This is a genomic window from Nocardioides sp. CCNWLW216 (assembly GCF_037120545.1).
Lineage (GTDB): Bacteria > Actinomycetota > Actinomycetes > Propionibacteriales > Nocardioidaceae > Nocardioides > Nocardioides lianchengensis.
Genome location: NZ_JBBBBJ010000003.1, coordinates 447,980 through 505,373, shown reverse-complemented (window position 1 = coordinate 505,373; position 57,394 = coordinate 447,980). Strand labels below are relative to the sequence as shown.

Genomic DNA, 57,394 nt, shown 5'->3' with positions numbered 1-57,394 from the left:
GGTGGTCGAGTAGCCGCGAGGGACGAGCGGCGTCGTACGTCTTCGGTGGTCGAGTAGCCGCGAGGGACGAGCGGCGTCGTACGTCTTCGGTGGTCGAGTAGCCGCGAGGGACGAGCGGCGTATCGAGACCTACCGCACCGTCGTGTTCGAGTCGCGCCAGGACCGCTCGAAGGGCAGCCGCCAGGCGTGCGGGGCGATCAGCTGGTGGATGGCGTTGGGGCCCCAGCTGCCCGGCGCGTAGCCGCGCACCGGCGGCGGGTCGTTGAGCAGGGGGATCGACTTCTCCCACAGCGTCTCGATGCCGGCGGCGGTGGTGAAGAGGGTGTGGTCGCCGCGCATGGCGTCGTGGATGAGCCGCTCATAGGCCTCCAGCACCGAGGCGGACGACGACGTCTCGTGGGTGGCGAACTGCATCGACAGCTTCTCGAGCTTCATGCCCGGGCCCGGCTTCTTGCCGTAGAACGACAGCGACATCCGGGACTGGTCGGCCAGGTCGAAGGTGAGGTGGTCGGGGCCCTGGCGGCCGACGTTCGAGCCGGCCGGGAACATCGTGAGCGGGGGCTCCTTGAAGGCGATCGAGATGATCCGGGCGCCCTCGGCGAGCTTCTTGCCGGTGCGCAGGAAGAACGGCACGCCCGCCCAGCGCCAGTTGTCGATCTCGACCTTCAGCGCCACGAAGGTCTCGGTGTCGGAGTCCTCGGCGACGGCGGCCTTGCCGCGGTAGCCGTTGTACTGGCCGCGGACGACGTTGTGCGGCTCGATCGGCCGCATCGAGCGGAAGACCTTCAGCTTCTCGTCGCTGATCGGGTCCGGCGCCAGCGACGTGGGCGGCTCCATCGCCATGAAGGCCAGCACCTGCATCAGGTGGGTGACGACCATGTCGCGGTAGGCACCGGTGCCCTCGTAGAACGCCGTACGCCCCTCGAGGCCGAGGGTCTCCGGTACGTCGATCTGCACGTGGTCGATGAAGTTGCGGTTCCAGATCGGCTCGAAGAGGCCGTTGGCGAACCGGAACGCCAGGATGTTCTGGGCCGCCTCCTTGCCGAGGAAGTGGTCGATGCGGAAGACCTGGCTCTCGTCGAAGACCTCGTGGACCCGCGCGTTCAGCTTCTTGGCCGACTTCAGGTCGGTGCCGAACGGCTTCTCCATGATGATCCGCGACCGCTCGACCAGGCCGGCCTCGTCGAGCTGACGGATCACGTCGAGCGCGGCCTTCGGCGGCACGCTGAGGTAGTGCAGGCGGCCGATCTCCTCGCCGTGGCGGGCCAGCACCGCCTCGGAGGCGTGCACCGCCTCGGCCAGCGCGTGCGGACCGGCGCCCTGCGACACATAGCTCAGCATCTCGGCGAACGGCGCCCAGCGGGCGTCGGTCACGTCGCCCTTGCCGAACTCCTCGCAGGCGTCGCGGGCGATCTTCACGAACGTCTCGGTGTCGATCTCCTCCAGCGACGTCCCCACGATGCAGGAGTCCTTGAGCAGGCCGGCCTCGAAGAGTCGCAGCAGGCCCGGCAGCAGCTTGCGCTTGGCCAGGTCGCCGGTGGCACCGAAGAGCACGATGACGTGCGGTTGCTCCATGTCGTCGAGGGTAGTCACGCGGTGTTTCCTCCCGGTGTCGGTGTGTCGGCGTCGAACACCCGCAGCAGCCGCTCGGCCTTCCAGCGGGACTCGGCGTACTCCTCGGCCGCGGACGAGTGGACCGTGATGCCGCCCCCGGTGCCGAGTCGGTAGACCCCGTCGCCGGTGGTCGTGAGCGACCGGATGACCACGCCCAGGTCGGCGCGGCCGTCGGCGGAGACCCAGCCGAAGGCGCCGGCGTAGGCGCCGCGTGGGGTGTCCTCGACCTCCTGCACGATCTCCATGGTGCGCTGCTTCGGGGCGCCTGTCATCGACCCGGCCGGGAAGAGCGCGCGGACCGCGCCGAGGGTGGTCACGTCGTCGCGCAGCCGCCCGCGCACCGTCGAGACCAGCTGGTGCACGGTCGCGTACGACTCGACCTCCATCAGCACCGGCACCTCGACCGACCCGACCTCGCAGACCGTCGACAGGTCGTTGCGCAGCAGGTCGACGATCATCAGGTTCTCGCTGCGGAACCGCGGCTCCGCCGCCAGCTCCCGCCGCCGCGCGTCGTCCTCCGCCGGCGTCGCCCCGCGCAGGGTGGTCCCCTTGATCGGCTTGGTCTCGATGCTCCGGTCCGCCCCGACCACGGCGTACCGCTCCGGGCTGGAGCTCAGCAGCCACGCCCCGGCACCCGGTACGTCGTGCTGCAGGAACCCGGCGTACGGCGCGGGGTTGAGCTCGCGCAGCCGCAGGTACGCCGTCGCCGGGTCGAGGTCGGCAGTCACGTCGGCGCGGTAGGTCAGGTTGACCTCGTAGCTGTTGCCCGCGTGCAGGTGCTCCTGGACGCGGCCGAAGTGGGCGGCATAGGAGGCGGGTGCGACGTCCCCGGTCATCCGGGGCCGTGGGAGGTTCTCGGCCTGTCCCGCCCCCGGCTCGTGCTCGAACAGCCGCACGTGGCTCGGCCGCATCCAGACCGCGTCCGGCACGGTGTCCGAGGGGTACGCCGGCAGGTCGGCGCGGGCGGCGTACCCGAGGTAGCCGAACCACTGGTCGGTGGACGAGCCGGCGGCGAGCTCGGCCTCGAGGACGGCGAACGGGTCGTCGCCGAGCACCTCGGACCGCCCGGAGGCGTGCCGGACCACCTCGCGGGTGGCGGCCGAGTAGGTGAGCGAGACGTCGTCGGGCTCCAGCCAGCCGAGGAGCGACCTGCGCCCGGACCACTCGCGCGCGCCGCCGCCGTCGAGCCACACGCAGCGCGCGTGGGCGGCGGCGACGTCGCGGAACGCGAGGACGGGGTCCCCCACGGTCCCGTTCACGACAGCTCCAGGAAGTTGGCCACCAGCCGCGCGCCGTGCTCGGAGAGGATCGACTCGGGGTGGAACTGGACGCCGACGAGCGGCAGGTCCCGGTGGGCGACGGCCATGGTCAGCCCGGTCGACGCGTCGGTCGCGGTCACCCGCAGGCACGCGGGCAGCTCCAGGGCCGCCAGCGAGTGGTAGCGGACCGCCGCGAACGGGGCCGGTACGCCGGCGAACAGCCCGGCGCCGTCGTGCTCGACGCTCGCCAGCACGCCGTGCCCGGGCGGCACCCGGTCGACGCGGCCGCCGTACGACGTCACGAGGCCCTGCAGGCCGAGGCAGACGCCGAGCACCGGCCGGGTGCCGGCGAGCAGCACCTCGCGGCCGACCGCGAAGTCACGCGGCGAGGCGGGGTGGCCGGGTCCCGGCGACAGGACGACGTACTCGTGGCGGAGCAGGTCGGCGGCGTCCGCCTCGTCGTGCTGGACCACGCGGGGCAGCACCCCGGTCACGCCGGCGACGAGGTGGACCAGGTTCCACGTGTAGGAGTCGTGGTGGTCCACGACGACCACGTCCGCTCCGGCCACGGTCAGCAACCTACTGCCCCGGAAATAGGACGGACCCGGCGGCGCTGGGGGGCAGTCACCGTCGGGCCCGTGTTCCTGACCTCGTCACCCTAGGACCCAAGACGACTCCCGGGAACCCCAGGGAACCTAAGGAACCTAGGGAACCTAGGGAACCTGGGGAACGAGGAGGTCGGCGACCAGCTCGTGCAGCAGGTCGTAGCCGTGCTCGGTGAGGATCGACTCGGCGTGGAACTGGATGCCCCGGTAGTGCGGGCCGCGCAGCAGGTGCACGTCGCCGGAGTCCGGCTCGGTCTCGACGCTCACACCCGCGGGCAGCGCGGTCGCCGCGTCCACCCGGCCGACGAAGGTGTTGTAAAAGCCCACCCGCTCGGTCCGGCCGTCGATGGCCACCGGCGACTGGGTGCCCTGGAAGACGATGTCCTTGTAGGCCAGCGGGATGCCGAGGTGGTGGCAGAGCGCCTGGTGGCCGAGGCAGACCGCGAGGAACGGCCGCTCGGCCGCCATCAGCTCGGCCACGGCCGCGCGCAGCTGGGCCATCTTGGGGTCGTCGCCGTCACGCGGGTCACCCGGTCCGGGGCCGACGATCACCAGGTCGAAGCCGTCCAGGACCCCGGGCGCGTAGTCCTCGTGGCGGACCACCTCGCTGGTCATGCCGAGCACACCGAGGACGTGGCGCAGCATGTTCACGAAGTCGTCCTCGCCGTCGAGGATCACCACGCGCTTGCCGGCCAGGCCGGGGTCGGGCCGGGAGCCGCCCTGGTCGGTCAGCCAGAACCGCGACAGCCGCCGGTTGCGCTTGTTGAGCGCCAGCAGCACGTCCTCGTCGTTGACGAGCTCGGCCAGGTTCGTGGTCGGCACCGGGGCCGGCGGGACCAGGCCGAAGGCGCTGAGGATGCCGCCGGCCTTGGCGTGCGTCTCGGCGACCTCGTACGCCGGGTCCGAGTCGCGGACCAGGGTGGCGCCCGCGGTCACGGTCAGCCGGCCCTCCAGGTCGACGTCCGCGGTGCGGATCACGATCGGGCTGTCGAGCACCGGCTCGCCGTCCCCGTCGCGGCCCAGGATGGCCAGCGCTGCGCCGTAGTAGCCGCGGCCGACCGACTCGTACTGCTTGATCAGCCGGCAGGCGTTCTCGACCGGGCTGCCGGTCACGGTGGCGGCGTACATGGTGTCCCGCAGCACCTCCCGCGGGTCCCGGTCGGTCTGCCCGGCGAGGAGGTACTCGGTGTGCACGAGACGGCTCATCGGCTTCAGGAACGGGCCGAGCACCTGGCCGCCCCGGTCGCAGATGTCGCACATCATCTTCAGCTCCTCGTCGACGACCATGAAGAGCTCGTAGATCTCCTTCTCGTCGTGGAGGAAGTCGAGGAGCTGCTGCTGGGTGTCGCCCTCGGAGGGGATCCGGAAGGTGCCGCTGATCGGGTTCATCCGGACGTCGCCGCCGTGGATGGAGACGTGCCGCTCCGGGCTGGCGCCGATCAGGTAGCGGTCGCCGGTGAAGAAGACGTAGGTCCAGTAGGCGCCGCGCTCGCGCTCGAGGAGCCGCTTGAAGACGGTGAGCGCCCGCTGCGCGCCCCAGTCGGCGACGGTGGCGCGGTAGTGGCGTCCGATGACCAGGTTGGCGCCCTCGCCCTGGCCGATCTCGTCGCGGATGATCGCCTCGACGAGCTTGCCGTACTCCTCGTCGTCGGTCTCGAACCCGCCCCGGTCGGCGAACTCGACCCCGGTGTCGTCGATCGCCTCGACGATCTCGGCGACCGAGAACTCCAGCTCGGTCTCGACGTCGACCACGACCAGCGGGGTCCCGTCGTCGTGCGCCTCGAACCCGCGCTCCGCGACCTGGCGGAACGGGACGGCGAGCAGCCGGTCGGCGATGTGCCCGTCGGCCGGCACCCCGGCCTCCAGCGGCACGTCGAGGATCGACTCCACGACGGTACGACGCCCGCCGACCAGGCCGACGGTGTCGCGGTCGCCCGCGCGCGTGGAGCGCCGGATGATCGCCCAGGCCTCGTGCCCCTGGAGCGCGTCGATCGCGGCCCGGGCGTCACGTGAGGCAGTCATGGCGGAACTCTAGTTGTGCGGCGGGCCAGCACGGACCGCGCGCCGGATCCTGGGCGGGCCGGCCACCCGCGCGTACCCCCGAGCAGCGGGTTCGCTCGGGCCGCGGGGAGCAGGCCGCGCCCGGCCACCGACCCGCAGCCCACGACCGACCAGCCGGTGGCGGCGGGCTCGACAGGGACGCTCGGGCTGCGGGGGTTTCGACACGGTCGCTGCGCGACCTGCTCAACCACCGGAGGGCGGCGCGACCTGCTCAACCACCGGAGGGCGGCGCGGCCTGCTCAATCAGCGGCGGGCAGGTAGACCAGGCTCGGCGCCAGCCGGTAGCCGGAGTCGGCGACCCGCTGGAGGTCCTCGGCGGTGAGCCGCAGCCCGGTGACCACCTCGGCCATGGCCAGGCCGACAGCGACGGCGTCGGCGTCGTCCTCGGCGTCCTCGTCCTCCGGGTCCACCCAGGCGAGGTCGAAGAGGGGACGCAGCTCCGCCGGGACCGGGGAGGGGTCGTCGAGGAAGAGGTACTCGTCGTCGTCGAACACCACCTCCCCGTCACGGGCGCAGCCGAACCGGACGTGCGCCTGGATGTTGTCGCGGACCACCGCGACGCTCCGGCCGCCGGCGGAGAGGGCGCGCAGGGCGTCGAGGCTGGGATCGGCGTACCCGCTGTGCTCGACGGCGAGAACGCCGCCCTCCACGTCGGTGATCGCGTACGCCGAGAACTCCTCGTCGTCGGCCTCGGGGTACTCGGTCGGGTCCGCGGCCAGGTCGATGCCGAGCGCCGTGGCGACGTCCTGCTGGATGGCCCCGGCGACCACCAGCACGGTGAGGGACTCGGTGTCGAAGGGCCCCTCCGCGAGGAGGGACTCGTAGTGCTCCACGTCGGTCACGCCCAGGACCCTAGTCAGCGGTCGTCGCACGCCCGGAGCAGGGCGTCGCGCGCGTCGCCGTAGTCCTCGAGGCGCAGGGTCTGCAGGACCCGGCTCAGCTCCTGCCCGGCGCGGCCGAGGTCGTCCAGGTCGCCCTGGGAGTCCCCGGTCTGCCCGGCGCCCTGGGCGAGCAGGCCGACGCCCGCGACCCGGTTGAGCAGCCCGATCCCCGGAGGGTCGTCGCCGTCCTCGGTGTCGGGCAGCTCCGCCGGCAGCCGCTCGGCCGCCGCGCAGGCGAGTTCGGCGTCGTCCGAGCCGCCGGAGACCGCCCAGCCCACGCCGAACCCCACGAGCAGCCCCACGACCAGCACGACCACCAGCCCGACCACGATCCCGATGCGTCCCATGCCCCGCTCCCTCCCCGAGCGGGGGCGGCCGGAAACCGCGATCAGGAGATCGTGGTCAGCAGCTGGGTCGCGCGGGTGAGGACGACGTACAGCGTCGCCCGGCCGGTGGCCGACTCGTCCTCGATCTCCTGCGGGCGGACGACGACGATGCCGTCGAACTCCAGGCCCTTGGTGTCGAGACCCGTCAGGACGACGACCCGGTCCTCGCCCGACGGGGTCACCGAGGAGTCGATGGCCGCGCGGGCGCCCGGGGCGGCGTCGGCGAGCTCGGGCCAGGAGGCCAGCCAGGCGTTGACCTCCGAGCGGCGAGCGACAGGGACGACGATGCCGACCGTGCCGGAGACCCGGCCGGCGATCTCGACCACGGCAGACCGGGTCGCCGCCTCCACGTCGACCACGCCCTCGACGACCGTCGGGTGCTCGCCGGTGGAGCGGACGGCGGTCGGCAGGTCGGCGTCGAGCCCGACCCGCGAGGCGTACGCCGCCGCGTGCTCGTAGATCTCGGACGAGTTGCGGTAGTTGGTCGAGAGGTGGAAGTCGTGCTGGACCTTGCGCTCCAGCGCCTCGGCCCGGGCGGCGGCGGCCTCGGCCGGCACCGGCCAGGACGACTGCGCGGGGTCGCCGACGATGGTCCAGGAGGCGGTCCGTCCGCGGCGCCCGACCATCCGCCACTGCATCGGCGTGAGGTCCTGCGCCTCGTCGATGAGGACGTGGGCGTAGCCGTCGTCCTCGATGCTGTGCGTCGGCGGCGCCCAGGCGCGCCCGGTCGGGGCGTACTCCCGGTCGGAGGCGGTGAAGAGCTCCTGCAGGTCGATCGCGCCCTGGATGGCGGTCAGCGGGTTGTCGCGCTCGTCCTCGGTCTTGGCCGGGACGTCGCCGAGTGCGTAGCGCAGCTCGTCGATCAGCGGCACGTCCTCGACCGAGGGCGGGCCGCCGGCGGTCCACGACTTCAGCAGCAGCCGCTGCTCCTCGGCGGAGACCACGCCCTCCCCGACCCGGGCGAGGAGCTCGGGCTCGCGCAGCCAGGCGAGCACCGACGGGGCGTCGAGTGGCGGCCACCAGGCGGCCGCGAAGTCGAGGAAGGCGTCGTTGCCGAGCATCTCCTCGTCGAACGACTCCCGGCCCCGCTCCCGGCCGCGCTCGCCGCGGACCTGGCGCCACATCTGGTCGAGCAGCATCTGGGTCACCCGGGGCAGCTGGCGGTTGCGCCGGCCCTGGGACATCAGGTTGCGGCGCACCCGCCCGAGCACCCCGCGGTCGAGCACGATCGTGTCGTCGCGGTAGAAGACGCGGAACTCGGTGGGGCTGCCCGGCGCCTGCTGCCGCGCCGTACGACGGATCAGCTCGGCCATCCGCGCCGATCCCTTCACGTCGGCCACGGCCGGCTCGTCGTGCCGGCTGGCCTTGAGGCCGTCGACGACCTCGCCGAGCGAGCGCAGCGCGACGGCGGTCTCGCCGAGGCTCGGCAGCACCCGCTCGATGTAGCGCATGAAGACGCCGCTGGGGCCGACGACGAGCACGCCGCCGGTCTCGTAGCGCCGCCGGTCGTTGTAGAGGAGGTACGCCGCGCGGTGCAGCGCGACCACGGTCTTGCCGGTGCCGGGTCCGCCGGAGATCGACACGACGCCCTTGCCGGGCGCCCGGATCGCCTTGTCCTGCTCGGCCTGGATGGTGGCGACGATGGAGTGCATGGACCGGTCGCGGGCCCGCGAGAGCTGCGCCATCAGCGCGCCCTCGCCGACGATCGGCAGGTCGACGCCGTCCTCCTCGAGCGCGGCGGCGTCGAGCAGCTCGTCCTCGACGCCGGCGACCTTGCGGCCGTCGGAGCGCAGCACCCGGCGGCGGATGACGTGCTGGGGCTCGGCGGCCGTGGCCTGGTAGAACACCGCGGCCGCGGGCGCGCGCCAGTCGATGAGGAGCGAGTCGCGGTCGGCGTCACGCAGGCCGATGCGGCCGACGTACCGCGGCTCGGGGTCGAGACCCGGCCGCAGGTCCAGCCGGCCGAACACCAGGCCCTCGTGGGCGGCGTCGAGCTGGGCGATCCGCTTCGCGGCCTGGAAGACCATCGCGTCCCGCTCGACCAGCCCGCCCTCGTGGCCCAGGCGGCCCCGCTCGTGCCCCTCGCGCGCCAGCTCCTGCGCCGCCTTCGCCGAGTCCTCCAGCTGGAGGTACACCCGGTCGACGAACGCCTGCTCCTGCGCGATCTCCCGGGACTCCGTTGCCTCGTCCGTCAACGCTGCGTTCCCCTCCGCACCCACGTGCCCTGCCCTCTTCTCGCCGGTCCCGGACGGGACGCGGCAAGAGAGCAACTCTATCCGGCGTCGGGGCATGCCCGACGCCAGTTTCCCAGACCGTTACACGGGTGGTCGTCAGCTCTTCCTGCGGCTCAGGAACGCCGTCATCGCCGCCTTCGCCTCGTCGGAGCCGAAGAGGCGGGCACTGAGCGCGGCCACCTCGGGGCCGCGAGCGTCCAGGTGGGCCACCAGGTCGCGGTTGAGCAGCGCCTTGGTCTCGCGCAACCCCTGGGGCGCCCCCGTGACCAGTGACGCGACAACCCGGTCCACGGCCGCGTCCAGCCCGTCGACGGGGACCGCCTCCGTCACCAGCCCGTACGACGCCGCCTGCGCCCCCGTGAACACCTCGCCGCCCAGGGCGGTGAGCGCGGCGGCCCGCGAGGTCAGCCGGGGCAGCACGGTCAGCGAGATCGCGGCCGGGGCCAGGCCGAGCTTCACCTCGGTCAGCGCGAAGGTGGCGTCCTCGGCGGCGACCACGACGTCCGCCGCCGCGACGATCCCGATGCCGCCGGCCCGGACCGCTCCGTGCAGCCGGACCACGACCGGCTTGGCCAGGGTGAGCAGCTGTCGCTGGAGCCGGACGATGCTCAGCGCACCCTCCTCCATGCTGCCGCCCGCGGCCTCCGCCAGGTCGGCGCCGGAGCAGAAGACCTTCCCGGCCGCGCGCAGGACGACCACCGTGGCCGCCGGGTCGCCGTCGGCCCGCTCGAGACCGGCGAGCAGCTCGGAGACCAGCTGCCGGGAGAGGGCGTTGCGGTTGTGCGGGGAGTCGAGGGTGAGGGTCGCGACGCCGTCCTCGACGGCGTAGTGGACCAGCTCGGCAGTGACGTCGCTCATGCCGCGCATCCTGCCCCACGCCAATCCGTCCGGGCCGTCCGCGACGAACACCTCCCATGAGGACACGTCTCGCGTACGCAGGCTTCGGGGTGCTGGCCACCCTGGTGGCGGTCGCACTCGCCCACCTGGTGGCCGGTCTGACCGACCCGGCCGCCTCCCCCGTCCTGGCGGTGGGCTCGCAGGTCATCGACCTGACGCCCACGTCGCTGAAGGAGTGGGCCATCCAGAACTTCGGCACCAAGGACAAGCCGATCCTGATCGGCTCGGTCTTCGCCGGCGTGCTGGTCCTGGCCGCGATCGCGGGCGTGCTCGCCCGGCGCCGGCTCGCACTCGGCGCGGGCCTGCTGGTCGTGCTGGTCGTCGTGGCCGGCGCGGCGACGGCCAACCGGCCCCAGTTCGAGACCCTCGACCTGCTCCCGAGCCTGGTCGCCGCGATCGTCGCCGTGGCCGCGCTGTGGTTCCTCGACCGCACCTTCCGGCGCGGGTCCGCCGCGGCCGCCCCGCACGACGCGATGGCCGGGGCCACCGGCTCGGCCGGCGACCCCGACGTGGTCGACTCCGCCGAGCGGCCCGCACCCGCCCGCGGCGCCAGCCGGCGCGGCGTCCTCGTCGCGACCGCGGTCCTGGCCGCGGCCGCCGCCGTCGTCGGCGGTGCCGGCGAGTGGATCGCGCGCGTGCGCACCCGGATCTCGAACGTCGACCTCCCCGCGGCCGCCGACCCCGCCCCGCCCCTCCCGCAGGGCATCGAGGGCAAGATCGAGGGCATCACGCCGTTCCAGACCCCGAACGGCGACTTCTACCGCGTCGACACCCGCCTGACCCTGCCCGTCATCGACCTCGACGACTGGACGCTGACCATCGACGGCGACGTCGACCAGGAGGTCAGCTTCACCTTCGACGAGATCCTCGAGATGCCGATGGTCGAGCGCGACATCACCATGACCTGCGTCTCCAACGACGTCGGCGGCAAGTACGTCGGCGCCGCGCGCTGGCTCGGCGTACCCCTGAAGGACCTGCTCGACCGGGCCGGCATCGACTCGACCAAGGCCGACCAGATCTTCAGCGAGGACGTCGAGGGGATGACGATCAGCACCCCGCTCGACCTGGCCATCGACGGCCGCGACGCGCTGCTCGCGGTCGGCATGAACGGCGAGCCGCTGCCGCTCGAGCACGGCTTCCCGGCCCGGATGGTCATCCCCGGCCTCTACGGCTTCATCAGCGCGACCAAGTGGATCACCCGGATGACGCTGACGACGTACGCCGAGCAGGACGCGTACTGGACCAAGAAGAAGTGGGCCACCGACGCCCCCATCAAGATCTCCAGCCGCATCGACACGCCCAAGTCCCTGTCGACCATCGACCCCGGCGAGACGTTCATCGGCGGCGTCGCGTGGGCCCAGCAGCGCGGCGGCGTGGCCAAGGTGCAGGTGCGCATCGACGGCGGGTCCTGGCAGGACGCCACCCTCGGCCCGGACGCCGGCAACGACTACTGGCGCCAGTGGTACCTGCCCTGGGACGCCGACTCCGGCCAGCACGCCCTCGCGGTCCGCGCCATCAGCGGCGACGGCGAGACCCAGACCCCCGTGCGCGCGAAGCCCTTCCCCGAGGGCTCCAGCGGCGTGCAGGAGACCCGCGTCACGGTCTCCTGACCAACTTTTTCCGATCCGGACCAATCCGGTCCGGGCCCCACCCCGAATCACTCACGTAATCCCACCGACGGAAGGCATCACCATGAAGCTCCAGACCCTGCGCCGCACCGGCGCCCTCGCGACCGCCGCGATCACGCTCTCCGTGGGTCTCGCCGCCTGTGGCAGCGACGACAGCAGCAGCAGCGCGAGCGACGACACCAGCTCCAGCTCCAGCGCCCCGTCCGAGGAGACCAGCCCCTCGGAGGACGCCGGCATGGGCGAGACCGACGCGGCCGCCGACACCTACGGCCCCGCCTGTGGCGACATCCCCACCGACGACAGCGCCGCCTCGTTCAGCGGCATGGCCGCCGAGCCGGTCGCCACCGCGGCGAGCGCCAACCCGCTGCTCAGCACCCTCGTCGAGGCGGTCGGCGTGGCCGGCCTGGGCGACGCGCTGAACTCGGCCGAGGCCCTGACCGTCTTCGCGCCGGCCAACCCGGCCTTCGAGGCGATGGACCAGGCGACCCTCGAGGCCGCCATGAAGGACCCGAAGCTGCTCGGGACCGTCCTCAGCCACCACGTGGTGCCGGAGCGCATCAGCCCCGACCAGCTGTCGGGCGAGTTCGAGACGCTGGCCGGCGACAAGCTGACCATCGAGGGTGAGGGCGAGGAGGCGACCATCGGCACCGAGGGCGCCACCGTCCTGTGCGGCAATGTGCAGACCGCCAACGCCACCGTCTACATCATCGACACCGTCCTGATGCCGGCGATGTGACGATCCCCGTCACCAAGGTCTTGACCTGAGACGCAAGGATCATCACGTGGACCCCTTACGGCCCGTCTCCGACGCCCCCTCCCCTGCGGAGGGGGCGTCGGCGGCCCCCGACCTCGCAGAGCTGCTGAAGCTCTCCGGGCGTGGGGACCAGGGCGCCTTCAGCCAGCTGTACGACGCCGTCTCGCCGCGCGTCTTCGGACTCGCCGTCCGGGTCGTCCGCGACCGGGCGCAGGCCGAGGAGGTGACGCAGGAGGCACTGCTGGAGATCTGGCGCACGGCCAGCCGGTTCGACCCCGATCGCGGCAGCCCGCTCGCCTGGATGCTGACGATCGTGCACCGCAAGTCGGTCGACCGGGTCCGGTCCGCAGAGGCGTCCACGCGTCGCGACACGTCGTACCACCAGCAGAACCAGCCGGTCGACCACGACGCGACCGCCGAGGCGGCCCACGCCTCGCTCGAGGCCCGCCGGGTGCGCACCGCGCTCGGTAGCCTCACCCCGGTCCAGCGCGAAGCACTGGAGCTCGCGTACTTCGGGGGCTACACGCACACAGAAGTGGCAGGCTTGCTCGACCTCCCGGTCGGCACCGCCAAGACCCGCATCCGAGACGGCCTGATCCGGTTGCGCGACACGATGGGAGTTGGGGGCGCATGAGCATCGACATCCACGCCCTCTCCGGGGCGTACGCCGTCGACGCGCTCGACGACATCGAGCGGGCCCAGTTCGAGCGGCACCTCGCCGACTGCCCGGCCTGCCGGGCCGAGGTGGCGAGTCTCCAGGAAGCCAGCGCGCTGATGGCTGAGACCGTCCTGGAGGCGCCGCCCGCCGGGCTGCGCGACCGGGTGCTCGCCGACATCGCCACCGTGCGGCCGCTGCCGCCCCTCGTGACGGGTTTGGTCTCCGGAGAGGCGGTGGCGCGTCGGCCCGCGCGCCGTTGGTTTCCCGGACTGGTCGCTGCCGCTGCGGTGGTGACGGCCATCGGCGTCGGCGTCGGCGTCACCCAGCCCTGGCAGGACGAGAGCTCGCAGGTCCAGCTCTCGGCCGTGGACCGGATCAAGGCCGCCGACGACGTGCAGTCCTTCAGCAAGGACTTCCCCGACGGCTCCTCGGCCACGCTCTACCGCTCGACCTCGATGAACAAGGCGGCGGTCGTCACCAAGAACATGGCCGACGCACCCTCCGGCAAGGTCTACGAGCTCTGGCTCCAGCACGACGACAAGATGGTCGCCGCCGGGCTGATGCCCGACGGTCCCGACAACGTGGTCGAGCTGTCCGGGGACCCCGCGACCGCCGATGGCTTCGGCATCACCGTCGAGACCGACGGCGGCTCCACCAGCGGTGAGCCCGAGGGCGAGGTCGTCGCGGTCGTCGGGTTCGATCAGGCATGACCGGTCAGCACCACCGCCGCGTGGCGGTCGTCGGCTCCGGCGTGGCCGGCCTGGTGGCCGCCTACGTCGCCTCGCGCAGCGCGCAGGTCACGCTGTTCGAGGCCGACGACCGTCTGGGCGGGCACGCGGACACCCACCTGGTCCAGGACGGCGACGACCGGCTGGCCATCGACACCGGGTTCATCGTCCACAACGAGCTGACCTACCCCGTCCTCCTGCGCCTGTTCGCCGAGCTCGGCGTCGAGACCCAGGAGTCGGAGATGTCGATGTCGATCAGCGACGCCGGCACCGGCCTGGAGTGGGCCGGCGCGCTCGGCCGTCAGGGCGTGCTGCCGACCCCCGGGCACCTCGCGAACCCCCGCTACCTGCGGATGCTCACCGAGATCCCGCGCTTCCACCGTCGCGCGAAGGCGCTGCTGGCCCGGCCCGGGGACGACCTGACGCTGCGGGCGTTCCTGGAGGTGGGCGGCTTCACACCGTACTTCGCGCGACACTTCATGGAGCCGCTCGTCGCCGCCGTCTGGTCCTGCGACCCGGCGGTGTCCCTCGACTACCCGGCCCGCTACCTGTTCTCGTTCCTCCAGCACCACGGGATGCTGAGCATCTTCGGCTCGCCGACGTGGCGCACGGTCACCGGCGGCTCCCACGAGTACGTCGACCGCGTGGCCGCCGCGCTCGCCGCCGCCGGCGCGGAGGTCCGCACCGGCACCAAGGTCACCTCGCTGCTGGAGACCCCGACCGGCGTCGAGCTCACCGACGGCAACGGCGTCGTCACGTCGTACGACGCGGTCGTGGTCGCGACCCACCCCGCGCAGGCCCTGGCCCTGCTCGCCGAGCCGACCCCGCGGCACACCGAGGTGCTCGGCGCGATGCCGTACTCGCCGAACACCGCGCTGCTGCACACCGACACCTCGCTGCTGCCGCGCCTGGAGCAGACCTGGGCCTCGTGGAACTTCCACCGGCCGGCCGAGGAGCGCGACGGCGTGGTCGTCACCTACGACCTGACCCGGCTGCAGCGCCTCGACACCGACACCCACTACCTGGTCACCCTCGGCGGCGAGCACCTCGTCGACCCGGCCCTGGTCATCGACCGGATGGAGTACGAGCACCCGCTCTACAACCCCGCCTCGGTCGCCGCCCAGGCCCGGCTGCCCGAGCTCGACACCGACCGGGTCGCCTTCGCCGGCGCCTACCACGGCTGGGGCTTCCACGAGGACGGCGCGCGCTCCGGGCTGGCCGCTGCGGAGCGGCTCGGACTGTCCTGGCCGGCCGCTGCTCCGGTGGTTGAGGAGGTTGCGCAGCAACCGTCTCGAAACCCAGTAGGTCGACGGACGGGCCCGACCATCGCTGCTTCCCGGCTCACCGGGTTTCGAGACGGTCGCAGAGCGACCTCCTCAACCACCGGGGCCGTCCTCTATGACACGACGATCCGGCACACGCGGCGCACGCCGTTCCAGCGGAGCTTCACGCACCGCTCGCACACCTGGCTGGTCGACCTCGACGACCTGCCCGACCACGGCGCCCGGTCCTGGCTGCTCGGCAGCTTCGAGGCCCGCGACCACCTCGGCTCGCCCGACCGCTCGATCCGGGAGAACGTCGACGCGTTCCTCGCCGACGCCGGCCTCGAGCGACCGGCCCGGGTGCTGATGGCGGCCCACCCGCGCACCCTCGGCCACACGTTCAACCCGATCTCGGTCTTCTGGTGCCTCGACGCTCGGGGCGGCCAGGTCGCCACCGTCGTCGAGGTCCACAACACCTACGGCGACCGCCACGCCTACCTCGTGCACCCCGACGAGCAGGGCCGCGCGAGCACCGACAAGGCGATGTACGTCTCGCCGTTCCACGGCACGGACGGCCGCTACGAGCTCGCCGTACCGCTGCCGGGCGACCAGCTCCGGGTGGCCGTCACCCTGCACACCGACGACGGAGCCGCGTTCAGCGCCTCGCTGGACGGCCGGCGGTCCTTTGACAGCCCACGGCGAGCGGCGGGCGCGGCGCTGAGGGGCGCCGTGCTGATCCGGGTACACGGCGTCTGGCTCTGGCTGCGCCGCCTGCCCGTGCACCGCCGACCCGCCCACCACCAGGAAGGAGTGTCATGACGCTCGCCCCCGCCCGCACCGCCACCACGGACCCGTGGCCCGGTCTCCACGACGTCCCGGTCGGCCCCCGCGCCGCCGTGGCCGCCCGGATCGCGCGACGGCTGTTCAGCGCCGCCGTCAACCGGCTCGACGTGACGGTCCACCTCGGCTCCGGCGACGACGCGCAGCAGCTCGGCCGCGGCGGCCCGGTGGCCGTCGTGCACCGGCCCGACGAGTTCTTCGCCCGGCTGGGCCGCGACCAGCTTATCGGCTTCGGCGAGGCCTACCTCACCGGCGCCTGGGACGCGGAGGACCTCGGCGGCTTCCTCACCGTGCTGGCCGCGGAGATCACCGACCTGGTGCCGAAGCGGCTGCAGAAGCTGCGCTCGTTCATCGTCGCGCGCCCGCCGCGCAAGGAGCTGAGCAGCAAGCAGAACTCCCAGCGCAACATCGCGCACCACTACGACCTCTCGAACGACCTGTTCGAGCAGTTCCTGGACCCGACGCTGAGCTACTCCTCCGCGCTCTTCGAGGGCGACCCGGCCACCGCCGTACGCGCCGATCTCGAGACGGCCCAGGGCCGCAAGATCGAGCGGCTCCTCGACCTGGCCCACGTCGGCGAGGGCACCCGGGTGCTGGAGATCGGCTCCGGCTGGGGCGAGCTGGCCATCCGGGCCGCCCGCCGCGGCGCCCGGGTCCGCACCATCACCCTGTCGGTCGAGCAGCAGACGCTGGCCCGCGAGCGGATCGCCACCGCCGGGTTCACCGACCTGGTCGACGTCGACCTGTGCGACTACCGCGAGGTCACCGGCCAGTACGACGCCGTGCTGTCGATCGAGATGATCGAGGCGGTCGGCTGGCAGTTCTGGCAGACCTACTTCGAGACCATCGACGCGGTCCTCGCGCCCGGCGGCCGCGCCGGCATCCAGGCGATCACCATGCCGCACGACCGGATGCTGGCCACCCGCAACACCTGGACCTGGATCAACAAGTACATCTTCCCGGGCGGCTTCCTGCCCTCGGTCCACGTCATCGACCAGGTGACCCGCAAGCACACGTCGCTGCGCCTCGAGCAGCAGCTGTCGATGGGCCAGCACTACGCGGCCACGCTGCGGATGTGGGACGAGACCTTCCTGGCCGGCTCCCAGGACGTGCTCGACCTCGGCTTCGACCCGATGTTCCTGCGGATGTGGCACTTCTACCTGGAGTACTCGCGCGCCGGCTTCGCCTCCGGCTACATCGACGTCAACCAGATCGTCCTCACCAAGGCGGCCTCGTGAACGTTGCGAGCACCCTGGCCGAGGCCGCTCGCCCGTTCGTCGGCGGCGACCTGCCCGTGCGGCTGCGCGCGTGGGACGGCTCCGAGGCCGGCCCGGTCGACGCCCCGCTGGTCGAGCTGCGCTCGCCGGACGCCGTACGACGGCTGCTGCGGCACCCCGGCGAGCTCGGGGCGGCGCAGGCCTACGTCACCGGCGAGCTCGAGGTGCACCACGACCTCGACGACGCGCTGACCCACGCCTTCGCGGTCGCCCGCGAGCGCGGCCTGCCGAAGCGGCCGTCGCCGGCCGACCTCGCGCGGGCCGTGCGCGCGGTGGCCGGGCTCGGCCTGCTCAGGCTCCCGCCCACCGCCCCCGCGTCGCAGGCCAGGATCCGCGGGCGGCTGCACAGCCCGCTGCGCGACCGGCGCTCGATCAGCCACCACTACGACCTCTCCAACGAGTTCTACTCGCTCATCCTCGAGGAGTCGATGGCCTACTCGTCGGGCTACCACGCCTCGCCGTCGGTGTCCCTGGAGGAGGCCCAGCGGGCCAAGCTCGACCTGGTCTGCCGCAAGCTCGGGCTCTCGTCCGGCTCGACGATGCTCGACGTCGGCTGCGGCTGGGGCTCGCTGTCGCTGCACGCGGCCGAGCACTTCGGCGCGCAGGTCGTCGGCGTGACCATCGCGGCCGAGCAGAAGAAGTTCATCGACGCCCGGATCGCCGAGCGGGGTCTGCAGGATCGGGTGCAGATCCGGCTTCAGGACTACCGCGAGGTCCCCGAGCGCGACCACTTCGACGCGGTCGGCTCGATCGAGATGGGCGAGCACGTCGGGGAGGGCAACTACCCGACGTACGCCTCGGTGCTCGCGCGCTCGGTGCGGCCGGGCGGCCGGGTGCTGGTCCAGCAGATGTCGCGCACCGGCCGCTGGCCCGGGGGTGGACCGTTCATCGAGTCCTTCATCGCCCCCGACATGTACATGCGCCCGGTGGGCGAGACCGTCGCGTACCTGGAGAGCGGGGGGCTCGAGGTCCGCGACGTGCACGCGCTGCGGGAGCACTACGTGCTCACCGTGGCGGGTTGGCTGGAGCGGTTCGAGAAGAACCTGCCCCGCCTGGTCGAGCTCGTCGGCGAGGAGGTCGTCCGCGTGTGGCGGCTCTACCTCGTCGGCGGCTCGATGGCCTTCCGCGACGGCCGGATGGGCGTCGACCAGATCCTGATGGTCCGCCCCGGCGGCCCGCACTCGCTGCCTGCGGTGCGTGACTGGTGAGCGTCCTCGTCGTCCTGGTCGCCGGCCTGGTGGCCGTGGTGATCGGGATGGGCGCGGCCGCCGTCCGCGCGCAGCAGCTCAACAAGGTCGCCGTCGTCGACATCGCCTGGGGCGCGGGCTTCGTGCTCGTCGCCCTGACGTCGGCCGTCGTCGGGACCGTCCTGGACGACGGGTCGGCGTGGAAGCGCTGGCTCGTCACCGGTCTGGTCGCGGTCTGGGGGCTCCGGCTCGCCTGGCACGTGCGCGGCCGCGCCATCGGCGAGCACCAGGGCAAGGAGGACCCGCGCTACGCCGAGATGCTCGGCGGATCGCTTGCCGAGGTCGGCATGGCGACCGCGCTGCGGCGGGTGTTCCTGGTCCAGGGCCTGGCCCAGTGGCTGGTCGCCGGACCCGTGATGGTCGGGGCGGTCCTCGGCGCGTCGTGGTGGCCCGCCGTGGTCGCCGGCGTGGTCGTCTGGGGCGTCGGGCTGTTCTTCGAGGCGGTCGGCGACCGGCAGCTCGCGGCCTACAAGGCGATCCCCAAGGAGTCGCGGCCCCAGGTCATGGACTCCGGGCTCTGGGGCTGGACCCGGCACCCCAACTACTTCGGCGACGCGACGGTCTGGTGGGGCATCTGGCTCGCCGCCGGCCTCGGCTCCGGTTGGGTCGCCGGCCTGGCCACCGTCGTCTGCCCGGCGATCATGACGTTCTTCCTGGTGCAGGTCACCGGCGTGCGGCTGCTCGAGAAGACGATGATGCAGCGGCCCGGCTACCCCGAGTACGCCGAGCGGACCTCGGCGTTCGTGCCGCTGCCGCCGAAGCGCGGCTGAGCGAGGCGGTGTCCTACTTACCCGGATATCCGGGTAAGTAGGACGTTCCCGGGCGAAGCTTCCCCCAGGAACGTCAGGTTCTCCCCGAGAGGTACGACGCCCTCAGGCCTCCGGCTCGCGCGGCTGCTCCTGCGCCTCGCGCTCGAGACGCTTCTTCTCGTCGTACGCCCGGCGCTGCTGCTCGGCCCGCTCGCGCACCTGCCGCAGGAACTCCGCGTCCTTCTCCGGGTCGGCGGCGGCGAACCGGCCGCGGCGCTCGTACTCGGAGAAGCCCGGCGCGGCGCCCTGCTCACGGGTGAGCGGCGCCTCCTTCGCGGGGCGCCCGGCGAGCAGCCAGGCCAGCGACCCGACGAACGGGAAGAGCAGGACGATGATGATCCAGGCGACCTTGGGCAGGTGGCGCACCCGGTCGTCGCGGGTGCCGATGCAGTCGACGAGGCAGTAGAGCCACAGCACGAAGCCGAGGACGAGCGGCAGGAACCGGATCATGGCCGGAAGTGTGGCGCATCTCGGCAGTCCCGGTCAGGCGAATCCGTTCACTCTCCCGTTGAAGAGGCCGCCTAACCTGGCGCGGTGACCACCGAGGAGCTGCCCGAGGAGCTGGTCCGGCTCGCGTCGGCCGACAACTTCCGCGACGTCGCCGGACCGGGTGCCGGCTACCCCACCGCCGACGGCTCGACCGTGCGACGCGGCGTCTTCTTCCGGGCCAACGAGCTGCGGCTGACCCACGAGGACGCTGCCTCGATCGCGGCCCTCGGCGTGACCGGCGTGCTCGACCTGCGCAGCCAGCACGAGATCGACGTGCACCCCGACATCGAGATCCCGGGCGCCACCTGGTCGCACGTCGACGTGCTCGGCATCCCCATGGACGAGATCTCGAACCTGCCCGACCGCGCGGCCGCCGTCGCGATGATGGAGCGGGTCTACCGCGGCTTCGTCGAGGACGACGCCACCCGCGCCGCCCTCGGCCGGGTGCTCACCACCCTCGCCGGCGACGGCGTCCACCTCTTCCACTGCAGCGCCGGCAAGGACCGGACCGGCTGGACCGCGGCCCTGCTGCTGCACCTGGCCGGCGTCGCCGACGACGTGATCGAGGCCGACTACCTGCTCACCAACACCTACGCCGAGTCCAGCCGCGCGGCCGTCCTGGCGCAGATCGTCGAGCACCTCGGCCCGGACAAGGCCGAGGTCTACCAGCCGGTGCTGGTCGCCGACGCCGACTACCTGCGGACGTCGTACGCCTCGGTCGAGCGGGGGTACGGCGACCGCGACACCTACCTGCGCACGGGGCTCGGGCTCGGGGACGACGTGCTCGACGCGCTGCGGGCCAAGCTGCGGGGCTAGTCCCCCGGCCGGCTGATCGGCCGGGTCGGCTCCGGCTCGGACGACTGTTCGGACGACGGCTCGGGCGACGGCTCGGGCGACGGCTCGGGCGACGGCTCCGGCTCGTCCTCGGCCATCACCGGCTCGACGGCGTCGTACTCCTCGGGCGGGTCGGGGCGCCGGCGGGGCTTGGGCTGCCGCTCCTGCCAGACGACCGAGATGTCCTCGTAGGCCTTGTGCCGCTGCATCCGCGCGTACGACGCGTAGGCGCGGCGGTCGGCGTCGGTGAGGTCGACGTGGTCGGTGACGATCGTGAGCAACGCGCGCGGCCAGAGTCGGCGGGCCAGGACGACGTTGACCTCCATGCCGAGCACGCCCATCACGGCGGCGACCCAGAGCAGGCCGATCAGTCCGAGGACGACCGCGAAGGTCTCGTCCATGCCCTCGGCCTCGGCGATGACGCCGGTGACGTACGCCGTGCCGATGCTCTGCAGGCTCTGCCACATCAGCGCCACGACGAACGCGCCGGGCAGCACGCTGCGCAGCTGGTGGGTGCGGGCGGCGCCGAGGCGGAGCAGCAGCGCGAGCACCAGCGTGACCAGGAGGACGGTGACCACGACGATCGGCCAGCGGTACGACGCGAACTCGCCGAACACCTCGGTCTGGCTGAGCAGGGCCGAGACGATCGAGAGGCCGAGCAGCGCGACGCCGGCGGTGACGAGCAGCAGCAGGCTGCGCAGCCGGAGCAGGACCGGGTTGGGCCGGCTGTTGCGCGGGATGGCCCAGGCCTGGTTGAGCGCGTTCTGGATGGCCTGGCCGAGCCCGAGCGCGCCGTACAGGGCGACCAGGCCACCGACGACGGCGCCGGTGGTCGAGCCCTCGAGGCCGTTCGGGCGGCCGAGCTCGTCGCCGATGATCGGGAACTGGGCGAGCGCCGAGTCGAGGATCCGGTCCTGCAGACCCGCGTTGCCCTGGAGGATGAAGCCGAGGATCGAGGTGCCGAGCAGCAGCAGCGGGAAGATCGCGATGAACGCGTAGTAGGCGATGATCGCGGCCAGGTAGTTGCCCTGGTCGTCGAGGTACTTGTAGAAGACCGCGAGCGGGAAGCCGACGACCGGCACCTTCTGCTGACCGCGGTCGACAGCGTCGATGACCCGGCCCACAGGCACAACCTACTGGCTCAGCCGCCCGATCAGCTCACCCGCGAGCAGCAGGGCGCCGGGCAGGTTGCCCACGAGCAGCACCACCCCGAGCTCGGCGCGCCGCTGCCAGCCCCACGCCGAGGCGGCCAGCGCCAGCGCCAGCGCGGGGACGACGGTGCCGCCGCCGACCGCGTTGGTGGCCCAGGTCAGCCCGACGCCGAGGGCCAGCGGGTAGCCGATCCAGGGCGGCCGCGGCCGCCCGCGCATGGTCGCCGCGAGCGCGGCCACGACCAGCGCGACGCCGGCGTACCAGATCGCGTGACCGACCACCTCGTCCCACACGTGCGCCGTCGGGCCCGGCTCGGTGTTGGCCAGCGAGTTGCCCGCGAGGTGGATGCCGTGGCCGTTCGCGTAGGCCAGCGCGCCCATCCCGAAGAGCAGCCAGGTCCGGCGGTCGGCCTCCGCCGCGACCATCGTCCAGGCCGCGGGCGCGAGCACCAGCCAGGGCACGAGCAGGTCCAGCCAGTCCGCCCAGCGGGTGCCGTCGGGGCCGGCGCCGAGGCCGTCGGGGAGCAGGCCGAGGTGGTGCAGGACGCCGTACGAGAGCGCGGTGGTGGCCAGCGCCCGTGCGTACATGGGCGACAGCCTGTCAGGCCACCAGCGCCGTGATCAGCAGGATGACGGGAACCGACGCGAGAGTGCTCACGAAGACGGCGTCGCGGGCCAGCAGGGTGGCCCGGTCGTAGCGGGCCGAGATGACGTAGACGTTCTGGGCGGCCGGCAGCGCGGACAGCACGGTCACCGCGAGCAGGGCCGGGGTGTCCAGGTCGAGCAGGAACCGGCCGACGACGTACGCCGCCGTCGGCTGGACGACCATCTTCAGCGCGGTCACCGCGGCCAGCACCCGCGCCGGGACGCCGCGGCCGGGGAGCGGACCGAGCCGCAGCGCGACGCCGTACGCGATGAGCATGGAGGGGACGGCCATCCCGCCGACCAGCTCCAGCGGGTCGTGAATGACCCCGGGCAGCCGGATGCCGGTGATCGTCAGGCCCAGGCCGATCAGGGTGGCGATGGTGATCGGGTTGGTGAACGGCCGCTTCAGCACCTTGCCGACCGAGATCCGCTCGCCCGCGCGGTCGGCGTCGAGCAGCGTCAGCGCGAGCGGCTGGAGCAGCAGCATCTGCAGGAGCAGCACGGGGGCGACCAGGCTGGCGTCGCCGAGGACGTAGGCGGCGATCGGGAGGCCGAGGTTGCCCGCGTTCTGGTACGACGCCGCCATCGCCGTGATGACGGTGTCGCCCAGCCCGCGGCGCCGCCACCGGGCGACCAGGACGACGGGCAGCGCGCTCGCGAGCACGCCCGCGCTCATCGCGACCAGGTTGCCGGAGAAGACCCCGCCGAGGTCGGTGTCCTCGAGGACCGTGATCAGCAGGGCCGGGCTGGCGACGAAGAGCGCCAGCGTCGCCAGCGTGCGCCGGCCCGCGTCGTCGATGACCTTCAGGTGGGCCAGCAGGATGCCGAGGCCGATGAGGATCGCGATCGTCGCGAACCCCTCGAAGACCCCTGTCACCCTCCCGACCCTACGGAGCGACCCGGGTCACACCGTCGGCGGCCGTGCGACGACCCGCGTGGCCCGGCCCGCAACCGGCGCAATTGCGCCGGTCGCGGGAGATGAGAGGACTCTTGGCCCCCCCAACAGCGCACTTGCGCTGTTGGGGGGCCCGTCACACCGTGGTCAGGTTGCCCTCGGCGTCGGTGGTGAAGAGCTGGACGCCGTCGGTGACCTCGGCGGCGTCGGCGCGCAGCGCGACGGCGATCTTGTTCGCGGCGTTGCGGGCGACGTCCAGGACCACCTCGACGACCTGGGCGTCGGAGAGGTGCGCGCGGGCGGCGGCCACGACGTCGGCCGGGACGTCGTACGGCGTCCAGATCGTCGCGTCGGTCAGCCCGAAGGCGGCCTTCGCGGCCGCCGGGAGGTCGCTGTCGGACCACCGGTCGACCGCGTCGAAGGTCGCCTCGGAGGCGCCCGCGTCGAGCGCAGCGACGCTGCGCCGCGAGCGGCAGACCCGGCAGTCGTGCTGCCGGGCACCGCGCAGCCGGACCAGCTCGGTGGTGACCGGGTCGAGCGCGTCGAGCCGGGCCACCTCCCGCATGAAGGCGTCGAGCAGCGGCCACAGGTCGGCCACCTCGACGGCCGGCGGCTCCGGCCAGCCGGCCGGGCCCAGCACCGCGTCGACCACCGCACGCACCCGCGGCCAGACGTCGCCGACGTAGACCCGCTGGACCGCCGCGAACGCCGACGGCCCCGTCGCGGCCAGGAACGCCGCCCGCTGCGCGTCGTCGATCACCGACACGTCCACCGCGAACTGCTCGGCGAACGCGACCACGGCCGGGGCGGCCACGTCGTACGACGGCGCCACCCGGGCGCCCGCGACCGCGACGTAGGCCGCCGCGGCCCCGGGCGCGTGCCGGTCGAGGTGCTCCATCCCGGCGACGCTAGAGCAGATCGGGCTAGTAGGACTTGGGCAGTCCCAGCGAGTGCATCGCCACGAAGTTGAGGATCATCTCGCGGCTGACCGGGGCGATCCGGCCGGCCCGGGTGGCGACCAGCAGGCCGGCCATGCCGTACTCCTGGGTGATCCCGTTGCCGCCGTGGGTCTGCACGGCCGCGTCGGCGGCGTGACACGCGGCCTCGGCGGCGGCGTACTTGGCCATGTTGGCCGCCTCGCCGGCCCCGATGTCGTCGCCGGCGTCGTAGAGCGCGGCCGCCTTCTGGGTCATCAGCCGGGCCAGCTCGTTCTCGATGTGGGCCTGGGCGAGCGGGTGCGCGACGGCCTGGTGCGAGCCGATGGGTGCCTTGAACACCGTCCGCTCCTTCGCGTACGACGCCGCCTTGTCCAGCGCGAAGCGGGCCAGGCCGGTCGAGAACGACGCCGCCATGATCCGCTCCGGGTTGAGCCCGGCGAACAGCTGCACGAGCCCGCCGTCCTCGTCGCCCACCAGCGCGTCCGCGGGCAGCCGGACGTCGTCGATGAAGACCTGGAACTGCAGCTCGGGGCTGACGATCTCCATCGGGATCGGCTTCGCCTCGAAGCCGGCCGCGTCGGTCGGGACGACGAACAGGCAGGGCTTCAGCTTGCCCGTCCGGGCGTCCTCGGTGCGCGCGACGACGAGGACGTTCTCCGCCTCGTCGACCCCGGAGATGTAGATCTTGCGCCCGTTGAGCACCCAGCCGTCACCGTCCTTGCGGGCGGTGGTGGTGATGTTGTGGGAGTTGGTGCCGGCGTCCGGCTCGGTGATCGCGAAGGCCATCGTCCCGGTGCCGTCGCAGATGCCGGGCAGCCAGCGCTGCTTCTGCTCAGACGTGCCGTAGCGGCTGATGATCGTGCCGCAGATCGCCGGGCTGACAACCATGAGCAGCAGCGGGCAGCCCTGCGCCGAGAGCTCCTCGCAGACCGCGGCGATGTCGCCGATCCCGCCGCCGCCCCCGCCGTACTCCTCGGGGATGTTGATGCCGAGGTAGCCGTTCTTCCCGATCTCGAGCCACAGGTCGGTGGTCTTCTCGCCGGCGCGCGCCTTCTCGGTGAACCAGTCGCGGCCGTACTTGCCGGCCAGCCGCGCCACCTGCTTGCGCAGCTCCTGGCGCTCCTCGGACTCGTTGAACGTGCTCACGCTGTCTCCTCCACCACGGCCAGTACCTCCCCGGCCGCGACCTGCGACCCGGCTTCCACGCTGATCTCCGCGACCGTGCCGGCGTGCGGCGCGCTCACGGTGTGCTGCATCTTCATGGCCTCCAGGACCAGGACCGGCTGGCCGGCCTCCACCTGCTGGCCCGCCTCCACCGCGACCTGCACGACCGTGCCCGGCATCGGCGCGAGCAGGCTCCCGCTGGCCACGGCGTCGGCCGGGTCGGTGAACCGCGGCACCCGGCGCAGGGCCAGGTGGCCGCCGGGCCAGTCGACGTCGACCCGGTCCCCCGCCACCGTCACGTCGTACGACGTCCGCAGGCCGTCCTGCCCGAGGGTCACCCGGTCGGCCGCGACCGCGACGACCTCGACCCCGTCGACCCGGTAGCCGGAGCGTCCGCCCCACCACTCGACCGTCCCGCTCTCGAACTCGGTGCGCTGCGGCTGCGACGGCACGTTCCGCCAGGCGACGGGGAGGCCGCGCTGGACCGTGCGTGCCGCGTCGGCCCGCTCCGCGAGGGCGAGCGCCGCCGCGGTCATCGGTCCGGTGCTGTCCTCCGGCTCGCCGGCGGCCGGCGCGGGGAGCTCGGCGAGGAAGGCGGTGCTGACCTCGCCGGCCAGGAAGCCCGGGTCGGCGAGCGCGGCCAGCAGCTGGTCGCGGTTGGTCGTCAGGCCGTGGATGCGCGCCCGGCGCAGCGCGCCAGCCAGCTTCCGTGCGGCCTGCTCGCGGGTCGGTGCGTGCGCGACCACCTTGGCCAGCATCGCGTCGTAGTGGGTGCTCACGGTCGAGCCCGACTCGAAGCCGGCGTCCACGCGCAGGCCGTCACCCGTCGGGAGCTCGAAGGCGGTGAGCAGGCCGCTCTGCGGCTGGTAGTCCGCCGCCGGGTCCTCGGCGTAGAGCCGCACCTCGATCGCGTGCCCGGTCGGCCCGGTCGACGGGTCGGTCACGACCCCGCCCTCGGCCACCGCGAGCTGCAGCTCCACCAGGTCGACGCCGTGCACCAGCTCGGTGACCGGGTGCTCGACCTGGAGCCGGGTGTTCATCTCCAGGAAGAAGAACGTGTCGCGCGCGGCGTCGTACAGGAACTCGACGGTGCCGGCGCCCAGGTAGTCGATCGCCGCGGCCGCGGCCCGGCCGGCGTCGTGCAGGGCCTCGCGGGTCGGGTCGGAGAGGCCCGGGGCCGGCGACTCCTCGACCACCTTCTGGTGCCGGCGCTGCAGCGAGCAGTCGCGCTCGCCGAGCACGATGACGCCGTCGGGCGTGCCGAGCACCTGGACCTCGACGTGCCGGCCGCGCTCGACGTACGGCTCGACGAACACGGTGTCGTCGCCGAACGCCGACGCCGCCTCGGCCCGCGCCCGCTCCAGCTCGCCCGGCAGCTCGGCCAGCGTGCGGACGATGCGCATCCCGCGGCCGCCACCACCCGCGGACGCCTTCACGATCAGCGGGAGGTCGGCCTCGGTCGGCTCGTCGGGCGCCTCGAGCACGGGTACGCCGGCCGTCGCCATGATCCGCTTGGCGGCGATCTTGGAGCCCATCGCGTCGATCGCGTCGGGGTGCGGACCGACCCAGGTCAGCCCGACCGCCTGCACGGCCCGCGCGAAGTCGGCGTTCTCCGACAGGAAGCCGTAGCCGGGGTGGATCGCGTCCGCGCCCGCCCGCTTGGCCGCCTCGACGACCAGGTCGGTGCGCAGGTAGGTGTCCGCCGGCGTGCTGCCCGGCAGGCGTACGGCGTGGTCGGCCTCCCGCACGTAGGGCAGGTCGGCGTCCGCGTCGGAGTGGAGGGCCACGGTCTCGATGCCCAGCCGCCGGCAGGTGCGGAACACCCGGCTCGCGATCTCGGCCCGGTTGGCCACCAACAGTCGTCTGATCACGACCCACCCTTCTCGGTCGGTTCGGGGGTGAAGATCATGGGCGGAACACCCCGAATCGGTCGGTGCCGACGATCGGCTTGTTCTCGATGACGGACAGGCACAGGCCCAGGACGGTCCGGGTGTCGCGCGGGTCGATGACGCCGTCGTCGTAGAGCATCCCGGAGAGGAAGTGCGGCAGCGACTGCTCCTCGACCGACTGCTCGATGAAGGCGCGCATGCCGGCGTCGGCCTCCTCGTCGTACTCCTTGCCGCGCGACTCGGCGGCCGCGCGGGCGACGATCGAGAGGACGCCGGCGAGCTGCGCCGGGCCCATCACCGCCGACTTGGCCGAGGGCCAGGTGAAGAGGAAGCGGGGGTCGAAGGCCCGGCCGTTCATGCCGTAGTTGCCGGCGCCGTACGACGCTCCCATGACCACGGTCAGGTGCGGCACGGTGGAGTTGCTGATCGCGTTGATCATCATCGCGCCGTGCTTGATGATCCCGCCCTGCTCGTACTCCCGGCCGACCATGTAGCCGGTGGTGTTGTGCAGGAACAGCAGCGGGGTGTCGGTCTGGTTGGCCAGCTGCACGAACTGGGCGGCCTTCTGCGCCTCCTGGCTGAACAGCACCCCCTGCGCGTTGGCCAGGATCCCGACCGGCCGGCCGTGGATCCGCGCCCAGCCGGTGACCAGCGAGGTGCCGTAGAGCGGCTTGAACTCGTCGAACGCGACCCCGTTCGTCGCGCTCACCCCGTCGGCGATCCGGGCGATCACCTCCCGCGGGTCGAACGGCTCCTTCAGGTCGGCCGGCACCAGGTCGAGCAGCTCCTCGGGGTCGGCGTCCGGCTCGGCGTACTCCCTCTCGGTGGTCGAGTAGCGAGCGCCAGCGAGCGTATCGAGACCCTTGCGCCAGTTCAGCCGGGCGATGATCCGCCGACCGATCCGGATCGCGTCCCGCTCGTCCTCGGCCAGGTAGTCGGCCAGTCCGGACGTGCGCGCGTGCATCTCGGCGCCACCGAGCGACTCGTCGTCGGACTCCTCGCCGGTCGCCATCTTCACCAGCGGCGGACCGCCGAGGAACACCTTGGCCTGGTCGCGGACCAGCACCGTGTAGTCGGACATGCCGGGCACGTAGGCGCCGCCGGCGGTGGAGTTGCCGAAGACCAGCGCGACGGTCGGCTCCTTGCGCGCGCTGGCCCGGGTCAGGTCGCGGAAGAGCTTCCCGCCCGGGATGAAGATCTCCTTCTGGGTCGGCAGGTCGGCGCCGCCGGACTCGACCAGCGAGATCGTGGGCAGCCCGTTCTCCTCGGCGATCTGGGCGGCCCGGAAGATCTTCTTGACCGTCCACGGGTTGCTCGCCCCGCCCTTCACGGTCGGGTCGTTGGCGGTGATCAGGCACTCCACGCCCTCGACCACGCCGATGCCCGTGACCACGCTCGCCCCGACCGTGAAGTCGGAGCCCCACCCGGCCAGCGGGCTCAGCTCCAGGAACGCCGACCCCTCGTCGACCAGCAGCTCGATCCGCTCGCGCGGCAGCAGCTTCCCGCGCGCGCGATGGCGCTCGGCGTACCGCTCGCCCCCGCCCGCCACCGCCTTCGCGTGCTCGGCGTCCAGGTCGGCCAGCTTCTCCAGCATCGCCTCACGGTTGGCGGTCATCGCGCACCTCCCTGATCGGTGGTTGAGGAGGGACGAAGTCCCGTCTCGAAACCCGGTGAGCCGGGGGACGACGTCGATCCAGGTCGACTGTCAGGTGCCGGGGTTTCGAGACGGTCGCTGCGCGACCTCCTCAACCACCGGGGGACGGTCTTCATGACGCGTAGCCCAACAGCTTGGCGGCGAGATCGGTCAGCACCTCGGTCGCTCCCCCTCCGATCGGCAGGATCCGGGCGTCGCGGTAGTGCCGCTCCACCTCGGTCCCGTGCAGGTAGCCGGTCCCGCCGTGCAGCTGGACGGCCTGGTCGCAGACGTACGTCGCCGTGTCGCAGGCGGTCTGCTTGGCCAGGCAGACCTCGGCGATCACGTTCTCCCCGGCCACATGGCGCCGGGCCACCTCGCGGGTGTAGGTGCGGGCCACCTCGACCTGGCGGCGCATCTCGACGAGCTTGTGGCGCACCACCTGGTTGGCGATCAGCGGCTTCCCGAAGGTCTCCCGCTCGCGGCAGTACGACGCCGTCAGCTCCAGCGACCGGGCCGCGATGCCGTAGGCGTGCACCGCGAGGGCCAGCCGCTCTACGACGAACTGCTCGGCGATCAGGTAGAAGCCGCTGTTCTCGGCGCCGACCAGGTTCGCGGCCGGGACCCGGACGTCGGCGAAGCCGAGCTCGGCGGTGTCGGAGCAGTGCCAGCCCATCTTGGTCAGCGCGCGGTCGACGGTGAACCCGGGCGTGCCCTTCTCCACCACCAGCAGCGAGATGCCCGCGTGGCCCGGCCCTCCGGTGCGGACGGCCGTGGTCACGAAGTCGGCGCGCACGCCGCTGGTGATGAAGGTCTTGGTGCCGTTGACGACGTACTCGTCGCCCTCGCGGCGCGCGGTGGTGCGGAGGTTGGCGACGTCGGAGCCGCCGCCCGGCTCGGTGATCGCGAGCGACCCGATCGTCTCGCCGGCCAGCGTCGGGCTGACGAACCGGTCGACCAGCTCGGGCGACCCGTGGGCCGCGATGTGCGGCAGCGCGATGCCGCCGGTGAACAGCGCCGACATCAGCCCGCTCGACGCGCCCGCCTCGAACATCCCCTCCTGCAGGTCGACGGTGTCGAGGACGTCGCCGCCCTCGCCACCGACCGACTCGGGGAAGGAGACGCCGAGCAGCCCCTGCTTGGCCGCCGCCAGGTGCAGCGAACGAGGGATCTCGCCGGCGCTCTCCCAGTCGTCGAGGTACGGCGCCACCTCGCGCCGCACGAACTCGGCGCCCATCGCTTTCAACTCGCTGGTTGAGGTGCGAGCGGAGCGAGCCTCGGAACCACTCACAGCAAGTCCTCCTGGACGTGGACCATCCGGGACCGGATCCACTCGCCCAGCCCCTTCGCCTGCGGGTCGAACCGGGTCGACGCGGCGACCCCCTGCCCGAGCAATCCCCGGATCAGCACGTTGACGCCGCCGAGGTTGGGCAGCACGTAGACCTCGACGTCCAGGTCGGCCGCCTCCGGGATCAGCTCGCGGACCTTGCGCGGGCTCATCAGCTTGGTCAGCCAGCGCACCCGGTCGTCGCGGAGCAGCGACCCGTCGTTCACGACCCAGAGCCCGAGGTTGGCGTCGCCGCCCTTGTCACCCGACCGTGCGTGCACGAACGAGCCGAGCGGGACGCGACGGGTCAGCGAGTCCGCCGGGGCGGGGTACGGCGACTCGCGCAGCCCCAGGGCCGGGTCGGCGGACGAGAACTCCGTCGGGTCGGGGATCACCTCGTGCGCCCCGTCGGCGTGCACGACGGCGTGCGTCACCAGCCCGCGGTCGACGTACTCGGCGCGGTAGACGCCGTACGGCGTGGGCGCGGCGGGCGGCCCGGTCATCGTGAAGCCGGGGTACGACGCCAGCGCCAGCTCGACCGCCGCCGCGGTGAACGCCCGGCCGACCGGACCGGCCTCGGCGTCCATGACCGTGCAGCGCAGCAGGGTGGAGGCGCCCTCCTCGGTGTCCGCGTCGGCCAGCGGCAGCGCGGCCCGGCTCCAGTGCACGGTGCTCGCGGTGAGCGCGGGCGAGAGCTGCTCGCGCACCCAGTCGGCCTTGGCCTCGACGTCGAGGCCGGTGAGCACGAACTCGACGGTGTTGCGGTAGCCGCCGAGCTCGTTGACGCAGACCTTCAGCTGCTCGGGCGGGGCCTCGCCGCGCACCCGGTCCAGGCGGACCCGGTGGGGACCGTCCTGCTGCACCCGGACCGAGTCGAGGTGCACGGTGACGTCGGGGTTGAGGTAGCGGGTCGACTGGATCTCGTAGACCAGCTGGGCGGTCACGGTGTCGACGGTGACCGCGCCCCCGGTTCCGTCGTGCTTGGTGATGACGCTGGACCCGTCGGCGGCGATCTCGGCCAGCGGGAAGCCCAGCGGGGCACCGGTGTGCGGCAGCGTCCGGAAGCCGGAGAAGTTGCCGCCGGTGGCCTGGGTCCCGCACTCCAGGACGTGGCCCGCGACGACGGCGCCCGCGAGCTCGTCGTACGACGTGGGCGTCCAGCCGTGGTGCGCGACCGCCGGCCCGACGACCAGCGAGGCGTCCGTGACCCGGCCGGTGACGACGACGTCGGCACCCTCGCGGAGCGCGGCGGCGATGCCGAAGCCGCCGAGGTAGGCGTTGGCGGTCAGCGCGCCGTCGAAGGACAGTGCGCGGACGTCGTCGCCCACGACGTGGGCGACGTTCGCGTCGAGCCCGAGCCCGGTGGCGACCTCGCGGACCCGGGCGGCCAGCCCGGCCGGGTTGAGCCCGCCGGCGTTGCTGACGATCCGCACGCCGCGCTCGAGGGCGAGGCCGAGGCAGTCCTCGAGCTGGCGCAGGTGGGTCTTCGCGTAGCCCAGCGCCGGGTCGCGCACCGTGTCCTTGCCGAGGATGAGCATGGTCAGCTCGGCCAGGTAGTCGCCGGTCAGCACGTCGAGCGGCCCGCCCTCGAGCATCTCGCGCATCGCCGACATCCGGTCGCCGTAGAACCCGGAGCAGTTGCCGATCCGCAGCACGCTCATCGCGGGGCCCGCCCGTCGCCCGCGGGCCCCGCGAAGCACTGGGCGATGGTCAGCCAGTGGGCGGCGTCGTCGCCGACGGCCACCAGGTCGGTGTCGTCGCGGTGGACGCGCTGGGTGACCAGGAGGCAGAAGTCGTACGCCGAGCCGGTCACCGACTGGGCCGCGTCCTCCGGGCCCCACGACCAGGTCTCGCCGGACGGGGCGGTGAGCTGCACCCGCGGGTCCTCGGCCGGCGCGGTCTCGCCGTGGACGGAGTAGGCGAAGCCTCGGGTGCGGACGCCGAGGTGGGCGACGTGCCGGACCCGGTCGCTGCGCTCGGGCTCGATGCCGAGGGCGTCATAGACGTCGAGGGCGTGGGCCCAGGTCTCCATGAAGCGCGCGGTGGCCATCGAGGTCGCCGACATCGGCGGCCCGAACCACGGCATCCGCTCGCCCTCCGGGAACTCCCGCAGCGCCGTCGTCAGCGCGGTGCGGGCGGTGCCCCACCGGGCGAGCAGCGCGGTCGGCGCCAGCCGGGCGATCTCGTGGGCGCCCGCGTCGACGAACCCGCTCGGGTCGGCCATTCCCTGCAAGACGAGCGCGTCCCAGGCCGGCTGGTCGGTGGCCGCGACGACGGCCACCTCGTCGGTCCAGACGAGGTGCGCCACCTGGGTGGCCACGGTCCAGCCGCTGGCCGGAGTGGGCGTGGCCCAGCCGGCGTCGTCGAGGCCGGCGACGGCGCTCCAGAGGGTGTCGCCCTCCGCCCGGAGGTCCTCAAGCAGGTCGTCGAGCAGGGTCATCGGAGCTCCTTGTCGAGGACGTCGGCCCAGCGGTCGAGCACGCCGTCGCGGCGGCGCGCGTCGTCGGTGATGGTGTCGGCGAGACCGAGGCCGCGCACCAGGTCGAGGGTGGCCTGCACCAGCTCGCGTACGCCGGGCGTCGCCTCGTCGGCCCCGAGCAGCTCGACGGTCAGCCGGTGCACCTCGCGGCCCACCCGCTGCTCCAGCGGCGCGACGGCCTCCATCAGCGCGGGGTCGGTGCGCGCGGCCACCCAGAGCTCGAGCGCCGCGGTGAAGACCGGCGAGGTGAAGTGGTCGGCCAGCACCTGCAGCACCGCCCGGGTACGACGCCCGCCCGCCGGCAGCGCGCTCGCCGCGGCCGCCAGCTCCGCCCCCCGCACCTCGGTCAGGTGCTCGACCGCCGCGACGACCAGCGCGTTCTTGGTCGGGAAGTGGTGCAGCTGGGCGCCCCGGCTGACCCCGGCCCGCTCGGAGACCAGCGTGGTCGACGTCCCGCCGAAGCCGCGCTCGACCAGCAGCTCCACCGTGGCCTCCAGCAGCCGGGCCCGCATCACGCGGGTCCGCTCCTCCTGGGGCACGCGGGTGGGGGTCGGCACCCGGACAGCATCGTCCGGATCCCTACAAACAGTCAAGCCTGACTTTTATTGGGTCGGCGGTTCCTCGGTGGTTGAGGAGGGACGAAGTCCCGTCTCGAAACCCGGTGGGCCGACAGTCGGTCTCCGGGGGCCGGCTCCCGTCCGGCTGGGTTTCGAGAGGGTCGCTGCGCGACCTCCTCAACCACCGGCGCTCCACCCCGAAAGCGACTACGGTGCGGCCGTGAGCCAGCCGCCGCGCCCGCCGTACGCCGGGAATCCCTACGCCCGGCTCTTCCCCGCCGCCGCCCCGGCGTACCGCTACGCGGGCTGGGGTCGCCGCGTGGCGGCCACCCTGATCGACGGCGTCCTCGGGCTGGCCGCGTCGGTCCCCCTGATCGCCGGGTACGCGTGGGTGCTCGCCTCGCTCGAGATCCGGACGGACGGCAACACCGGCGGCACCTCGTCCCAGTACACCGGGGGTCCCGGACCGGTCGTGCTGGTGGCGCTCGGCGTGCTCGTGACCCTGGCGTTCTGGATCTGGAACACCTGCGTGCGCCAGGGTCGGACCGGCGCGACGCTCGGCAAGTCCCACCTCGGCATCCGGGTGGTGAAGGAGAGCACCGGCCGTCCGATCGGCGCCGGGCAGACCTTCGTCCGCTGTCTGGCCCACTACGTCGACAGCCTGGTCTGCTACCTCGGCTGGCTGTGGCCGCTGTGGGACGAGAAGCGGCAGACCATCGGCGACAAGATCATGAGCACGGTCGTCGTCCGCGACTGAGCGCCGTCACGACAACCGCGCCACCAGCGGCAGCCGCGAGCGGGCGGTCAGCCCGACGACCGCGGCGGTGAGCAGCGGCAGCACGACCACGATGCCGAGGATCAGCAGCCACGGGACGTCGAGGAACGGGCCGACCTGAGCCCCAGAGGGGGTGCAGGAGCCGGACCCGGTGATGACGCACGTGTCGCCTCCCATGGTCGTCAGCGGGCGTGACACGGCCATCCCTGGGACGAACCCGACCGCCGCGCCGAGCACGGCGCCGACGAAGCCGACCACCAGCGCGTACGACGCCGCCACCCCGCGACGGGTCCGCGGCGAGGCGCCGACGGCCGACAGCGTGGCCAGGTCGGGACGGGCGTCGGACAGGGCGAGGAAGGTCGCGGTGAGGGTGCCGCCCAGCATCAGCAGGGCACCCAGGCCCGCCAGCACGAGCTGGATGATCAGGGTCTCGTCGTCGGCCTGGTAGCCGCGCTCGACGTACATCTCCTGGCCGTCGGCGGTAGCGGCCAGTACCTCCCCGACGGCCTCCTCCTGGTCCTCGGTGACGTCGGCGTCGGGCAGCGCCAGGGCGACCGTGACCACGTCGAGTCCCATCCCCTCCGCAGCCGCCGGTGCCAGCACCGCGGCCGGGCCGGCACTGCCGGCCTCGATCGGGACGAGGAGCGCGGGCAGGGTCGCCGCCAGAGTCCGGCCGACCTGCTCGCCGGTCCGCCCGTCGTAGCGCCCCACCTCGACCCGGACCTCGTCGGCCTCGACGCCCTCGTCGGTGAAGGCGACCGCCCCGCCGGAGGCGAGCGTCCGCTCGGCCGCGGCGCGGACGTCCGGGTCGATGCCGAGGATCCCGGGCGGCAGCTGCTCGCCGACCAGGAGCGACGAGCCGAACGCGGAGCCGACGCTGCTCAGCAGCCAGTCGGCGTCCGCGGTGGTGACGGTGCTGCTGACCAGCTGCTCGTCGCCGAGGTCCTCCGCCAGCCCCCGCACGTCGACGAACTCGGCACCGGGGATCTCCTGCGCAACGGCTGCGCGGACCGCATCGGCGTACTGCCCGCCGAGGGTCGGCACGACGGCCATGCCCATCGGCAGGACCGGCGTGTAGGTCGCCTCGCGCTCCGCGCCGTCGCTCGCGGTCGAGATGCCGAGCGCGACGACGCCGGTCACGGTGGCCGCGACGGCGGCCACGGCCGGGACGGTGCGGGTCCGGTGCCGCGCCGCATCACGTACGGCGAACCGCAGGCTGAGCGGCAGCCGGCCCGCGAGCCGGCCCAGGAGCGCCAGCACGACGGGGACCAGCAGCACCATGCCGAGCACCGCCGGGATCGCCGCTGCGGCGATCAGCAGCTCGCCCCCGGGGCGCGCCCCGAGCACCGCGCCGACGATGCCGACGGCGAGCAGCACCACGCCGACCAGCGGTGAGCGCAGGGACGGCTTGCGGTCGCCGCGCCGACCGCCCAGCACCGCGACGACGTCCTGCCGGGACGCGAGGTGGGCCGGGACGAGCGCGGCCAGGAAGGCGCTCAGCAGACCGAAGCCCGCCACGCCGACCAGGGGCAGCCACGGCACGTCGAACGGTCCGAGCCAGGAGGAGCTGAACGACTGCGCCACCGGCACCAGGGCGGCGGCGAGACCGATCCCGAGCACGACCGCGCCGACCGAGGCCACGCCGCCGAGGACGACCGCGCTGGCCAGGACAACGCGGCGCGCCTGGGCCGGCGTTCCTCCGCTGGCCGCGACCAGGGCCAGGGTCCGCGCCTGGCGCCGCGCCCCGACGGCGAAGGACGGTCCGGCGAGCAGGACGACCTCCAGCAGCGCCATGACCACGACCAGGGCGATGATCGCGACGAAGGCGTCGTCGGTCGAGCTCTCCCAGAGCTCGACCTCGTCGGAGACCTCGGAGGCGGGCGGCGGATCGGCGATGACCGCGCGGGAGTAGGCCTGCACCCCATGCTCGTTGAGCGCACGGACCTCGTCCCAGCCCATCGGTCCGCCGCCGACCAGCCAGGTGCGGCCCTCGTCGTACGCCTCGAAGCCGAGGCTGCCGACCGGACCCGCCGCCGCCGCCTCCGAGCGCACGGTGCTGGACTCGGCGATGCCGACGACGACCGGCGCGGCGTCGGAGTCGCGCAGCCGGAGCGCGTCGCCCACGGCGTACCCCTTGTCGGCGAGTGCTCGGTTGATCACCACCTCGCCCGTGTCGCGGGGCAACCGGCCCTCGTCGAGCTCGACGAGACCGTCGGCGATCGGGTCCGTGAGGTCGACCTCGGTCACCTCGGCGTTCACGGCCCCACGGTCGGTCCTCAGCGTCGCCCAGCTGCGCCGGATCTCGATGGTCGGGCGGCCGTCGAGGGCCGCCTCCAGCCGGTCGAGGGCCGGCGCGGCGTCCCGGTCCTCCTCGAGGTTCACGCCGTCGTCGGGGTCGGGCGCCTGGGCGAGCCTCCCCACGCCCTCCTGCACCGTCACCAGCGCCGCGGCGGCACCGAGCTCACGGTCGAGACCCTCCTGCGCGTCGACCTCGGTGGTCGCGATCAGCACCGCCGCGGCCGTCACCGCCAGCACCGGCAGCGCGATCATCACCAGGACCAGCGCGCTGCGCGCCCGGGAGCGGAGCGCGCCACGCCAGGCGAGCCGCAGCGGCAGCCGCCAGCCCCTCATCGCCCCTGCCCGGCGTCGAGCAGCGCGTCGACCGGGGCGGACCCCGACTCGTCGACGACGACCCCGTCGCGCAGGAAGACCACCCGGTCGGCCCAGGCCGCGTGCCGGGCCTCGTGGGTGACCAGGACTCCGGCCGCGCCCGCGTCGCAGCGGGCGCGCAGCAGCTGGAGGATGTCCTCGCCGGTCTCGGTGTCCAGGGCGCCGGTCGGCTCGTCGGCCAGGATCAGCCGCCGCTCCCCGACCACGGCCCGGGCGATCGCGACCCGCTGGGCCTGGCCACCGGACATGTCGTCGGGGAACCGGTCGGCGAGGTGGCCGATCCCGACCTCGTCCAGCGCCAGCCGGGCGGCGGCCCGGGCCGCGCGCGGCCGCTGGCCGTCGAGCTCGAGCGGCAGCGCGACGTTCTCGGCGGCGGTGAGCGCGGGGATCAGGTTGAAGTCCTGGAAGACGTAGCCGACGGCGGTACGGCGCATCCGCGCCCGGTCCTTCAGCCCGAGCGAGCCGAGGTCGGCGCCCTCGACCGTGACCGTCCCGGAGGTCGGGCTGTCCAGCCCGCCGGCCAGCGTGAGCAGGGTCGACTTGCCGGACCCGGACGGGCCCATCACCGCGACCAGCTCGCCCGCGGCGGCCGTGAACGTGACGGACTTGAGGGCCTCGACGGCGCTCGCGCCCTCGCCGTGGACCCGGCTGACGCGGTCGAGGGTCAGCACGGCGCTCATCGGGTCGCCGCCGGACGGACGGGCCGCGGTCGTCGTACGAGCCGGAGGCGGAGCCGGGCCTGGTCGAGCCAGCGGGCCTCGGCCCGGGCGATCAGCGCGGCCTGGGTCGGCTGGAGCTCGCGGCTCATCGGGCCTCCTCCTGGACGGGAGCGGACGCCGGCGCCGCGGACTGCTCGCGGGCCGCCCGTCGCAGCCGGGACTCGCAGTGGTCGAGCCAGCGGATCTCGGCCTCCGCGGCGAAGACCAGCGAGTCGAGGACCAGGCCCCAGGCCAGGTCGACCCGCTCCGCGCCGCGCTCGCTCCGCTTGAGCCGGGTGTAGTCCTGCAGCGCCTTCATGGTCGCGGTCCGCTGCTGCTGGATCACCCGGCCGACGTCGACACCCGGGACCGTCACCGCCAGCGCCAGCTTGATCGCCAGCTCGTCGCGCGGCGGCTGGGTGCGCGCGACCGGGGTGGTGAACCAGGTCGCCACCTCACCGTGCCCGTCCTCGGTCAGCCGGTAGACCACGTGGCCCTCGTCGTCGGCCCCCGCGCCGGCCACCAGGCCGTCGCGCTCGAGCCGGGTCAGGGTCGTGTAGACCTGTCCGACGTTGAGCGGCCAGGTGCCGCCGGTGCGCTGCTCGAACTCGCTGCGGAGCTGGTAGCCGTACATCGGGCCCTGCTCGAGCAGCGCCAGGAGTGCCTGCCTGACCGACATCGTTGACCTCCACGGTCCCTAGATACTCGGTATGTATACCACGTATGCACCCGGCGGGGCAGGACGTTCGGGCACACTCGGCCCATGCCCACCACCCTGATCACCGGCGCGTCCTCCGGGCTCGGCGCCGAGATGGCCCGCCAGCTCGCAGCGACGGGCGAGGACCTCGCGCTGTGCGCCCGTCGTACCGACCGGCTGGAGGAGCTGCGGGCCGAGATCCTCGCCGCGCACCCCGACCGCCGGGTGGCGGTCCGCGCCCTCGACGTCAACGACCACGACCAGGTCTTCGAGGTCGTGCGGGCCTTCCGCGCCGACCTCGGCACCCTCGACCGGGTGGTCGTGAACGCCGGCCTCGGAAAGGGCGCCCCGCTCGGCACCGGCGGCTTCGCGGCGAACAAGGAGACCGCGACGACCAACTTCGTCTCGGCCCTGGCCCAGTGCGAGGCGGCGATGGAGGTCTTCCGCGACCAGCGCGCGGGCCACCTGGTGGTGATCTCGTCGATGTCCGCGATGCGCGGGCTGCCCAAGACGCTGACGACGTACGCCGCCTCGAAGGCCGGCATCGCCCACCTCGCGGAGGGGCTGCGGACCGAGCTGCACGGCACCGAGCTCGGCCGTACGGTGCACGTCACCGTGCTCTATCCGGGCTACATCGCCTCGGAGATGAACGAGAAGGTCGCCCAGCGCACCCCGCTGATGTCGACGACCGAGAAGGGCGTGCAGGCCATGGTCGCCGCGATCGAGAAGCGGGTCGGCTCCGCCTGCGTGCCCGCGCTCCCGTGGGCACCGCTGTCGCTGGTGATGAAGCACGCCCCGCTGCCGGTGCTGAAGCGGCTGATCTGAGCCGGACGCGCAACGGCGCCCGGGACCACGAGGTCCCGGGCGCCGCCCGTCGTACGGCGGAGCGCGCTACGGCGTGACGACCGAGACGTACGTCGGGTCCTTCGACCCGGCGTAGGTCAGGTAGCCGTAGTAGCGCGTAGCCGGGGTGAGGCCGGTCCACGAGAGCCGGAACGACGTCCGCTTGCTGGCGGTCACCGGCACCGGGTTCGGCGTGGCGGTCAGCGCCCCCTCGTCGGGGACCCCGCCGATGCCGAAGTAGCGCACCTCGTAGGGCATCGGGCTGCCGGCCGTGCCGGCCGAGAACCCGTTGACCGCGGCCAGGTAGGTGCCGGCCGGGAGCCCGGTCAGCGTGACCGCCTCGTCGGCGCTGCCGGTCGCGACCTCGGCGACCAGGGCGGCGGTGGCCGGGTCCTGGGCGCAGGACGACACCGACAGCAGGAACATGTCGAGGTCGGCGGTGTCGTCGGCCGAGTCGAGCTCGAAGCGGGCCCGGTCGGTGCCGGGCGCCACCGTGACGCACTCGTACTCGGTCGCCCGGGTGGCCACGCTGCCGGTCGACACCACGGCGGGCGTCAGCCCGGCGGTGGTGACCCGGACGCTGCCGGTGGTCCCGGCGGTGATCGGGACGTCGGCCGAGCCGGCGACGCCGCTGCCGGTGACCAGGTCGGGCGCCGTGACGGCGACCGGCTGGAGCGCGACCGGCAGCCGCACCTCGGTCGGACCGCTCAGCCGCACCGCGCCCTTGGCCCACTTGTCGAGCGGGGCGGAGGTGCGGGTGAAGGTGAACCGCACCCGGATCAGGTCGTTGGCCCGGCTGGAGCGGACCTTCTTCACGCTGGACCGGACCTTGAAGCCGGGCACCGTGCCCTTGACCCGCCACACGCCCTTCGAGGTCGCCCGGAAGGTGCGGACGAACGAGACCTTGCCGGTGACGCCGCTCTTGGCCATCGAGGGGACGTTGAGGTCCTTGGCCGCGATCGCCGGGGTGCCGGTGTCCAGACCCTGGCCGGTGATGAAGCCGCGCCAGTCCTTGCCGCTCGTCGTGACGAACAGGCCCGGCTTCAGGAGCTTCCGGGGCCGGACCTGGCCCGCGCCCTGGCCGAACCAGTCGCTCGACTTCTTGCCCTTGGCGTTGCGCGCGCTCGTGGCGGTCGTCATCATCGCCGACTTGATCTCCATCGGGGTCCAGCGCGGCTTCACGCCCTGGACGAAGGCCGCGAGGCCCGCGATGTGCGGGGCGGACATCGACGTACCGGAGTAGAGGTCGAAGCGACGGCCCTGGTTGGACGGCGGCGAGACGGCGGCGAGCACGCTCACGCCGGGAGCCGAGATGTCGGGCTTGAGGATGTCGCTGTCGTTGGCCAGCGCCGGACCGCGGGAGGAGAAGCCGCCGACCTGCGGGAGCGGCGTCTTCTTGCGGGTGGTGTTGCCCTTGTCGAAGCGGGCCCGCGCGGGCCCGTCCGCGGCGAGGTAGCGCAGCACCTTCGGCAGGTCGAGGTGGCTGATGTGCACCGTGGGTACGGCGTGGAACTCGGCGTCCAGGCTGCCCTCGGTCGGGTTGGCGAGGATCATCGCCTTGCCGCCCGAACGCTTGACCTCGGCGCTCTTGGCGGTCCGCGCCTGTACCCCGCGCAGGCAGAGCACCATGGTGCCCTTCACCTTCGCCGGGTCGAGCGTGTTCGGCCCGCACAGCGCAGCGTCCTCGGCCGCGACGCCGGCCTTGCCCGCGTCACGCGCGGAGATGAGCCGGAGGCCCTTGATGCGCCGGTTGACGACGGAGGCGCCCACGATCCTGCGGCCGTTGCCGAGCCGGACGGTGTTCTCCAGGTTGGCGTGGGTGGTCGCGGCGACAGTGGTCAGCCACGGGCTGTTGTGGGCGACCGTCGAGGCCCCCGGACCGCTGTTGCCGGCGGAGGCGCTGACGAAGACGCCGGCCTCGGCCGCGCCCTCGAAGGCCAGCTCGACGACGTCGAGGACGGTGTCGGTGGCGCCCGAGATCGAGAAGTTCAGGATGTCCGCCCCGTCGGCGACGGCGTCGTCGATGGCCGACAGGATGGCGCTGTTGTAGCAGCCGCCCGTGTCCTCGTCGGTGTCCTCCCAGCAGACCTTGTAGACCGCGAGCTTCGCGGCCGGGGCCATGCCGGAGATCGGGCCGAAGTCGCGGCCCTCGACCTTCGAGTGCCGGACCCGGTTGCCGGCGGCCGTGCTGGCCGTGTGGGTGCCGTGGCCGTCGCCGTCCCGGGTCGAGATCGACTCGTCGGGCGAGATCTCGGCGGCCGGCGTCTCCGCGAGGAAGGCCTCGGGGTAGTAGCGGGCACTGATGATCTTGGTGTTGCACAGCGAGACGGTCCAGGCCTCGCCCTTCTCGCACTCACCGGTGAAGACCTCGCCGTCGGCCTTCTCCATCCGGGTCTTCGTGCCGTCGCGAGAGATGTCCCACTTCGTCTTCGGCTTCTTCGACAGGCTCCGACCGGAGAAGGACTTCGACTCCGGCCAGATGCCGCTGTCGAGGTCGGCGATCACCACGCCGTCGCCGGCCCGCTTCATCCCACCGGCCGCGGCCCAGGCGCCCCGCTTGCCGGTCAGGCCGAGGAACTTCGGGCTGTTCCAGGTGTCGAGCTTGCGGGCCTCGTCGCGCTCGACGGCGAGCACCCGCCGGTCGGTCGCGAGGGCCAGCGCCTGCTCGCCGGTCAGCTCGGCGGAGAAGCCGTTGGTGGCGACGGTGTAGCTGGTCGCGACCTTGGCGCCGACGCCCTTCGCGAGCGCGTCCTGGCTCGTGCGCAGGTGGGCGGCGTAGCGCCGCGCGGCCGAGGTGTCGTCGCGGAAGGCCGCGCCGGGCGCGGCCTTGGTCGCGGGGATCCCCTTCGTGCCGCCGTCGTACCCGGCGACCGAGGGGTCGCGCAGGACGACGACGTACCGGCCGTCCTTGAACGTCGTCGGCTTGCCGGCGGCGACGGTCCGCCCGACGTCGGACCCGTCGGCGGCGGAGGCTGGCGCGGCGGCGAGCAGGGCAGCGACGACCGCCCCGACCGAGACGAGACCGACGAACCGGCGTGATCCTGAGCTGTGTTGGCGCACGTGCAGACTCCTGACTCTGGTGCCCGGTCGAGCGCAGGCGCGTGCGACCCCAGGGCCTCTTTACCCAAAGTGATCAGTCTTCCCTGGTCAAGAGGGGTGAGCCGGAAACCTCCGTCATCACCCGTTCGGGCGGGATCCACCCGGAGTTCAGCGATAGGTGAGCGTGTCCCCGGCCAGGTGCGGGTGCTCGTTGAAGGTGAGCAGCCGGGTGCCGCTGCGGCCCACGACCACCCGGGTCACCGAGCTGTTGACCAGCACCGTGTTGAAGGCCGACCAGAGCCGGGCGGGGTCGGTCGGGTCCACCAGGCTCGCGGCGGCCGCGCCGATCGGGCCACCGGAGGTCACCACGACCACGGTCCCGGTGCGGGCGCGGTCGACGGCCCGGTCCAGGGCGGCCCGGGTGCGGGCCAGGAAGCCGTCGTACGACTCGCCGCCCTCGTGGACGTGGCCGGCCACCCAGTGGGCGGTGGCCCGCTCGAAGAGGTCCTGGAAGGCTCGCCGGTCGGTCGGCAACTCCTCCCCCATCGCGCCCACCAGGGTCACGTGGTCGAACTCGTCCCAGTCGGCGTCGACCTCGGGTACGACGTCCCAGCCCGACGTCTCCAGCATCGCCTCGGCCGTCTCGCGGTGCCGGCGCATCCCGCCGCGCACGACGGCGTCGGGCCGTACCCCGAGGCCCGCGAGGTGCGTGCCGAGCAGCCGGCCCTGCTCGTGGCCGGTCGGCGAGAGCACGTCGTAGTCGTCGGCCCCGAAGGACGCCTGGCCGTGCCGGACGAGGAGGAGCAGCCCCATCAGGTGCCGGTGAGTCGCCGGCAGCGCGACTCGAGGTAGCCGACGGCGGGGCCGAAGACGGCGTACTGCTCGTTGGTGGTCTGGCCGTGGAAGTAGCGGTACCAGATCTGCTGGGCGATCACCGCGAGCCGGTAGAGGCCGAACACCTCGTAGAAGCGCCACTGCTCGGGGCTGACGTCGTAGCCCATCCGCCGGGTGTAGCGCTCGACGATCTCGGCGCGGGTCCACATGCCGGGGGCCTGCGAGGGCTGGCGGCGGAACATCTGGAAGAACTCGTCGTCGCCCTCCTCGACCCAGTAGGCCATCGAGCCGCCGAGGTCCATGAGCGGGTCGCCGACGGTGGCCATCTCCCAGTCGAGGACGCCGACCACCCGGGTCGGGTCGTCGGGCGCCACGACCAGGTTGTCGAGGCGGAAGTCGTTGTGGATCAGCACCTGCGCGACGTCGTCCGGCTGGTGCTCGGCGATCCAGGCCTCGATCGCGCTCCAGTCGCCGGTGTCCTCGGTGCGGGCCTTGGCGAACCGGGAGGTCCAGCCGGCGACCTGGCGACCGACGTACCCCTCGCCGCGGCCGAGCGCGGCCAGCTCGGGGTGGGCGGCGACGTCGACGGAGTGCAGCTCGGCCAGCACGTCCCAGGCGTTGCCGCACAGGGTCGAGACGTCGTCGCGGCTCATCGTCGGCGGCAGGTCGCGGCGCGGGACGGTGCCCTCGACCTTGGCCATCACGTAGAACGGCGAGCCGATCAGCGCCTCGTCCTCGCAGAAGCCGACCATCTCGGGGACGTAGGGGAAGACCGGCGCGAGCGCGGCCTGGATGCGGTGCTCGCGTCCCATGTCGTGGGCGCCGGCGGCCTTCTGGCCGGAGGGCGGGCGGCGCAGGATCAGCTCGCGGTCCGTCATCCGCAGGAGGTAGGTCAGGTTGGACGCCCCGCCCGGGAACTGGCGGACCTCCTCGATCGGCCCGAGGCCCAGCCACTCCTGGACGGCCGCGGTGTCGAAGGCGTCCTCGTCGCGGACCGGCTTGGCCGGATTGCCGTCGCTCACCGCTCCGCCCTCTCGTGCAGCTTGCGGGCCTGGTCGCGCATGATCGCGTCGTAGGTCGCCCGGTCACCCCGCTTGAGTCCGTACGCCGTGCGCCCGGCCTCGTCGGGGAGGATCATCTCGTCGCCGCGGTCCAGCCCCTCGAGGACGGCGCCCGCGATGTCCGCGGCCGACGTCGGCGAGTCGTCGACCAGGGCGCGCATGGTCTCGGCGAGCGCCGAGTCGGCGCCGCGGATCGAGCTCATCAGGTTGGTGCGGAAGAACGACGGGCACACGACGTGCGCGGTCACGCCGTACGACGCGAGCTCGTGGCCGGTGGTCTCGGTCAGGGCGACCACCGCCGCCTTCACCGCGTTGTACGACGCCATGCCCGCGGGGTGGACCAGCCCGGCCAGGGACGCGACGTTGACGATGCGGCCGCTGCGCTGGCGCTTGAACATCGGCACGAAGGCGCGGGTGCCGCGGACCGCGCCGAACAGGTTGATCTCGGTGATCCACTGCCACTCGTCGAGCCCGGCCACGTCGAGCCGCCCGCCGCCCGCGACGCCGGCGTTGTTGACCAGGACGTCGAGCCCGCCCCAGGTCTCCTCGACGTGCTGTCGTGCGGCCTCCCAGTCGGCGTCACTGGTGATGTCGAGCGTCAGCCCTTCGTTGGTCGAGTAGCCGTCGCGAGGAACGAGCGGCGGCGTATCGAGACCCGCCACATCGGTGCGCAGCACCTCGTCGCCGCGCGCCTCGAACGCCTCGGCCAGTGCCGCTCCCAGCCCGGAGGCGGCACCCGTGATCAGGACCCTGCTCATCGCTTCGCTCCGTACTTCCCCAGCTCCAGGCGGGCGACGACCCCGCGGTGCACCTCGTCGGGCCCGTCGGCCAGCCGCAGCGCCCGGGCGGCGGTCCACGCGGCCGCGAGCGGGAAGTCGTCGGAGAGACCGGCGCCGCCGTGCAGCTGGATGGCCAGGTCGATGACGCCCTGGGCCATGTTCGGCACCGCGACCTTGATCTGCGACACCTCGGACAGCGCGTTCAGCGGGCCGCCGACATCGAGCTTCCAGGCCGCGTTCAGCACCAGGAGCCGCGCGGAGTCGATCGCGATCCGGGCGTCGGCGATCTTCTCGCGGTTGCCGCCCAGGTTGGCGATCGGCTTGCCGAAGGCACTGCGCTCGAGGGCCCGCGTGCAGGCCAGCTCGAGGGCCAGCTCGGCCAGCCCGATCAACCGCATGCAGTGGTGGACCCGGCCCGGCCCGAGCCGGCCCTGGGCGATCGAGAACGCCTCGCCCGGACCGCTGATGATGTTCTCGAGGGGGACCCGCACGTCGGTGAACGAGACCTCACCGTGGCCCAGCGGCTCGTCGTACAGGCCCATGGTGGAGAGCATCCGCTCGACCTTCACGCCGGGCGCGTCGCGCGGGACGAGCACCATCGAGTGCCGGTGGTGGCGGTCGGCGTCGGGGTCGGTGAGACCCATGAAGACGAAGATCCGGCAGTCCGGGTGGCCGACGCCGGTCGACCACCACTTGCGCCCGTTGATCACCACCTCGTCGCCGTCGACCACCGCGGTCGCGGCCATGTTGGTCGCGTCGGAGGAGGCCACGCCCGGCTCGGTCATCGCGAACGCGGAGCGGATCTCGCCGGCCAGCAGCGGCTCCAGCCACTGCTTCCTCTGGGCGTCACTGCCGTACTTCAGCAGCACCTCCATGTTGCCGGTGTCGGGCGCGTTGCAGTTCATCACCAGCGGAGCGATCGCGCTGCGGCCCATGATCTCGGCGAGCGGGGCGTAGTCGACGTTGGTCAGCCCCTCGCCGTACCCCTCGCTGTGGCCGGCGGGCAGGAAGAGGTTCCACAGCCCCGCGTCCCGGGCCTTGCGCTTCAGCTCGTCGATGACCGGCAGCACCTGCCACGGGTCACCGCTGCGGCGCTGCTCGGCGAGGTCGGCGTGGTACGCCGCCTCCACCGGCTCGATCTCCTCGGCGACGAAGGCCCTGACCCGCTCGGTCAGGTCGGCAGCGCGCGGAGACGGTGAGAAGTCCATGTGACCGACCTTACGTAGAGGCCGAGTCAGCAGAAGTGGGGGCGCGAGTCAGCACTACTGGTGCTGACTCGACCCCCGACTTCTGCTGACTCGGCGGGGAGCGGGATCAGGCGGGGAAGGTCTCTCCCCGCTCGGCCAGGTCACGCAGGTACGACGTGGGGCGGAACCGCTCGCCGTACGTCTCCGCGAGCTCGTCGGCGCGCTTCACGAACGCCGCCAGGCCGATGGATCCGTCGGCGGCCTCGTAGCCGGTCATGAACTGGGCCGCGCCGCCGGTCATCGGCGGGAAGCCGATGCCCATGATCGAGCCGATGTTGGCCGCGGCGGCGGAGGTGATGACGCCCTCCTCGAAGCACTTGGCCGTCTCGAGCGCCTCCGCGAAGAGCATCCGCTCCTTCATGTCGACGAACGGGATCTGCTCCTCGGCGATCGGGAACTGCTCGGCCAGGCCGGACCAGATCGAGCCGCGCTTGCCGTCGACGTACTCGAAGAAGCCGGCGCCCTTCAGGCGCGAGGGGCGGTCGAGGCCGATCATCGTGTCGACGACCGCGGTGCCCGGGTGCTCGGAGTACGGCGTGCCGTCGCGCTCGGCCGCGTCGCGGGTGGCCTTGGCGATCTTGGCCATCAGCTCCATGTTGAGCTCGTCGGTCAGCTGCAGCGGGCCGACCGGGTAGCCGGACTGGGTCGCGGCGCGCTCGATCGAGTACGGCCGCTGGCCCTCGGCGAGCAGGGCCAGGCCCTCGTTGACGAAGAAGCCGATGACCCGCGAGGTGTAGAAGCCGCGGCTGTCGTTGACGACGATCGGGGTCTTCTTGATCTGCTGCACCACGTCGTAGGCCTTGGCGAGGGCGACGTCGGAGGTCTCCTTGCCGCGGATGATCTCGACCAGCGGCATCTTGTCGACGGGGGAGAAGAAGTGCAGGCCGATGAAGTCGGCCGGCCGGTCCACACCCTCGGCGAGCTCGGTGATCGGCAGCGTCGAGGTGTTGGAGCACAGCAGCGCGTCCGCGTTCACGTACGGCGCGATCTCGGCGAAGACCTTCGCCTTCAGCGACGGGTCCTCGAAGACCGCCTCGATGACCAGGTCGCAGCCGGCCAGGTCGGCCGGGTCGCCGGTCGGCGTGATCCGGTCGAGCAGCTCCTGGGACTTCTCCTCGGTCAGCTTGCCCCGGCTGACCGCCTTGGCGTTGAGCTTCTCGGAGTAGGCCTTGCCCTTCGCCGCGTTCTCGTCGGAGACGTCCTTCAGGACGACCTCCATGCCGGCGCGGGCGCAGGAGTAGGCGATGCCGGCGCCCATCATGCCGGCGCCCAGGACGCCGACCTTGGTGGCCTTCCACGGCTCGATGCCCTGGGGGCGGAGCGAGCCGGACTTGATCGCCTGCAGGTCGAAGAAGAACGCCTGGATCATGTCCTTCGAGCCCTGGTTGATGACCAGGTTCGTGAGGTAGCGCGACTCGATCCGCGAGGCGGTGTCGAAGTCGACCTGGGCGCCCTCGACGGCCGCGGACAGGATCGCCCGCGCGGCCGGGAAGACCGCGCCCTTGGTCTGCTTGCGCAGCAGGGCGGGGAAGGCCGGCAGGAAGCCGGCCAGGGCCGGCGACTTCGGCGTACCGCCGGGCATCTTGTAGCCGGGCGCGTCCCAGGGGCTCAGCGTGGTCTCGGGGTTGGCCTTGATCCAGGCCTTCGCGGCCGGGACCAGCTCCTCGCGGGTGGCGACCAGCTCGTCGACCAGGCCCTTCTCCTTCGCGGCCGACGCCTTGAACTGGGCGCCGGTGAGCAGGATGTCCATCAGGCCGGCCTGGAGGCCGAACTTGCGGACGATGCGGGTCACGCCGCCGCCGCCGGGCAGCAGGCCCAGGCTCGACTCGGGCAGGCCGACGATCACGCCGGGGCCGTCCCACGCGATGCGGTGCTGGGTGGCCAGGCAGATCTCGTAGCCGCCGCCGAGCGCCGCGCCGTTGATGGCGGCCACGACCGGCTTCGGGAACTTCTCCAGCCGGCGCAGCGCCGCCTTGACGGTCTCGCCCAGGGCGAAGACGTCGGCCGCGTCGTCGGGTCCGGCCTGGACCATGTTCTTCAGGTTGCCGCCGGCGAAGAAGGTCTTCTTCGCGCTGGCGACCACGACGCCCGTGACGTCGGCCTCCTCGGCGTACAGCCGGTCGACCGCGGCGTTCATGGAGTCGATGTAGAGCTGGTTCATCGTGTTCGCGCTCGACGTCGGGTCGTCGAGGGTCAGCGTCACGATGCCGTCGGCGTCGCGCTCGTAGTGGACGGCGGACTGGGTCTGGGTCTCGGTCATGGCTCTCTTCCTCAGACGATCTCGACGATGGTGGCGATGCCCATGCCCCCGCCGACGCAGAGCGTGGCGAGGCCGCGGCGCTGGTCACGACGGACCAGCTCGTCGATGAGCGTGCCGAGGATCATCGCGCCCGTGGCGCCGAGCGGGTGGCCCATGGCGATCGCGCCGCCGTTGACGTTGGTGATCTCGTGGCTGATGTCGAGGTCGCGCATGAACCGCATGGCGACCGCGGCGAACGCCTCGTTGATCTCGAACAGGTCGATGTCGCCGACCTCGAGACCGGCCTTGGCCAGCGCCTTGCGGGCCGCGGGGGCCGGACCGGTGAGCATGATCGTCGGGTCGGCGCCGGAGACCGCGGTCGCGATGATCCGCGCACGCGGGGTCAGACCCAGGTCGGTGCCGACCTGCTCGGAGCCGATCAGCGTGAGGGCGGCGCCGTCGACGATGCCGGAGGAGTTGCCGGCGTGGTGGACGTGGTCGATCTTCTCGATCCAGTGGTACTTCTCCAGGGCCACGTCGTCGAAGCCCGCGTCGGCGCCGATGCCGGCGAACGACGGCTTCAGACCGGCCAGGCCCTCGGGCGAGGTGTCGGGCCGGATCGTCTCGTCGGTGTCGAGGACGGTCAGGCCGTTGATGTCCTTGACCGGCACGATCGCGCCGGAGAAGTAGCCGTTGGCCCAGGCCTTGGCGGCCCGGTGGTGCGACTCGGCGGCGTACGCGTCGACGTCGTCGCGGTTCCAGCCCTCGATGGTCGCGATCAGGTCGGCCCCGATGCCCTGCGGCACGAAGCCGGCGCGGAACGCGGTGGCCGGGTCGGAGGCCCAGGCACCGCCGTCGGAGCCCATCGGCACCCGGCTCATCGACTCGACGCCGCCGGCGAGGATCAGGTCCTCGAAGCCGCCGCGGACCCGCGAGGCGGCCTGGTTGACGGCTTCCAGGCCGGAGGCGCAGAAGCGGTTGAGCTGCACGCCCGCGACGGTGTCGGGGTAGCCCGCGGCCAGCGCCGCGGTCTTGGCGATGTCGCCGCCCTGGTCGCCGATCGGCGAGACCACGCCGAGGACGACGTCGTCGACGCGCGCCGGGTCGAGGCCGGGGTTGCGCTCCTTCACCTCGTCGAGGAGGCCGACGACGAGGTCGACCGGCTTCACCTCGTGCAGCGAGCCTGCTGCCTTGCCCTTGCCGCGCGGCGTACGAAGGTGGTCGTACACGAATGCTTCAGCCATGACCGTCCTAGCGAGTGATCGAGGGATGTGCTCCGATTGTGACACTATTGGTGTCACGGTCAAGACCTGAGAGGTGGATCACGTGCCCGACGACGAGCTGCTGACGCTCGACCAGCTGACGGCCCGGGTCGGGATGAGCGTGCGCAACGTGCGCTTCTACACGACCAAGGGCCTGGTGCCGCCGCCGATCCGGCGCGGCCGGTCGGGCTACTACTCCGGCGACCACGTGGCCCGGCTGGAGCTGGTCCGCGAGCTGCAGAGCCACGGCTTCACGCTGGCCGCGATCGAGCGGTACGTCGCCGGGCTGCCGGCCGACGCCGCGCCCGAGGACATCACCCTGGCCCGGACCATGCTCGCCCCCTGGCAGGCCGACCTCCCGGTCGAGATGGACCGCGCCCAGCTGGAGCAGCGGGCCGGCCGGCCCCTCGACGAGGACGACGTCGCGACCCTGCAGGCGCTCGGCATCGTCCGGCTCCGCGAGGACGCCTACCTGGTCGCCGCCACCCAGCTCAGCATCGGCGTCCGCCTGCTCGACCTCGGCTTCCCCCGCGAGGTCGCCGTCGCCGCCGCCCGGGTCTACCAGGAGCACGGCCGGCAGATGGCCGAGGAGCTGCACGCGGTGATCGCCGAGAAGCTCGCCCCGCGCTACGGCGACAGCTCCGAGCTGTTCCAGGAGGTCCTGGAGCGGCTCAAGCCGCTGTCGGTCGGCGGACTCGTCACGGCGTACGAGTCGGCTGTGGCGCGGACGGCGCGCACGACGACGATCCGACCCTCGCGCGGCTAGCCCCCTGGTTGAGCAGCGGGGAGCGCCGGCGACGAGCGTGTCGGAACCCGGTGAGCCGACCGACCGCCTCGATCGAGGTCGCTTGTCGGGTGCGGGGGTTTCGACACGGTCGCTGCGCGACCTGCTCAACCCCCGGGGGGGCCGCGCGACGAAGCCGAGTCGCTGTCAGCCGCCGAGCGTGACCACTCCCGCACCCGGCGCGTCGAGCCGCACCTCCACCGGCAGCGGTACGGCGTCCGTCATCGCCCCGCAGAGCACGACCGACCCGGCGGGCAACGTCTCGCCGCGGGCCGCGAGGTGGCCGGCCAGGTGCACCAGGGCGAGCAGCGGGTCGCCGAGGATCGCCGCGGGGCGGACCGTCTCGGTGCGCCCGTCGACAGTCCACGAGCAGGCCAGGCCGGGCAGGTCGTCCGAGAGCGGGAACGGGTCGCCGAGCACGAAGCCGGCGGCGCTCGTGGCGTCGGCCAGCACGTCGGCCAGGCGGAAGCGGTAGCCGTCGTACCGGCTGTCGAGGACCTCGAGGGCGAGGTGCACGGCTCCGACGTACGACGCCGCCTCGGTGCGGGTGAGCGGACCGTCGAGGTCCCGGGCGAGGGTGAACGCGATCTCCGGCTCGACGCGCGGCTGGACGAGCGAGGCGAGGTCGACGGACGCCATCGCGTCGGTCAGGAAGCCGACGATCGGCTCGGCGATGCCCATGGTGTGCTGCTTCGGGGCGCTGGTCAGGCCGAGCTTGGCCCCGACCACCCGCTCCCCCGCGGCCACCCGGGCCGCCCGGTCGACGTCCTGCACGGCCAGGCCCCAGGCGGCGTCGAGGCCCGGCTCGTCGTCGGTGAACGGCCGTCGGGTACGACGCCCCGCCCGGACCGTACGCAGCTCGACCGCCGCTTCCGCGGGCGTCATCCGAGCCGCGCGGTCAGCCAGGCGGACAGGACCGCGACGGTCCCGGCGGTGAGACCGTGCCCGGACGGGTCACGGTGGCCGGTGACCTCGGCGCCGGACGTGTCGTGCAGCCAGCTCCAGGTCCGGTCGAGCAGCTCGCGCGGGATGACCGTGTCGGCGTCGCCCTGGGCCACCAGCACCGGGACGCCGTCGAGCCGACCCGCGCCCACGTCCATCCCGGCGTCCTCGAACGGCAGCGTGCCGAGCAGGACGGCGACCCCGGCCCAGCGCTGCGGGTCGGTCAGCAGCAGGCCGCCGGCGAACGCCGCGCCGCCGCTGAAGCCGACCAGCACCACGGGTCGGCCCGCGGGCGCGACCTCGTCGAGCCACGCGCGGAACCAGGCGGTCGTCGCGGCCAGGCTCTCGGCGACCGGCCGGCCGATCCCCCGGTTGGCGAACCACGCGTAGCCGCCGCCCTCGGCGATCGGGGCGCGGACGGCGACGTACTCCGGTCCGCTCGGCAGGTGGCCGGCCAGGCCGAGGATGTCGGTCTCCGACGAGCCGCGCCCGTGCAGCAGCACGACCAGCGGCGATCCGGGGTCGGGATCGCCGTACCGGGCGACGACGGGGGGCTCGAACACAGCGCGACTCCTTGCGATTGAACTTTCAATCACACCCTAGTGGGTACTGCACGACCATGACCTCCGTTCTCGTCACGGGCGCCACCGGCTTCGTCGGCCAGCGTCTGGTCCCCGTCCTCGTCGACGCCGGTCACGACGTGAGGGCGATGACCCGCCACCCGGAGACGTACGACGGGCCCGGCGAGCCGGTCTTCGGCGACGTGCACGACCCCGGATCGCTCGCCGACGCGCTCGCGGGCGTCGACGTCGCGATCTACCTGGTGCACTCGCTGGACGACGACGACTTCGAGCACAAGGACGCCGACGCGGCGCGCGGCTTCGGCCTGGCCGCCGCGGCCGCCGGGACGCAGCAGATCGTCTACCTGGGCGGGCTCGGCAAGGACGGCGACGACCTCTCCGCCCACCTGCGCTCGCGGCGCGAGGTGGAGCAGCTGCTCGGGGAGTCGGGGGTGCCGGTCACCGTGCTGCGTGCCGCCATCGTCGTCGGCGCCGGCGGCATCTCGTGGGAGATGACCCGCCAGCTGGTGAAGAACCTGCCGGCGATGGTGGTGCCGAGGTGGGCCACCACCCGCACCCAGCCGATCGCGCTCGAGGACGTGATCCGCTACCTGGCCGGCGTCATCGGCAACGACGCGGCGCTGGGACGGGTCTTCGAGGTCGGCGGGGCCGACCAGGTCAGCTACCTGGAGATGCTGCAGCAGGCCGCCGAGGTGATGAACGGCCGCAAGCCGCCGATCTTCGTGGTCCCGGTCCTGACGCCGAAGCTGTCGTCGTACTGGATCTCGTTCGTCACCAACGTCGACGTGACCACCGGGCGCAACCTCATCGACTCGATGGGCACCGAGGTGATCCAGACCGACTTCGCGATCCGCGACGTCGTCCCCGGCGAGCCGCTGACGTACGCCGAGGCGGTCCGCAAGGCCGTCGCGGAGAGCTAGCCGATCACCTGGGGCAGCACCAGCAGCATGGCCAGCGACCAGGTGATGTGGGTGAGGATCGGCGCCAGGATGCCGCCGGAGGCGCGGCGCTCGAGCCCGACCACGACGCCGAGCAGCACGGCCGCGAACGAGAGCATCAGGTTGCCCGTCGCGAGCGTGGCGATCGGGTAGGCGACGCTGGTCCACAGGACCGGTCGGCGCGGGATGGCGGCGTACGCCGCGCCGCGGAAGAACAGCTCCTCCGCGATGCCGTTGACCAGGGTGATGCCGACCAGCAGCGGCAGCGAGCCCTGGTCGGCGTAGTCGAGGACCGACGACACCTGGTCGCCCAGGAACGGGATCTCGCGCACCACGAGGGCGCCGACCACGAACACGCCCGCGAGCGCGAGACCGACGCCGATCGGCGTCGCCCAGGGACGGACCAGCCGGTCGCGGCGGGCGATCCGGCCGAGGTGGAGCGGGCCGGAGACGAAGGCACCGACCGCCCACACCGCGGCGAGGACGAGGGTCGAGACGTAGAACCACGAGCTGCCGGGCTCGATGCGGAGCGAGAAGCCGAGGACGACCGCCCCGAGGACGACGAACCCGGCCGTCACCAGCTGACGCCGCCGGAGCAGCTCAGGCGGGTCGCGGTGGTCGCGCGGGACGACGTCCCACAACGACCTCCGCATCCAGGCGACGACCGGGCTCATGAGGTCCTAGCGACGACCCGTCGAGAACGACGAGGCGCTGTGGCGCGATCCGCCGCCGCTCTTCGCGGCGCCGGCGGACTGGGTCCGCTTGGCCGCGGGCTTGCGACCCTGGCCGCCGCCCGAGGACTGCCGGCCGCCGGCCTGGCCGCCGCCACCGGTGCCGCCACCGGTGCCGCCACCGCTGCCGCCGCGCCGGCGACGGTTGCGGCCGCCGCCGTTCGCGCCGCCGCCGGCCCCGCCGGGGCGGGACTGCTTCGGCTGCCGCTGCTGCGGCTCGGGGGTGTCGACCACGAGGCCGCCCTCGACGAGCACCCGCTCGCCGGGGGCGAGCTGGGTGAGCACGGGGTGCCGCGGGCCGTCGACCTTGGTGATGGTCGGCTTGATGCCGGCCGCCCGGGTCAGGTCGCGCACGTCGCGGACCTGGTCCTCGGTCATCAGGGTGATGACGGTCCCGGCGGCACCCGCGCGGGCCGTGCGGCCCGAGCGGTGCAGGTAGGCCTTGTGCTCGGCCGGCGGGTCGGCGTGGACGACCAGCGCCACGTCGTCGACGTGGATGCCGCGAGCGGCGATGTCGGTGGCGACCAGGGTGCTGGCCGTACCGGCGTGGAAGGCGTCCATGTTGCGGGTACGGGCGCCCTGGCTGAGGTTGCCGTGCAGCTCGACGGCGGGGACGCCGTTCTTGTTGAGCTGGCGGGTCAGCGCCTTGGCGCCGTGCTTGGTGCGGGTGAAGACGACCGTACGACCGGGCGCGCTGGTCAGGTCGACCAGCACCGGCACCCGCTGCTCGCGGGCGACGTGCAGGACGTGGTGGTCCATCTTGGCGACCGGCGACTGGGCCGAGTCGGCCTCGTGGGTGGCCGGGTTGGTCAGGAACCGCTTGACCAGCACGTTCACGCCGTTGTCGAGGGTGGCCGAGAAGAGCATCCGCTGGCCCTCACGGGGCGTGCGGTCCATGATCCGGCGCACGCCGGGCAGGAAGCCGAGGTCGGCCATGTGGTCGGCCTCGTCGAGGATGGTGATCTCGATGCCGCCGAGGTCGCAGTGGCCCTGGCCGATGAGGTCCTCGAGGCGACCGGGGCAGGCCAGCACGATGTCGGCGCCGCGGCGCAGGCCGGCGACCTGGGGGTTCTGGCCGACGCCGCCGAAGACGGTCATCGTCGAGAGGCCGGCGGACTTGGCCAGCGGCGCGAGGGCCTCCTGGATCTGGCCGACCAGCTCGCGGGTCGGGGCCAGGATCAGCGCGCGGGGCCGCTTGGGCTGCGGGCGCTTGTCGGACGCCTGGAGCCGGGCGACCAGCGGGAGCAGGAACGCGTAGGTCTTGCCGGAGCCGGTGCGGCCCCGACCGAGGACGTCGCGTCCGGCGAGGGAGTCGGGAAGGGTCGCCGCCTGGATGGGCGACGGGACGGTGATGCCGCGCTCCGCGAGGAGGGCGACGAGGGAGGTGGGCACGCCGAGGTCGGCGAAGTTGTGCGAAGACAAAAGAGAGTCACTCACTGTGGCGGTGTCTCGCCAGAAGAAGCGCGCTCATGATGACGAGCGCGAGGCGGGCCCGAGGCAAGACTGGACGGGCCGCACTCCCAGCGTAGGGGTGCGGCCCGTCGTACCCAGCATCGTCGGAGGGTGACGTTGACTACTTCGTCAGCCCGTCCTTCAGATCCTTGGCGGCGTCCTTGACCTTCTCGCCGGCGTTCTTGACCTTGCCGGAGGTCTGGTCGGCCTTGCCTTCGGCCTCGAGGCCCGGGTCGTCGGTCGCCTTGCCGGCGTGCTCCTTGCCGTGGCCCTTGAGCTCCTCGGCCTTGTTGCTGATCTTGTCACCGATGCCCATCAGGGGCCTCCCTCGAGTCGATTGCGTGTCACCGTTCCAGTGACCGACGGCCCGCTCAGGCAAACTCCAGGACGCCGTCGTCGATCCGGTCCGTGCGGATGGTCCGGACGTCGGTGAGGTAGTTCTGCTTCAGCATCCACGGCGCCCGATCACCCTGCTTGGGCAGCCCGTCGAGCGCCCGCAGGACGTAGCCGGACTGGAAGTCCATGAACGGACGCTCGGTCACCGACGGGTCCTTGCGCGGGACCACGCTGCGCTGCCCGCTCTCGTCGAGGTGGGTCAGCAGGCGGACGACGTACTCGCTGACCAGGTCGGCCTTCAGCGTCCAGGAGGCGTTGGTGTAGCCGATCGTGTAGACGAAGTTCGGCACGCCGCTGAGCATCAGCGCCTTGTAGGCCATGGTGTCGCTGAGCTCGACCTTCGCACCGTCGACCTCGAGGTCGATCTTGCCGAACGGCAGCAGCTTCAGCCCGGTCGCCGTGACGATCAGGTCGGCCGCCAGCTCCTCGCCCGAGGTCAGTCGGATGCCGGTCTCGGTGAACGTCTCGATCGTGTCGGTGACGACCGACGCGGTGCCCTGGCGGAAGGCTTTGAACAGGTCGCCGTTCGGCACGAAGCAGAGCCGCTGGTCCCACGGGTCGTACGACGGCTTGAAGTGCTTGTCGACGTCGACGTGGCCGTCGAGCTGGCGATGCAGGGCCTTGCCGATCACGTTCTTGACCAGCGCGGGACGACGGCGCGAGAGCTGGTAGAACCCGGTCGCGACCAGGATGTTCTTCCAGCGCACGAGCGGGTAGCGCAGCCGCTGCGGCAGCCGGGCCAGCTTGGTGGCGAACGGGTCCTTGCCCGGCCGGGACAGGACGTACGTCGGCGAGCGCTGCAGCATCGTGACGTGCTCGGCGGTGCCGGCCATCGCGGGCACCAGGGTGATCGCGGTGGCGCCGCTGCCGATCACCACGACCCGCTTGCCGGCGTAGTCGTAGTCCTCGGGCCAGTGCTGCGGGTGGATCACGTCGCCGCGGAAGTCGTCCTGGCCCGGGAAGACCGGCGCGTGCCCGGTCTCGTAGTCGTAGTAGCCGGTGCAGGCGTGCAGGAAGCTCGCGCTGATCGGCTCGCGGCCCTCGACCTCGACCGTCCAGCGGGCGGTGTCGGAGTCCCAGCTCGCGCGGGTCACCCGGTGGTCGTAGCGGATCAGCGCGTCGACGCCGTACTCGGCCGCGACGGTGCGGACGTAGTCGAGGATGAGCGGCCCGTCGGCAAGCGCGGTGTCGCCGGGCCACGGCCGCCAGTGGTAGCCGAACGTGAACATGTCGGAGTCGCTGCGGATGCCGGGGTAGCGGAACAGGTCCCAGGTGCCGCCGCTCACCGCGCGGCCCTCCAGGACCGCGATGCTGCGGTCGGGGTGATGCTCGCGCAGCTGGCAGGCGGCCCCGATGCCGGAGAGCCCGGCCCCGATGATCAGGACGTCGACGTGTTCCATGCCCACACTGTAAGCGCCTTATTGACGGATGTTCAATAGTCGGCGAACAGCTCGACGAACCGGCGGAGCAGGTGTGGCGGCTCGGTGACCGTCGCCGCGCGGGCGCCGTCCACGAGGACCTGCTCGTCGGCCGGCTCGAAGTAGCCGTATCCGGCGTAGACGTGGATCCGGGTCACGATCCCCTCGACGTCGAGCTCGGGGTGGAACTGCGTGGCGTAGACGTTCCTCCCGAGCCGGAAGGCCTGGACCGGGCAGCCCGCCCCCTCACCCAGCAGTACGGCGCCTCGCGGCAGCCGGCTGACCGCCTCCTGGTGGCCGAGGAAGGCCTCGAAGGTCTCCGGCAGGACGCCGGTCAGCGGGTCCTCCCGGCCGGCGTCGGTGAGGGCGACCGTCACCGCGCCGATCGGCTCGGCGTACGTGCGGTCGACGACGCCGCCGCGGAGGGTGCCCAGGGTCCCGATGCCGTAGCAGGCGCCGAGGAACGGCGAGTCGCGCTCGAGCACCCGCTCGGCGAGCGCACGCAGCTCGGCCTCGACGCGTCGCTGGGTGTCGCTCTTGGCGTCCTCGGGGTCGCTGATGTTGAACGGACCGCCGCCCAGCACGATCCCCGACCAGGCGTCGAGGTCGACCTCCCCCAGCTCGTCCCGCTCGAGGCGGACCCGTCGTACGTCACGCTCGTCGAGACCGGTGAAGCGGAGGACGGCGTCGTACTCGCCGTCGGCCGCGAGGTCCTGCGCGCGGGTGCCGAGGAAGAGGAACGGCTTCACACCTGGACCGCTACCCCCCGGGCGATCAGTCCATCCACGTCCGCGATGCCCCAGGCGGTCAGGGCCTCCCGGGTCTGGCTGCCGGCCTCCGGGGCGGGCGCGCTCCCGAGGGTGGCCT

Annotated in this window: 52 protein-coding genes (1 of these 52 only partly in view); 13 read left to right on the top strand and 39 right to left on the bottom strand. The window is 72.8% G+C overall.

Going from position 1 to position 57,394, the window contains the following annotated elements:
* Nucleotides 1-129: 129 nt before the first annotated feature.
* From zwf to V7S47_RS10075, 8 genes are all read right to left on the bottom strand, one after another.
* Nucleotides 130-1,575 carry a glucose-6-phosphate dehydrogenase gene (zwf, locus tag V7S47_RS10110; protein ID WP_336561441.1) on the bottom strand — a complete coding sequence of 482 codons (1,446 nt, stop codon included), beginning with the start codon at nt 1,573-1,575 and terminating at the stop codon, nt 130-132.
* 14 nt (nt 1,576-1,589) lie between these two features.
* Complete coding sequence (locus tag V7S47_RS10105; RefSeq protein WP_336561440.1) at nt 1,590-2,873, bottom strand: anthranilate synthase component I family protein; 1,284 nt, start codon at nt 2,871-2,873, stop codon at nt 1,590-1,592.
* Nucleotides 2,870-3,442, bottom strand: a complete 573-nt coding sequence (locus V7S47_RS10100) for an anthranilate synthase component II (protein ID WP_336561439.1) — start codon at nt 3,440-3,442, stop codon at nt 2,870-2,872. The genes V7S47_RS10105 and V7S47_RS10100 overlap by 4 nt, the downstream gene beginning before the upstream one ends.
* A 144-nt stretch (nt 3,443-3,586) precedes the next feature.
* Nucleotides 3,587-5,500, bottom strand: coding sequence for an anthranilate synthase family protein (locus V7S47_RS10095; RefSeq protein WP_336561438.1), 1,914 nt, complete (start codon nt 5,498-5,500; stop codon nt 3,587-3,589).
* 278 nt (nt 5,501-5,778) lie between these two features.
* Nucleotides 5,779-6,381, bottom strand: coding sequence for a DUF6461 domain-containing protein (locus tag V7S47_RS10090; protein WP_336561437.1), 603 nt, complete (start codon nt 6,379-6,381; stop codon nt 5,779-5,781).
* 14 nt (nt 6,382-6,395) lie between these two features.
* Nucleotides 6,396-6,767, bottom strand: coding sequence for a hypothetical protein (locus tag V7S47_RS10085; protein ID WP_336561436.1), 372 nt, complete (start codon nt 6,765-6,767; stop codon nt 6,396-6,398).
* 41 nt (nt 6,768-6,808) lie between these two features.
* Entirely contained in the window at nt 6,809-9,001 is a 2,193-nt protein-coding gene (locus V7S47_RS10080; protein ID WP_336561435.1) for a HelD family protein, read from the bottom strand.
* A 135-nt stretch (nt 9,002-9,136) separates the two neighbouring features.
* Nucleotides 9,137-9,898 carry an enoyl-CoA hydratase-related protein gene (locus tag V7S47_RS10075; protein WP_336561434.1) on the bottom strand — a complete coding sequence of 254 codons (762 nt, stop codon included), beginning with the start codon at nt 9,896-9,898 and terminating at the stop codon, nt 9,137-9,139.
* A 56-nt stretch (nt 9,899-9,954) separates the two neighbouring features.
* On the opposite strand from V7S47_RS10075, the gene V7S47_RS10070 reads away from it, so the two are divergent.
* From V7S47_RS10070 to V7S47_RS10035, 8 genes are all read left to right on the top strand, one after another.
* Entirely contained in the window at nt 9,955-11,547 is a 1,593-nt protein-coding gene (locus V7S47_RS10070; RefSeq protein WP_336561433.1) for a molybdopterin-dependent oxidoreductase, read from the top strand.
* A gap of 82 nt (nt 11,548-11,629) precedes the next feature.
* Nucleotides 11,630-12,301: a fasciclin domain-containing protein gene (locus V7S47_RS10065; protein WP_336561432.1), complete on the top strand. Its 672-nt coding sequence runs from the start codon at nt 11,630-11,632 to the stop codon at nt 12,299-12,301.
* Nucleotides 12,302-12,347: 46 nt separating this feature from the next.
* A complete protein-coding gene (sigK, locus tag V7S47_RS10060) occupies nt 12,348-12,953 on the top strand; it encodes an ECF RNA polymerase sigma factor SigK (RefSeq protein WP_336561431.1) in 606 nt (201 codons plus the stop codon).
* Nucleotides 12,950-13,687 (top strand): anti-sigma factor, encoded by a 738-nt coding sequence (locus V7S47_RS10055; protein ID WP_336561430.1) that lies wholly within the window; start codon nt 12,950-12,952, stop codon nt 13,685-13,687. The genes sigK and V7S47_RS10055 overlap by 4 nt, the downstream gene beginning before the upstream one ends.
* On the top strand, nt 13,684-15,786 hold the full coding sequence (locus V7S47_RS10050; RefSeq protein WP_336561429.1) for an FAD-dependent oxidoreductase: 2,103 nt from the start codon (nt 13,684-13,686) through the stop codon (nt 15,784-15,786). Before V7S47_RS10055 ends, V7S47_RS10050 begins: the two co-directional genes overlap by 4 nt.
* Complete coding sequence (locus tag V7S47_RS10045) at nt 15,783-17,045, top strand: cyclopropane-fatty-acyl-phospholipid synthase family protein (protein WP_336561428.1); 1,263 nt, start codon at nt 15,783-15,785, stop codon at nt 17,043-17,045. Before V7S47_RS10050 ends, V7S47_RS10045 begins: the two co-directional genes overlap by 4 nt.
* Nucleotides 17,042-18,292, top strand: a complete 1,251-nt coding sequence (locus tag V7S47_RS10040) for a cyclopropane-fatty-acyl-phospholipid synthase family protein (protein WP_336561427.1) — start codon at nt 17,042-17,044, stop codon at nt 18,290-18,292. The genes V7S47_RS10045 and V7S47_RS10040 overlap by 4 nt, the downstream gene beginning before the upstream one ends.
* On the top strand, nt 18,289-19,101 hold the full coding sequence (locus V7S47_RS10035) for a DUF1295 domain-containing protein (protein ID WP_336561426.1): 813 nt from the start codon (nt 18,289-18,291) through the stop codon (nt 19,099-19,101). The genes V7S47_RS10040 and V7S47_RS10035 overlap by 4 nt, the downstream gene beginning before the upstream one ends.
* A gap of 102 nt (nt 19,102-19,203) precedes the next feature.
* Here the strand turns inward: V7S47_RS10035 and V7S47_RS10030 are convergent, their stop codons facing one another.
* Nucleotides 19,204-19,590, bottom strand: a complete 387-nt coding sequence (locus V7S47_RS10030) for a PLD nuclease N-terminal domain-containing protein (protein ID WP_336561425.1) — start codon at nt 19,588-19,590, stop codon at nt 19,204-19,206.
* A gap of 84 nt (nt 19,591-19,674) precedes the next feature.
* On the opposite strand from V7S47_RS10030, the gene V7S47_RS10025 reads away from it, so the two are divergent.
* A complete protein-coding gene (locus V7S47_RS10025) occupies nt 19,675-20,445 on the top strand; it encodes a tyrosine-protein phosphatase (protein ID WP_090851050.1) in 771 nt (256 codons plus the stop codon).
* Here the strand turns inward: V7S47_RS10025 and V7S47_RS10020 are convergent.
* From V7S47_RS10020 to V7S47_RS09970, 11 genes are all read right to left on the bottom strand, one after another.
* Nucleotides 20,442-21,587, bottom strand: a complete 1,146-nt coding sequence (locus V7S47_RS10020; protein ID WP_336561424.1) for a YihY/virulence factor BrkB family protein — start codon at nt 21,585-21,587, stop codon at nt 20,442-20,444. The two genes, V7S47_RS10025 and V7S47_RS10020, sit on opposite strands and share 4 nt — an antisense overlap.
* Before the next feature lie 9 nt (nt 21,588-21,596).
* Nucleotides 21,597-22,202, bottom strand: a complete 606-nt coding sequence (locus tag V7S47_RS10015) for a hypothetical protein (protein WP_336561423.1) — start codon at nt 22,200-22,202, stop codon at nt 21,597-21,599.
* A 13-nt stretch (nt 22,203-22,215) separates the two neighbouring features.
* Complete coding sequence (locus tag V7S47_RS10010) at nt 22,216-23,136, bottom strand: AEC family transporter (protein ID WP_336561422.1); 921 nt, start codon at nt 23,134-23,136, stop codon at nt 22,216-22,218.
* Nucleotides 23,137-23,290: 154 nt separating this feature from the next.
* Entirely contained in the window at nt 23,291-24,052 is a 762-nt protein-coding gene (locus tag V7S47_RS10005) for a carboxymuconolactone decarboxylase family protein (protein ID WP_336561421.1), read from the bottom strand.
* Nucleotides 24,053-24,077: 25 nt separating this feature from the next.
* Complete coding sequence (locus V7S47_RS10000; RefSeq protein WP_336561420.1) at nt 24,078-25,238, bottom strand: acyl-CoA dehydrogenase family protein; 1,161 nt, start codon at nt 25,236-25,238, stop codon at nt 24,078-24,080.
* Nucleotides 25,235-27,127, bottom strand: coding sequence for an acetyl/propionyl/methylcrotonyl-CoA carboxylase subunit alpha (locus V7S47_RS09995; protein WP_336561419.1), 1,893 nt, complete (start codon nt 27,125-27,127; stop codon nt 25,235-25,237). The genes V7S47_RS10000 and V7S47_RS09995 overlap by 4 nt, the downstream gene beginning before the upstream one ends.
* A gap of 34 nt (nt 27,128-27,161) precedes the next feature.
* Nucleotides 27,162-28,760, bottom strand: coding sequence for an acyl-CoA carboxylase subunit beta (locus V7S47_RS09990; protein WP_336561418.1), 1,599 nt, complete (start codon nt 28,758-28,760; stop codon nt 27,162-27,164).
* A 151-nt stretch (nt 28,761-28,911) separates the two neighbouring features.
* Nucleotides 28,912-30,015 (bottom strand): acyl-CoA dehydrogenase family protein, encoded by a 1,104-nt coding sequence (locus V7S47_RS09985; protein ID WP_336561417.1) that lies wholly within the window; start codon nt 30,013-30,015, stop codon nt 28,912-28,914.
* Between the two features lie 50 nt (nt 30,016-30,065).
* On the bottom strand, nt 30,066-31,766 hold the full coding sequence (locus V7S47_RS09980; protein ID WP_336561416.1) for an acyclic terpene utilization AtuA family protein: 1,701 nt from the start codon (nt 31,764-31,766) through the stop codon (nt 30,066-30,068).
* Entirely contained in the window at nt 31,763-32,545 is a 783-nt protein-coding gene (locus V7S47_RS09975) for a TIGR03084 family metal-binding protein (protein ID WP_336561415.1), read from the bottom strand. The genes V7S47_RS09980 and V7S47_RS09975 overlap by 4 nt, the downstream gene beginning before the upstream one ends.
* Nucleotides 32,542-33,141 (bottom strand): TetR/AcrR family transcriptional regulator, encoded by a 600-nt coding sequence (locus V7S47_RS09970; RefSeq protein WP_336561414.1) that lies wholly within the window; start codon nt 33,139-33,141, stop codon nt 32,542-32,544. The genes V7S47_RS09975 and V7S47_RS09970 overlap by 4 nt, the downstream gene beginning before the upstream one ends.
* A gap of 220 nt (nt 33,142-33,361) precedes the next feature.
* On the opposite strand from V7S47_RS09970, the gene V7S47_RS09965 reads away from it, so the two are divergent.
* Nucleotides 33,362-33,898 (top strand): RDD family protein, encoded by a 537-nt coding sequence (locus V7S47_RS09965; RefSeq protein WP_336561413.1) that lies wholly within the window; start codon nt 33,362-33,364, stop codon nt 33,896-33,898.
* 6 nt (nt 33,899-33,904) lie between these two features.
* On the opposite strand, the gene V7S47_RS09960 is transcribed toward V7S47_RS09965, so the two are convergent.
* Genes V7S47_RS09960 through V7S47_RS09945 form a run of 4 tightly spaced genes read right to left on the bottom strand, consistent with a single transcriptional unit; the run spans nt 33,905 to nt 37,963 of the window.
* Nucleotides 33,905-36,547, bottom strand: coding sequence for an ABC transporter permease (locus tag V7S47_RS09960; protein ID WP_336561412.1), 2,643 nt, complete (start codon nt 36,545-36,547; stop codon nt 33,905-33,907).
* Complete coding sequence (locus V7S47_RS09955) at nt 36,544-37,266, bottom strand: ABC transporter ATP-binding protein (RefSeq protein WP_336561411.1); 723 nt, start codon at nt 37,264-37,266, stop codon at nt 36,544-36,546. The genes V7S47_RS09960 and V7S47_RS09955 overlap by 4 nt, the downstream gene beginning before the upstream one ends.
* Nucleotides 37,263-37,394: a hypothetical protein gene (locus V7S47_RS09950; protein WP_257024110.1), complete on the bottom strand. Its 132-nt coding sequence runs from the start codon at nt 37,392-37,394 to the stop codon at nt 37,263-37,265. Before V7S47_RS09950 ends, V7S47_RS09955 begins: the two co-directional genes overlap by 4 nt.
* Nucleotides 37,391-37,963: a PadR family transcriptional regulator gene (locus V7S47_RS09945; protein WP_090851087.1), complete on the bottom strand. Its 573-nt coding sequence runs from the start codon at nt 37,961-37,963 to the stop codon at nt 37,391-37,393. Before V7S47_RS09945 ends, V7S47_RS09950 begins: the two co-directional genes overlap by 4 nt.
* 84 nt (nt 37,964-38,047) lie before the next feature.
* Between V7S47_RS09945 and V7S47_RS09940 the strand changes: the two genes are divergently transcribed.
* The gene (locus tag V7S47_RS09940) at nt 38,048-38,806 is read left to right on the top strand and encodes an SDR family oxidoreductase (RefSeq protein ID WP_336561410.1); all 759 of its coding nucleotides are present in this window, start codon (nt 38,048-38,050) and stop codon (nt 38,804-38,806) included.
* A gap of 66 nt (nt 38,807-38,872) precedes the next feature.
* Here V7S47_RS09940 and V7S47_RS09935 read toward each other — a convergent pair whose 3' ends face one another.
* From V7S47_RS09935 to V7S47_RS09905, 7 genes are all read right to left on the bottom strand, one after another.
* Nucleotides 38,873-41,884: a S8 family serine peptidase gene (locus tag V7S47_RS09935; RefSeq protein ID WP_336561409.1), complete on the bottom strand. Its 3,012-nt coding sequence runs from the start codon at nt 41,882-41,884 to the stop codon at nt 38,873-38,875.
* A gap of 147 nt (nt 41,885-42,031) precedes the next feature.
* Nucleotides 42,032-42,676: a histidine phosphatase family protein gene (locus V7S47_RS09930; protein ID WP_336561408.1), complete on the bottom strand. Its 645-nt coding sequence runs from the start codon at nt 42,674-42,676 to the stop codon at nt 42,032-42,034.
* Nucleotides 42,676-43,719 (bottom strand): phosphotransferase family protein, encoded by a 1,044-nt coding sequence (locus V7S47_RS09925; RefSeq protein ID WP_336561407.1) that lies wholly within the window; start codon nt 43,717-43,719, stop codon nt 42,676-42,678. The genes V7S47_RS09930 and V7S47_RS09925 overlap by 1 nt, the downstream gene beginning before the upstream one ends.
* Nucleotides 43,716-44,516 (bottom strand): SDR family NAD(P)-dependent oxidoreductase, encoded by an 801-nt coding sequence (locus tag V7S47_RS09920; RefSeq protein WP_336561406.1) that lies wholly within the window; start codon nt 44,514-44,516, stop codon nt 43,716-43,718. Before V7S47_RS09920 ends, V7S47_RS09925 begins: the two co-directional genes overlap by 4 nt.
* Entirely contained in the window at nt 44,513-45,745 is a 1,233-nt protein-coding gene (locus tag V7S47_RS09915) for an acyl-CoA dehydrogenase family protein (RefSeq protein ID WP_336561405.1), read from the bottom strand. The genes V7S47_RS09920 and V7S47_RS09915 overlap by 4 nt, the downstream gene beginning before the upstream one ends.
* 106 nt (nt 45,746-45,851) lie before the next feature.
* Nucleotides 45,852-48,044: a 3-hydroxyacyl-CoA dehydrogenase NAD-binding domain-containing protein gene (locus V7S47_RS09910; RefSeq protein ID WP_336561404.1), complete on the bottom strand. Its 2,193-nt coding sequence runs from the start codon at nt 48,042-48,044 to the stop codon at nt 45,852-45,854.
* An 11-nt stretch (nt 48,045-48,055) separates the two neighbouring features.
* Nucleotides 48,056-49,267 carry an acetyl-CoA C-acetyltransferase gene (locus V7S47_RS09905; RefSeq protein WP_336561403.1) on the bottom strand — a complete coding sequence of 404 codons (1,212 nt, stop codon included), beginning with the start codon at nt 49,265-49,267 and terminating at the stop codon, nt 48,056-48,058.
* Between the two features lie 82 nt (nt 49,268-49,349).
* Between V7S47_RS09905 and V7S47_RS09900 the strand changes: the two genes are divergently transcribed.
* On the top strand, nt 49,350-50,051 hold the full coding sequence (locus V7S47_RS09900) for a MerR family transcriptional regulator (protein ID WP_244509247.1): 702 nt from the start codon (nt 49,350-49,352) through the stop codon (nt 50,049-50,051).
* 165 nt (nt 50,052-50,216) lie between these two features.
* Here the strand turns inward: V7S47_RS09900 and V7S47_RS09895 are convergent, their stop codons facing one another.
* Entirely contained in the window at nt 50,217-50,954 is a 738-nt protein-coding gene (locus tag V7S47_RS09895; protein WP_336561402.1) for a 2-keto-4-pentenoate hydratase, read from the bottom strand.
* Nucleotides 50,951-51,574, bottom strand: a complete 624-nt coding sequence (locus tag V7S47_RS09890; RefSeq protein WP_336561401.1) for an alpha/beta hydrolase — start codon at nt 51,572-51,574, stop codon at nt 50,951-50,953. The genes V7S47_RS09895 and V7S47_RS09890 overlap by 4 nt, the downstream gene beginning before the upstream one ends.
* A gap of 56 nt (nt 51,575-51,630) precedes the next feature.
* On the opposite strand from V7S47_RS09890, the gene V7S47_RS09885 reads away from it, so the two are divergent.
* Entirely contained in the window at nt 51,631-52,512 is an 882-nt protein-coding gene (locus V7S47_RS09885; RefSeq protein WP_336561400.1) for an NAD(P)H-binding protein, read from the top strand.
* Here the strand turns inward: V7S47_RS09885 and V7S47_RS09880 are convergent.
* The 6 genes from V7S47_RS09880 to V7S47_RS09855 form a co-directional block, all read right to left on the bottom strand.
* Nucleotides 52,509-53,204: a CPBP family intramembrane glutamic endopeptidase gene (locus V7S47_RS09880; RefSeq protein WP_090851125.1), complete on the bottom strand. Its 696-nt coding sequence runs from the start codon at nt 53,202-53,204 to the stop codon at nt 52,509-52,511. The genes V7S47_RS09885 and V7S47_RS09880 overlap by 4 nt on opposite strands.
* A gap of 6 nt (nt 53,205-53,210) precedes the next feature.
* Nucleotides 53,211-54,653, bottom strand: a complete 1,443-nt coding sequence (locus tag V7S47_RS09875) for a DEAD/DEAH box helicase (protein ID WP_336561399.1) — start codon at nt 54,651-54,653, stop codon at nt 53,211-53,213.
* A 181-nt stretch (nt 54,654-54,834) separates the two neighbouring features.
* Entirely contained in the window at nt 54,835-55,029 is a 195-nt protein-coding gene (locus V7S47_RS09870; RefSeq protein WP_336561398.1) for a CsbD family protein, read from the bottom strand.
* 55 nt (nt 55,030-55,084) lie between these two features.
* Nucleotides 55,085-56,509, bottom strand: a complete 1,425-nt coding sequence (locus V7S47_RS09865) for a flavin-containing monooxygenase (RefSeq protein WP_336561397.1) — start codon at nt 56,507-56,509, stop codon at nt 55,085-55,087.
* Nucleotides 56,510-56,541: 32 nt separating this feature from the next.
* Nucleotides 56,542-57,276, bottom strand: a complete 735-nt coding sequence (locus V7S47_RS09860; protein WP_336561396.1) for a glutamine amidotransferase — start codon at nt 57,274-57,276, stop codon at nt 56,542-56,544.
* Nucleotides 57,273-57,394 carry the 3' end of a CaiB/BaiF CoA transferase family protein gene (locus V7S47_RS09855; RefSeq protein ID WP_336561395.1) on the bottom strand. Its footprint extends 1,036 nt past the window's final position, so 122 of the gene's 1,158 nt are visible here — the last part of the coding sequence; its start codon lies beyond the right edge, outside the window; its stop codon occupies nt 57,273-57,275. Before V7S47_RS09855 ends, V7S47_RS09860 begins: the two co-directional genes overlap by 4 nt.

Coding starts and splice junctions, on each gene's coding strand:
- V7S47_RS09975 (WP_336561415.1), bottom strand. CDS start 32,545: ATGACCCTGCTCGACGACCTGCTTGAGGACCTCCGGGCGGAGGGCGAC.
- V7S47_RS10015 (WP_336561423.1), bottom strand. CDS start 22,202: ATGTACGCACGGGCGCTGGCCACCACCGCGCTCTCGTACGGCGTCCTG.
- V7S47_RS10075 (WP_336561434.1), bottom strand. CDS start 9,898: ATGAGCGACGTCACTGCCGAGCTGGTCCACTACGCCGTCGAGGACGGC.
- V7S47_RS09915 (WP_336561405.1), bottom strand. CDS start 45,745: ATGGACTTCTCACCGTCTCCGCGCGCTGCCGACCTGACCGAGCGGGTC.
- V7S47_RS09980 (WP_336561416.1), bottom strand. CDS start 31,766: ATGAGCGTGCTGCGGATCGGCAACTGCTCCGGGTTCTACGGCGACCGG.
- V7S47_RS10095 (WP_336561438.1), bottom strand. CDS start 5,500: ATGACTGCCTCACGTGACGCCCGGGCCGCGATCGACGCGCTCCAGGGG.
- V7S47_RS10055 (WP_336561430.1), top strand. CDS start 12,950: ATGAGCATCGACATCCACGCCCTCTCCGGGGCGTACGCCGTCGACGCG.
- V7S47_RS09985 (WP_336561417.1), bottom strand. CDS start 30,015: ATGGGCGCCGAGTTCGTGCGGCGCGAGGTGGCGCCGTACCTCGACGAC.
- V7S47_RS09865 (WP_336561397.1), bottom strand. CDS start 56,509: ATGGAACACGTCGACGTCCTGATCATCGGGGCCGGGCTCTCCGGCATC.
- V7S47_RS09885 (WP_336561400.1), top strand. CDS start 51,631: ATGACCTCCGTTCTCGTCACGGGCGCCACCGGCTTCGTCGGCCAGCGT.
- V7S47_RS09960 (WP_336561412.1), bottom strand. CDS start 36,547: ATGAGGGGCTGGCGGCTGCCGCTGCGGCTCGCCTGGCGTGGCGCGCTC.
- V7S47_RS10070 (WP_336561433.1), top strand. CDS start 9,955: ATGAGGACACGTCTCGCGTACGCAGGCTTCGGGGTGCTGGCCACCCTG.
- V7S47_RS09990 (WP_336561418.1), bottom strand. CDS start 28,760: ATGACCGCCAACCGTGAGGCGATGCTGGAGAAGCTGGCCGACCTGGAC.
- zwf (WP_336561441.1), bottom strand. CDS start 1,575: ATGGAGCAACCGCACGTCATCGTGCTCTTCGGTGCCACCGGCGACCTG.
- V7S47_RS09930 (WP_336561408.1), bottom strand. CDS start 42,676: ATGGGGCTGCTCCTCCTCGTCCGGCACGGCCAGGCGTCCTTCGGGGCC.
- V7S47_RS09945 (WP_090851087.1), bottom strand. CDS start 37,963: ATGTCGGTCAGGCAGGCACTCCTGGCGCTGCTCGAGCAGGGCCCGATG.
- V7S47_RS10005 (WP_336561421.1), bottom strand. CDS start 24,052: ATGGAGCACCTCGACCGGCACGCGCCCGGGGCCGCGGCGGCCTACGTC.
- V7S47_RS09910 (WP_336561404.1), bottom strand. CDS start 48,044: ATGACCGAGACCCAGACCCAGTCCGCCGTCCACTACGAGCGCGACGCC.
- V7S47_RS09940 (WP_336561410.1), top strand. CDS start 38,048: ATGCCCACCACCCTGATCACCGGCGCGTCCTCCGGGCTCGGCGCCGAG.
- V7S47_RS09895 (WP_336561402.1), bottom strand. CDS start 50,954: ATGACGCCCGCGGAAGCGGCGGTCGAGCTGCGTACGGTCCGGGCGGGG.
- V7S47_RS10050 (WP_336561429.1), top strand. CDS start 13,684: ATGACCGGTCAGCACCACCGCCGCGTGGCGGTCGTCGGCTCCGGCGTG.
- V7S47_RS09955 (WP_336561411.1), bottom strand. CDS start 37,266: ATGAGCGCCGTGCTGACCCTCGACCGCGTCAGCCGGGTCCACGGCGAG.
- V7S47_RS09880 (WP_090851125.1), bottom strand. CDS start 53,204: ATGAGCCCGGTCGTCGCCTGGATGCGGAGGTCGTTGTGGGACGTCGTC.
- V7S47_RS09870 (WP_336561398.1), bottom strand. CDS start 55,029: ATGGGCATCGGTGACAAGATCAGCAACAAGGCCGAGGAGCTCAAGGGC.
- V7S47_RS09950 (WP_257024110.1), bottom strand. CDS start 37,394: ATGAGCCGCGAGCTCCAGCCGACCCAGGCCGCGCTGATCGCCCGGGCC.
- V7S47_RS09905 (WP_336561403.1), bottom strand. CDS start 49,267: ATGGCTGAAGCATTCGTGTACGACCACCTTCGTACGCCGCGCGGCAAG.
- V7S47_RS10085 (WP_336561436.1), bottom strand. CDS start 6,767: ATGGGACGCATCGGGATCGTGGTCGGGCTGGTGGTCGTGCTGGTCGTG.
- V7S47_RS10045 (WP_336561428.1), top strand. CDS start 15,783: ATGACGCTCGCCCCCGCCCGCACCGCCACCACGGACCCGTGGCCCGGT.
- V7S47_RS09920 (WP_336561406.1), bottom strand. CDS start 44,516: ATGAGCAGGGTCCTGATCACGGGTGCCGCCTCCGGGCTGGGAGCGGCA.
- V7S47_RS10030 (WP_336561425.1), bottom strand. CDS start 19,590: ATGATCCGGTTCCTGCCGCTCGTCCTCGGCTTCGTGCTGTGGCTCTAC.
- V7S47_RS10065 (WP_336561432.1), top strand. CDS start 11,630: ATGAAGCTCCAGACCCTGCGCCGCACCGGCGCCCTCGCGACCGCCGCG.